This window comes from Niveispirillum sp. (assembly GCF_017996735.1).
Lineage (GTDB): Bacteria > Pseudomonadota > Alphaproteobacteria > Azospirillales > Azospirillaceae > Niveispirillum.
In genome coordinates this window covers 1-44,441 of sequence record NZ_JAGOGJ010000049.1, presented here as the reverse complement: position 1 = coordinate 44,441, position 44,441 = coordinate 1, and the positions used below count along the sequence as shown (strand labels likewise).

Sequence of the window (44,441 nt, the reverse complement as noted above, 5' to 3'; positions counted from 1 at the left end):
CGATGAAGGCCCGGCCCTGCGGGGCGAGGCGGGCGGCGATGGCGGCGTAATGGGCAGCGTCTTGCGTCATGGCACTCTCCTCAAAGCGGGGCGTGGGGCTGACCGAAGGTGCCCTTGGCGAAACGGTCCAGGCGCAGCGGCGTCAGGTCGAAACCGGGCGGTCGGCCCTGTGCCAGCCCGGCGACGGTGGTGCCGACGGCCGGCCCCAACCCGAACCCATGGCCGGAAAAGCCGGTGGCGACGATCAGGCCGGACACACCGGTATCCGCATCGATCACCGGCAACGCGTCGGGCAGCACGTCGATGGCCCCGGCCCAGGATTTGACGATGCCGACCGGCCCGGCGCCCTGGAAAAGCTGCCCCAGCAGGTCGCGGATCATCTCCACCCGTTTCTCATTGGGCGGCAGGAAGGGCCGGCGCGGTTCCACCAGCCGCTCCGCCCTGGGCCGCACCAGCAGGGCATGAAGCTCATCCACCAGGGCGCGGCCCACGGACAGGCGGAAGGAATGCCGGTTGACCAGGAAGCTGGACAGGAAGAAGCCCAGATTGCGGAACGACCCCAGCGTGACATCCACATCGGACATGGATTCCGCCGCGATGATGCAGGACCCGTCCGCCCGCTGCCGCAACCCGATGCCGAAGCCGCAGAAGCAGGCCGCCGACAGGGGCGGCGCCGGGGTGGTCAGCGACACGGTATTGCGCACCGTCTTCTGTGGCAGCACCAGCGACAGCGGGCGCAGCAGATCATGGGAGACGGCGCCCGCCGCGCAGATGACGATACCGGCGGTGATCAGCCCATGTTCGGTCTGTACCCCCGTCACGCGGCCGCCGGCCACATCGATGGCCACGGCCCCGCAATCCTCCAGCACCTGCACGCCGCGCGCCGCCGCGGCGCGGGCATAGGCGGACGTGGCCTGTCCCGGTTCGGCCTGACCATCGTCCGGCGTATAAAGCGCACCGGCTGACGGCCGGCTCAACGCGGGCAGCAGCGCGGCCGTCTGGGCCGCGTCCAACAGACGGGCGGTCGGGGCCATGTCGCCCACCTGGCGCGTCCAGGCGGCGAACGCCGCATATTCGGCCTCGTCGGCGGCGGCGAACAGGCAGCCCGTCTCCCGCCAGCCCACGGGCTGACCCAACTCTGCCTCCAGCCCGCGCCAGAGCTTCAGCGCCGTCACGGCCAGGGGCATTTCCGCCGGGTCACGGTACTGGGTCCGCACGAAGCCCCAGTTCCGACCCGATTGCTGGCCCGCGACCCGGTCCTTCTCGATTACCACGACCTTCAGGCCGGCACCGGCCAGATAATAGGCGGTGGACAGACCCATGATGCCGCCGCCGATGATTACCGCGTCGGCGCGGCGGGGAAAGGCGGGGGCCTTGTCCTCGATCCGCTCCAGAACATCATCGGGTGTATGGGGGCTGAGGCTAAGCGCGCGCATCGATTATGGCGTCCATATCCATTTCGATGCGGATGGCGGGGTCGAACAGCTTGGCCTCGACCGTCGTGCAGGCGGGGCAGATGCCCACAAACGCCCGTGCATAGACATCCATGATGATGTCGTAATCGGCGGCATAGGCCAGATACATGCGCACCCGCACGATATCGGCGAGCGTGCCGCCGGCCTGGGCCAGAACCTTCTCCACATTGCGGATAAGCTGTTCCGTCTGGGCGGCAGCCGTCTCGGCCAGGGTGCTGGTGGCATAATCATAGCCGGTGGTGCCGGAGATCATCAGATGGTTCCCCACCTGCACGGCACGGCTGTAATTATACTGCCGCTCGAACTCACTGCCCGAGGTGAAGCGCTTGCGCACGGGCGCGGTAGGGTGATCGGGGGTCATGTCGATCCTTCTCGATTTCAGTGTTTGCGAAGGGGGAACCCTTCAGGCAAGGGGACGCAGCCGGTCGGGCGACAGCTTGGCCGGGTCGATGCCGAAGCCGGCCAGATCGTCGGGAAGCGGCCGGCCCAGCACCATCGACGCCACACTGCGGCCCAAGGCGGGCGAGGTCAGCACGCCGCAGCCGCCCTGGGCCGCCACCCAGAAGAAGCCAGACTCGTCCTTGCGGGCACCGCCCACGGGGTTGCGGTCGGGCACAAAATTGCGCAGGCCCGCCCAGGTGCCCAGCGGCCGGCCGATCTCCAGGCTGGTGTCGGCCTGGATATTCTCGATGGCCTGCGCCACGTCGATATCCTCGGGATAGACATCGCTGGGCGGGGTCAGGACCTCTTCCGCCAGGCTGCCCATGAAGCGGCCGGCCTCCGGCTTCAGGTACCATTGCCGGCCGACCTTGAAGATATGCGGCCAATGGTCGACCTGGAACCGGGACGGCGCCAGGAAGGTGAAGGCCGTGCGCCGCATCGGCATGATGCCGATGGGCGTGATGCCGGCCATCGCCGCCACCTGATCCACCCAGGCGCCGGCGGCATTGACCAGGGCCGACGCCTCGAACACGCCCTCCACCGTGGTCACCTGCCAGCCGCCACCCGTGCGGTCGATGCGCTGCACGGCATGGCTGGTCAGCACATCGGCACCCCGGGCACGGGCGCCGCGCAGATAACCCTGAAGCAGCCGGTTGCTGTCGATATCGGCCGCCCCAGGCTCATAGACGCCCATATCCACACCGTCGGGCAGCAGCGCCGGGAACAGGTCCAGGGACCGGGTTCCCGACAGGGTCTGCACCTCGGCCCGCGCATCCTGCAGACGGCGCACCAGCGCCTCCAGCCGGTCACGCTGCGCCACCGATCCCACCGTCAGGCAGCCGCGCGGCGACAGCAGCGATCCCTCACCGAATACCGCCGGCGGTTCCTCCAGAAAGGACCGGCTGGCGGCACCCAAGGCGCGCATCGTGTCGGCGGCGATGCCGACCGTGAACTGTTCAGCCGACCGTCCGGAGCTTTGGGTGCTGAGCGCGCTTTCCCGCTCGATCAGCAGGACCTTCGCCCCTTCCGACAGGAAATAGGCCGTGGAAACGCCCGCGAACCCGCCGCCGATGACGATGACATCATACTTCATTTCAAGAAGCCCCTGGACCCGGTTCAAAAGGATGTCGAGACCGACAGCTTGACGTTGGAGGGAACGTTCTGTTGCAGCAGGCTGGAGCCTGTGGCCGCCCAGTATTTCTTGCCCGTCACATTCTCGGCATAGAGGCGGATAGACAGCGGTTGTTCCGCATATTCCATCTCATAGCGCGCGCCCAGGTCGAAGGTGGTGTAGCCCTTGACGAAGGCGGAATTGACGGCATTGGCAGCACGCTTGCCCACACGGAAGGCCCCGGCCGACAGTTTCAGCCCGTCCAGCGCCTCGATCCCGTATTCAGCGAAGATGGAGCCGCTGAACTTGGCAGTATTCTCGATCCGCTTGCCACGCACCGTGGCGCTGCCCGTCTCCTGCTTGGCATCCAGGAAGACACCGCTGACGGAGACGGACAGGTTCCGGTCGACCTCACCCGTGGCGGAGAATTCGAAACCGCTGTAATTCGCGGCCCCGTCCCGGACATACAGATTGGCCGCGTTGAGGTAGGAGGAGGCGCGGTCAATGTCGAAATAGGCGCCGGTGACCAGCAGGCCGCGCATCGGCTCCAGCTTGATGCCATATTCCCGCTGCTCGCTGAGCGCGGCCGGCATCACTTGCCCGGCATTGGTGGCGATCTGCGGCACGATGATGCCGGCTTCCAGCCCCTCGATATAATTGCCGTAGAGGCTGATCCAGGACAGCGGCTTGACCAGCGCGCCGTAGGACCAGGAATCCGGGCTGGTCTTGTAGGTCGTGGTGAGGTTGCGGTCGCGGTAATCGGTGGTGCGGTAACCCACCGTGACATTCAGCCATTCATCATAGCTGGCGCGGTTGAAGATGAAGACCGCATCCTCCTTCACGCGGGAGATGCTGGTGATATTGCGGGGCGGCGTCGGCTGCTCCGGGATCTCCACCGGGTTGTACAGATTCTGGGCGAAGCTGTAGCGCACGGCCGCCGGGATGTTGGCGTCACGGGTATAGTGGGAGGCACCGATCAGCAGGTTGTGCTTGATGGGCCCCGTCTCCACCACGCCGGCCAGATCGCCCTTGACGATGCGGGCGCGGTAATCGTTGCCGTGGGTCAGCGCCAGACCCATCGTGCCGTTGCCGGTGGTCAGATTGTAGCCGGAGAAGGAGGAATAGCGACGATCACGCTCCAGATAGGATTCACCCGTGCCCAGCGACAGGCTCCAATCGGCGGAAATGGTGTAGCGGGCGCGGGCCAGCAGATTGTATTCGTACCCTTCCGACAGCAGCCAGTCCGACCCCAGGTTCAGGGAGCTTTTCTGGAAGGCCGGCAGGGTGATGACACCGTTGACGGCCGCCGGCAGCACCAGTTCCGTGGCTTCCGTGACCGACTTGTCGATATATTCGGCATCCAGCATGATCTCCAGATCGTCGGTCACGTCCCAGTCGAAGGCGGCGGACGCGAAATAACGGCGGCCCTTGGTATCATCCACGCCCGTTTCCAGGGAATTGGCGGCGGCATTGACCCGCAGCCCGACATCGCCCCATTTCCGGCCGATATCGACATGGCCGCCATAGGCGCCATGGACGTTGCCGGACAGGCTGGCCTTGTTGATCGGCTCTGCGCTGGCCCGCGACGTCACCAGATTGACGATACCCGAGGGGGAGGCGAAACCGTAATAAAGGCCGGCCGCCCCCTTCAGCACCTCCACACGATCCTTGTTCTCCATCGGCATGTCGATGAAGTTGATGATCGGCAGGACGCCGTTGAAGCGGTAGTTCGTCAGATTGTCGACGGCCACACCACGCACAGCCAGGTTGCTGTAGATGGTGGCGTTCAACTGCGACTGGGTGACGCCGGCGGTGTTGCGCACCGCATCCACGATGCTGGATGCCTGCTGGGCGTCCAGCAATTCGCGGCTCATCACCGACACAGTCAGCGGCGTATCGATGATGCGGGCATCACGAAAGGCGCCGGCCTGCAAATAATCCTGACTGAAGCTGTTGCGACGATCGGCCGTCACAACAATTTCTTCCAGCACAATCCCCTGATCCTGTGCCGGCTGTGCCTGAGCCAGCGTCGGCAGTGCGGAGGCTGAAAGAATAAGGAACTGGAACCAGCGCGATTTGTACATCTTCACCTTACACCCCCGATCTATATTTCCCTGTTCATCGATCCCGTTATTGTCGCGATCTTTGATTCTTGTTTTGATTTCCAGTGAATGATGGTGGCAGCGCCCCATCCGCGTCGATGATAATTTTTGGAAGGCACCCCCTAATTGCCATTCATATGAATGCGGGTCAGGAGGTCGTCCGTGACCGCCGTCCACGGGCCTGCACCGCGCGCCGGCACCACCAGAGCCACAGGCCCATGCCCATCACGGCCAGGAAAACCATGCCCAGCAACAGGGTGAGGATACGGCCGGCGCTGCCGGCCCATTCACCGGCATGCAGCGTATAGAGCGCCACCACGAACCGGGCCGGCAGCGCCGTCTGCAACGCGTCCTGGACACCGACGACATCGAACGACGCGGCATCGACATAGACATGGGTTGTCCCGAAAACCCGCCGCCATTCCCCAGGCTGCCGCATCTGGACATGGTAACAGCGCGTGGCACCCGGCAGGGAGACGACGACGATATCCGCACCGGGAAACCGCCGCCGGGCGCTGTCCACGGCGCCGGCCGCCGACACCGGCCCTGCCTCTGCGGTCATTGCCGTGCAGGGTGCCGGTGGCGTCGCGCGGCTGTCCGTCAGGCGTTCCAGGGCCGGCAGGAACTGCAAACCCAGCCCCGTGACCACCATCAACAACACAAAAGGAAAGACCCATAGCCCTGCAGCACGGTGCCAGCCGAACCATCGGGCCACCGGATTGGGCACAGGCTGCGGCAGCAATGCAGCCCGCCAGCGCCGTTTCACCGGCCAGGCGAGTTTTAGTCCGACCAGAAGGGTGATCAGAAGCAGCAGGCCGCTGATGATGACGGCGATCCGGCCCACCGGCCCCGCCAGCAGCGATTTGTGGAAGACCAGGAGGCCGCGCGCCAAGGAAAGCCGCCACCAGGGGCCCGTCCAGGCGGTGACCCGCTGCACCTGTCCATCCGTACCCGAAACCCGCCAGACATCCAGGTCACCCGTTCCCGGATCGGTCAGGATATCCACCTGCCCGTCCAGACCGCCGCTGATGAAATACTCCAGCGGCCGGACGCTCCTTGCATCGATCTCCCGCATGGCGTCATCGATGGCGGCATGGAGGGGGGGCTGTCCCGACGCGTCCAGCATCCAGTCGTCAAGTTCCCGCGCATAGACCAGCAGAATGCCCGACAGCACCTGCAGAAGCCAAAAGGCGGCCAGGAACAGGGACGCATAGCGATGCGTCATCACCAAAACCTTCCTGGTACCCGGTCGGATCGACATTTCCCCTCCATCTGCTGTGGATCGGAAACATCATGATGGGACCGATCCGGCACCAAGGATCGGCGGGATCATGACGACGGTCGATTGCAATAAAGCTTGGCGGGCCAACGGAAATTATGGTCAGGGACACGCGGCTGCCGGCGGGTATTCGTGCCCTTCGGATTATCCGGGCCACGCTTCGATTATTTGCCATCGACGCTCCGACCGCTGCCGCTTCAATTGGCGGGGCCACGATCAGGCTGGAGGCAGTGCCTTGTTCCGCTCATACCTTTATGTCCCTGCAAACACCCCGCGCTTTCTGGCGAAGGCGGCAACCCGGGGGGCCGATGCCATCATCATCGATCTGGAGGACAGCGTGCCGGAAGCGGGCAAGACCGATGCGCGCGAGGCCATGTCCCAATGGGTTCCGTTACTGCGCGCCACCGGGGTGGCGGTCTTCGTGCGGGTCAATAGGGGGGCGCGCCTTGTCCAGGATGCGGTGGCGGCGGACAGGGCCGGCGCGGACGGGATCTTCATACCCAAGGTGAATGCCGCCTCTTGCCCGGAGGATCTGGATCGCCAACTCGGCCCCGCATCAGCCCGGCAAACGCCGATGGGCTTCGTCCCCATGATCGAGGACCCGGCGGGCCTTCTGGCGGCGCCGACGATCGCCCAGGCCCCCCGCGTCGTCGCCTTGACCGTCGGGGAAGAGGATCTGGCCACCGCCATGGACGCCAAACCCCTGCCCCATATCCTCCGGCTGCCGAAGCTGATGGTCCATTACGCGGCCAAGGCGGCAGGCAAACTGTCCCTGGGCCTTTTCCACGGCATCGCCGACTATGCCGACATTGCCGGGGTCAAGGCGGCGGCGATCGAGGCACGGGCCTTCGGCTTCGACGGGGCGGCCTGCATCCATCCGACGATCGTGCCGATCCTGAACGAAGCCTTCTCCCCCACACAGGCCGAACTGGATCGGGCGCGGCGGATCATCTTGTCCGCACAGGCCCGCCAGGCATCCGGATGCGGCGCCTTCATGCTGGACGGTTGTTTCATCGACGCCCCCATCATCATCCGCGCCGAACGCCTTCTGCAACGGCATGGGCAGGGATGGCAGCACGATCAGGGGATCATACCAGCGACGGCAGGTTCAGGCGGTTGACAGGCTGACGCAAAGAAAACCCGGCCCGGCAGGTCACGATTGTTCCAGCAGGGCGATCGACCATTCGACATGGCTGTCCATGACGGCCGACGCCGCACGGACATCCCCCGCCAACACGGCATCGGCCAAGCGGTTATAATTGGCGATATAGCCGGGAATATGCAGGCGCATGTCGATGGTACCGGCCAGGAACCGGTTCCAATATTCCAGATTGAGCAGCCCCAGCAGATAATCCACATAGGGCTTCTGCCCGATCTCGTTCAGCAGATAGTGGAAATCGTTCAGGACCAGATAGAATTTATAGGAGGGCGGGGCGTCGCGGGCTGCGCGGATGCGGGCGATTGCCTCTTCCACCCGCTGACGATTGTCGCCCTCGCCAATACGGCGCGCGGCAGCCACGACACCGACCTTGGCGATCGGGCCTGTCACCTCGTAGATCTGGATCAGATCGGCCAGCGACAATTCACGCATGATGGCGCCCTTGTCGGGCAGCAGTTCCACCAGCCCCTGCCCCGCCAGAATATGCAGCGCCTCACGCACCGGTGCGCGGCTGACGCCCAGGCGCTTGGCCAGTTCGGCCGCCTTGATCCGCTGACCCGGCCGAAGGATGCCTTCATCCAGACTCTGCATCAGCATTTCATGCACACGTTGCACCAGCGTCGTCTTGGTGCTGCCGTCCGCCATCAGCTTCGGTGCGCCGAAGGGTGAGGGGGCGCCGGCAATGTCGGTCTGAAAGTCGCTTGCATCCTCCTCCTGCTGTGCCGGAGGGCGCGGCACACGGGCTCGCCCCTTCGCTGTCTCGCCAATACGCACCCTGCCCGGTGCGTCGGTCGATGCTTTTGTCATTATCGCTTTATCCCCTGCGATCCTTGCCCGCCCGCGTGACAGGCCGTCTGGCAGCCTTTTCGTGGCGTGATGCTACGACAACCTCCCCGACCCTGCATAGCGGGCTGAAATCAGCATAACGCAACGCCCCATAGTGTCGACAGATTTATCTTTCCGGTTTCTGGCATTCATATGCATGATCTGACCAAAATCCTTACACTACTGTTTTTATTGAATTTTTTGCGCATACCAATCGATCCATATGAAAATGTTTCCCAAATGTGAAGATTCCTTCTTGAAAGTGCCGACACTTTATGGCGGATTAAAGGGGCGCCCGACAGGACAAGACACAGTCGCACAACAAGCACGGGATGGCTGGGCGCAGAGGCGGTTTACCTTCATCGGGGACTGACGCCATGGACATACAAACAGCCACCGGTGCCGCCGGTGACCCCAGCGCTGGCGGACGCGTTGCCCGCTTCGCACAGTTGGTCGAGATCGAGACGCAGCGCAGCCACGATCTGCCGCAACCTGTTGCGGACATGATCTGGTCGCGCCGTCTGCTGCCCGTGATCACGCGGGATGATGACGCCCCCAGCCCCTTCGGCACTGTCGCGCCGATCCGTGGCGCAGGGGACATGTCGATGACCTACGCCGCATGTCCGCCGGGCACGGGTCCTTCGTTGCATACCCATCGCCGCACGTTTGAGACCTTTACGGTGCTTTCGGGGCGGTTCGAATTCACCCTGGGCGACAATGGGGAAAGCGCGGTAACGCTCGACCCGTTCGACGTCCTGTCCGTACCGCCCGGTATCGCCCGCGCCTTCCGCAATGTCAGTGAGAAGGAAGGGTTGCTGCAGGTGGTCATCACCGGTGGCCAGCACGACGTGAACGACATCTTCTTCCCCGCCCGAACAGCGGAGGAGATCGCCGGTCACGGCGCGCAGTATCTGGCCTATTTCCAGTCGAAGGGCCTGTCCTTCGACATCTGATCTGGTCGAGGCAGGGCGGTATACGGAGCAGCAATCCATGGCGATTGCTGAATGTACCGATACGCCTGCATTTCTTTCATATAAGAATACAAATGGAGGACGGGGACATGAACATGTTGAGGCTTCGCACGCTGTGGTTGGCCACTGCCACCGCCATGACACTCGCCCCCTTGCCGGCCCTGGCGCAGGCGGTGGACAGCGACGTTCTGGAAGAGATCATCGTGACCGCGACCAAGATGGGCGACACGCGGTTGCAGGAAACGCCCCTCGCCATCACCGCCTTCACGGCAGACGCGCTGGAGAGAACCGGCATCAAGGATGTCCGGGATCTGGCCGGCTCCACCCCCAATCTGGTGGTGGCCCAGAATGGCGCCTTCGCCCAGCTCTATATCCGGGGCATCGGGTCGAACAATGTCTTCGCGGGTTCCGATCCCAGCACGACGGTCCATATGGACGGCGTCTACCTGGCCCGCCCCGCCGCCGTCTTCAACAATTTCCTGGATGTTGAGCGGATCGAGGTGCTGCGCGGGCCGCAGGGCACGCTGTATGGCCGCAACTCGGTCGGTGGCACCATCAACATCGTCTCCCGTCTGCCCGACAACAATGTCAAGGCCAAGGCACAGGCCACCATCGGCAATTACGATCTCTATCGTGGCGAAGCCTATGTCAGCGGTCCGCTGATCGAAGACAAGCTGTATGGCAGCGTGTCGATAATGGGCAGCAAGCATGACGGCTATTTCAAGAATGTCGTCCCGTCCGGCAATGACCGCGCCAGCGAGGATACCTGGGGCACGCGCGCCATCCTGCGCGCCACGCCCAACGAAGCGCTGGAGATGGTGTTCCGCGCCGACTACCTGGCTGATTATGGCCATTTCGTCGGTAATCAGGCCCTGCTGCAGCCGTTCCGCCCCGTGGCCGGCGGCGCCGTGGACCCGGTGACGGAAGCCATCCGGGGCGACTGGCACAAGGTGGCGCTGGACAGCCCCAGCGACACTGACCGCAAGATCAAGGGCGTATCGGCGGAGATCACGTACAGCTTTTCCGACGCGGCGGTGCTGAAATCGCTGACCGCCTATCGCAAGAGCGACCTGAACTATATCACCGACACGGACGCGACCGACCTGCACCGGCAGGAAACGCGCCAGCAGGAATATCAGGACCAGCTTTCAGAGGAACTGAACCTGTCGGGCCGGCTCGACCGGTTCAAATATGTGCTGGGCCTTTACTATTTCGATGAGCATATCGACACCTTTTCCACTGTCACGGCCTTCAACCTGAACCGTGTGACCAACCCGGCCCCGACCGTCGATACCAAGGCCTGGTCCGGCTATGGCCAGGGGTCCTTCGACGTCACCGATCAGTTCACCCTGACCGCCGGCATCCGCTATACGGATGAAAAGAAGGATTTCGACCAGTATTTGAACATCTACACCCTGTCGACCGGGGCGCCCTTGGCCACATATCCGCGCCGCTATCTGAACCAGGGCCATTACACGGCCTGGACCCCGAAATTCGGGGCGGAATACAAGGTGACGGACGATGTGATGCTGTATGCGTCGGCGACGCGCGGCTTCAAGTCGGGTGGCTTCAACTTCTCCTCCGGCAACACGGCCCAGGGCTTTGCCCCGGAAACGCTGTGGAGCTATGAGGCCGGCTTCAAGACGGAGTTCGCCGACCGGCGCGTGCGCCTGAACGGGTCCGCCTTCACCTATGATTACAAGGATCTGCAGGTGCAGTCCTTCCTGGTGCCGGGCGTCACCGACATCACCAACGCGTCGGACGCGAAGGTCGATGGCGTGGAACTGGAACTGACGACCCGTCCCGTGACCGGCCTGGATATCGGCGCCACGCTGACCTATCTGAATGCCCGCTACAAGAACTATCCCCAGGCGCCGATCCCGGGCACCAGCCCCGCCGTCACCATCGACGCCTCGGGCAAGTACCTGAACTCCTCCCCCAAATGGGCCTACATGCTGTATGGCCAGTATAATTTCGATGTCGGCGGCGGCTCGGCGTTCGTGCGCGGTGAATATGGCTGGAAGGACCGGCAATATTTCACCGTCGTCAATGACCCGATCCAGACCATGGGCAGCTACGACCTGTTGAATGCCAGCATCGGGTTCGCCCCGGAAGGCGGCAACTGGCAGGTGGTGCTGTACGGCCGCAACCTGTCCGACACGCAATATCTGGTTTCCACGGGCACCTTCACGGCCGTGCCGTCCGGCACGCCGGGCGACCCGCGCACCTATGGCCTGCGCCTGACCTACACCTACTGACCGCCATGACACAGGGTCTGGAAATGTCTTCTGCATCCCCGCTTCATATCGATGGCACCTGCGACCCGGATTTTGCCGGGGTGCGGGAGACCTTCATCGAGAATTTCCGCGACCGGGGCGAAATCGGCGCCGCCGTCTGCATCTACCGGGACGGAAAAAAGGTTGTCGACCTGTGGGGCGGGGTGGCGGATGTCGCCACCGGCGCCCTTTGGCAGCAGGATACGATCTGCTGCATGATGTCCGTGGGCAAATCCATGGCGGCCTTGTGCCTGCTGATGTTGATCGACCGGGGCAAGGTCGATCTGGAGGCCCGCGTCACCGACTACTGGCCCGAATTCGGCCAGGCCGGCAAGGAAAAGACCACCGTCCGCATGCTGCTGTCGGCCCTTACCGGCGTTCTTTTTGCTGATGCCGCCCCCGACGGCTCGGCCTATGACTGGGATTTGATGTGTCAGGCCCTGGCCGCACAGAAGCCGGAATGGGAACCGGGCACCCAGGGCGCCTATCATTCCATGACCGCCGGCTATTTGCTGGGGGAAATGGTGCGGCGGGTGGATGGCCGCATGATCGATGTCTTCTTCCGCGAAGAAATCGCGCGGCCGCTGGGCATTGATTACGGGTTCGGGGTGGCGGAGGCGGACATGCACCGCGTGTCCGACATCATGCCCAATCCCGGCAGCGTCACCTTTGTCCAGGCCAAGGACAAAACCACCAAGCTGGGCCGTGCATGGCGCGTGCGGCCCAGTTCGGCCAACCCCTATAACGAACCGGCCTATCGCCGGGCCGTGTTCCCATCCTCCAACGGTCACGGCAATGCCCGCGCCATCGCCCGTGTCTATGCGACGCTGGCCAATGGCGGCACGCTGGACGGTTTCCATCTGCTCTCCCCCGCCCTGGTGGAGGAGATGCGAACCGAAAGCTGGCGCGGCATCTGCGGCATGACCGACCGGCCCTTCCGCTATGGGCTGGGCCTGTTCCTGAATTATCCGCCCATGCTGGGGTTCGGCGCCAATCCGCGCGCCTTCGGCCATCCCGGCGCAGGCGGGGCCGTCGGCATCGCCGATCCGGAAGCCGGCCTCGCCTTCAGCTACAGCCCCAATCTGATGTGCGCAGGTGCCGGCATGGGCGACCGGTGCGAGGCCCTGGTCCAGGCGGCACTCGGCAAACAAGCCATCATCTGATCCTGACCCCCAGGGAGGGGAAAATGTCCGAATTCAAAGGAAAAGTGGCCCTGGTGACCGGCGGCAGTTCCGGCATCGGTGCCACGGTGGCCAAGGCGCTGGGCGCCCGGGGCGCAAATGTCGCCATCGTGGCCAGCAGTTCCATCGCCAAGGCCGCCCCCGTGGTGGATGCCGTGAACGCAGGCGGTGGCACCGCCCGCGCCTATGCCGCCGATGTCCGGGACGAGGCCGCCGTGACCGCCCTGCTTAAGCAGGTGACGGCGGATTTCGGCGGGCTGGACATCCTGGTCAATGCCGCCGGCGTGTTCGAACCCAGCCCCGTTGGCGACACGCCGGCGAACACCATGAACCGCATGGTGGATATCAACCTCAAGGGGACCTGGAACTGTCTGCAGGCGGCCGTACCGCACCTGAAGGCACGGGGCCGGGGCAAGGTGCTGAATTTTGCGTCGGTGGCCGGTACCATCGGCGTGAAGGGTTTTGCCATCTACTGCGCGTCCAAGGCCGCCATCGTCATGATGACGCGGGTGGCAGGCGCCGAACTGGCGCCCTTCGGTATCAATGTCAACGCGGTTGCCCCCGGCAATACCGAAACCCCGATGAACGAGGCGATGCGCACCGCGCCGGAGATGGCCGAGGTTCTGGACGGCATGCGCCGCATGACGCCCAGCGGCGTCACCTTTTCCAAGCCGGATGAGATCGCGGGCGCCGCACTCTACCTGCTGTCGGATGCGGCACGACCCGTCTTCGGCACGACGCTGGTCATTGATGAAGGCATCTCGGCCACCATCGGCTGAAACCGGTGGCTAGAAGCCCAGCGACAGCCGGCCTGCCGCGCATGCGGCGTGAGCCAAGCCGCCGGAGGGCAGTGCCCGGTGCGTGACGGAATATGAAAGTAAAACGGGGGGATCGGGAATGACGGACAGCACGCGCAAGGACAGTGCCTATGCCTGGTATGTGGCGGTGCTGCTGTCCGTTGCCCACCTGATTTCCTTTGTCGACCGGTTCGTGATGAGCCTTGTTCTGGTGCCCATCAAGACCGAACTGCTGCTCAGCGACACACAACTGGGCCTGCTGCACGGTACCGGCTTTGTCATTCTGTACACCGTGGCCGCCATTCCACTGGGATGGATGGCCGACCGGGCCAACCGCCGCAATATCATCGTCCTGGGCATCCTGGTGTGGAGTGTGGCGACGGCGGCCTGTGGCCTTGCCACCTCGTTCAACAGCCTGTTCGTCGCCCGGATCGCCGTCGGGTTCGGAGAGGCGGCGCTGGTGCCGGCGGCCATGTCGCTGATCGCGGCCTATTTCACCCGGTCGAAACTGTCACGCGCCGTCAGCACCTTCACCATGGGCGCCTCGCTGGGCAAATCGGTCGCTCTGATCGTGGGCGGGCTTGTCCTGGCCTGGCTGACGACGCGGGGCGGGGCCATGCTGCCGGGTTGGGGCCATCTGTCGCCCTGGCAGGGGCTGTTCATCGCGGCGGCGGCGCCGGGCGTGCTGGTCGCCCTGCTGCTGCTGACGGTGCGGGAACCGGCCCGGCCGGTCACCACCCAGGCAAAGCCGGGCCTGCGCGAAGTGTTCGCCCATATCGGCCGGCATCGCGCCGCCTATCTGCTGCACACGGCGGCGGCGGCATCGGCGATCCTGCTGGTCCAGTCCTACGCCGCCTGGTCGCCCACCTTCTATATCCGCAATTTCGGTCTGGCCCCGGCGGAAGCCGGGTATCTGGTGGGCATGGTGGTGCTGGTGGCCGGTCCGGTCGGGCATCTGACGGGCGGCTATCTGACCGACCGGTTGCAGGCCAAGGGCGTGATAGGCGCCCCCGGTCTGGTGATCGCCGGCATGCTGCTGCTGTCACTGCCGCTGGCGGTCCTGTTCTGCACCAGTGACAACAAGACCCTGTCGCTGCTCAGCTACGCACTGCTGAACATCACGCTCACTGCCGCCGCCCCGCCGGGCCTGTCGGGCATCCAGTTGCTGACGCCGGAGCGGCTGCGCGGGGTGACCAGCGCGTGCTTCATGGCGGCGGTCACCTTCACCGCCATCGGCATGGGACCGGCCAGCATCGGCATCTTCACCGACCGGGTTTTCGGCGATGACAAGGCCCTGGGATCGTCCCTGCTGCTGGCCACTTTCATCTTCGGTCTGGCCGGTGCGGTCTTCGCCTGGTTCAGCCGGGCGCCGACACGGGCCGCCATGACCGCCGACGCCTGATCCTTTCGAACCCTTAAAACCACGACAAGCGGCCGCCCCTTGGGCGCCGAAGGGGCAGACCTTGCCCCGACTTCAGGAGAAAACCCATGCGTAAATCCGACAAGGTCATCATCACCTGTGCCATCACGGGATCGCTGCACACCCCGACCATGTCGCCCTACCTGCCCATCACCCCGCAGGAGATCATCGACCAGTCGGTGGAAGCGGCAGAGGCCGGCGCCGCCATCCTGCACCTGCATGCCCGCGACCCGATCGATGGCCGTCCCTCGCCCGATCCCGACCTGTTCATGCAGTTCCTGCCGCAGATCAAGCAGCGCTGCGACGCCGTCATCAACATCACCACGGGTGGGGCGCCGGGTTTCAGCGAGGATGACCGGCTGGCCGCCCCGCTGCGCGCCCTGCCGGAAATGACCTCGCTGAACATGGGGTCGATGAATTTCGGCGTGTTCGGCCTGGCCGACAAATACCCGGAATGGAAGCATCCCTGGGAAAAGCCGTTCCTGGAGGCCAGCAAGCGTTTTGCCGCCAACCATAATTTCGCGCTGATCGAACGCATCATCCGCGAACTGGGCGAAGGCCATGGCACCAAGTTCGAATATGAATGTTACGACCTGGGTCATCTCTACAATGTCGCGCATTTCGCCGACCGCGGCCTGATCAAGCCGCCCTTCCTGATCCAGGGCATCTTCGGCGTGCTGGGCGGCATCGGGGCCGATCTGGAAAACCTGACGGCGATGAAGCAAACCGCCGACCGGCTGTTCGGCAATGACTATTACCTGTCGGCCTTTGGCATCGGCCGCATGCAGATGCGGTTCCTGACCATGTCGGCCATGCTGGGCGGCAATGTGCGTGTCGGGCTGGAAGACAGCCTGATGATCGGACGCGGCCAGTTGGCCAAGAGCAATGCCGAACAGGTGCGCAAGATCCGGACGATCCTGACCGAACTGGGCATGGAAATCGCCACCCCGGACGAGGCCCGCGCCATGCTGGCGTTGAAGGGTCCGGACCGGGTTGGGTTTTAAGGGCGGGGATGGATCATGCGCTTTGCAACCGATACCGGCGGCACCTTTACCGACCTTGTCGTGGAAGAGGATGATGGCCGGATCAGCATGTACAAGGCCTCCACCGTGCCGGGTGATCCGGTGCAGGGGGTTCTGGCGGCCCTGACCCTGGCGGCGACGGATCGCGGGCTGGACCTGGCGACATTGCTGGACCGGGGCGATACCTTCATCCATGGCACGACCCACGCCATCAATGCCATCATCACCGGCCGCACGGCACGAGCCGCCCTGCTGGTGACCGAAGGGCACCGCGATATCCTGACCCTGCGCGAGGGCGGGCGGATCGAGCCGTTCAACCATTCAGTCCCCTATCCCAAACCCTTCGTGCCCCGCGCGCTGACCTTCGAGGTGCCGGAGCGTCTGATCCATGACGGGTCCGTCCACCAGCCGCTGGACGAGGCGGCCCTGGCCAGCATCATCGACCGCTTGCGGGCGGAGAAGGTGGAGGCGGTGGCCGTCTGTCTTCTGTGGTCCACCATCAATCCCGCGCATGAATTGCGGGTGGGTGCCGCCCTGGCGGCGGGTCTGCCGGGCGTGCCGGTCAGCCTGTCGCATCAGGTGAACCCCAGCCTGCGGGAGTTCCGCCGGGCCTCATCCACCGCCATCGACGCGGCGCTGAAGCCGCTTATGGGCCGCTATCTGGGCGGGCTGGAAGCGCGGATGCGCGAGGCGGGGTTCAAGGGCAAAGTGATGGTGCTGACCAGTTCCGGCGGCATGATGCCGGCGGCGGAGGTCGCGGCAAACCCCATCCGCATCATCAATTCCGGCCCCTCCATGGCCCCCATCGCGGGCCAGCATTATGCCGACCTGGAAGGCAATGGCGACAGCGTCATCGTGGCCGATACGGGCGGCACCACCTATGACATCTCGCTGGTGCGTGGCGGCCGGGTGCCGATGACGCGGGAATTGTGGATCGGGCAGCCGACGCGCGGCCATCTGGTGGGCTACCCGTCGGTGGAGGTGAAAAGTGTCGGTGCCGGCGGCGGCTCCATCGCGCGCGTCGACGCGGGTGGCTTGCTGCATGTCGGGCCGGAAAGTGCCGGTGCCGTGCCGGGTCCCGTCTGCTATGGCCGGGGCGGAACACGCCCGACGGTCACCGACGCCTCCCTGGCCCTGGGCTTCCTGGACCCCGACTTTTTCCTGGGCGGCGCCATGAAGCTGGACCTGGCCGGCGCCCGCGCCGCCATCGAGCGCGATGTCGCGATCCCGCTGGGTATCAGCGTGGAGGAAGCGGCCTGGAGCATCATCCACCTGTCGACGGAAAACATGGTGCAGGCCATCGCCGACATCACGGTGGCACAGGGGATCGACCCGGCCAAATCCGTGCTGATCGGCGGCGGCGGTGCGGCGGGTCTGAATTCCACCTTCATCGCGCGGCGTCTGGGTTGCGAACGGCTGATCATCCCGGAAACGGGGGCGGCGCTGAGCGCGGCGGGCGCCATGATGTCCGAAGTGACGGGCGAATTTGCAGCCAGCCTGTTCACCAGCACGGCACGCTTCGATTTCGACAAGGTGAACGCGGCGCTGGCCGACCTGACGGCCCAATGCGCCGCCTTTGCCGCCCGGTCGGGCGACCCTTCGCGCCCCGCCGAACCCGTCATCATGGCGGAAGCGCGATACGAAAATCAGGTCTGGGATATCGACGTCGCCTTGCCCCTGCTGCGGTTCGTGGGACAGGAGGATGTGGAGCATTTCCGCCGCACCTTCGATGCCGCCCATCGCCAGATCTTCACCATCGATGATCCGTCATCGGCGGTGGAAATCGTGGGGCTGCGGGCCACCATGCGCTGTCAGGTCCGGCCCTTCCGCGACTTCCGTCTGGATGCCGGCGCCGCGACGGCGGGACAGGATCGCCGGCGTTCGGCCTGGTTCAAGGAAACCGGCTGGGTCGATACCGCCATTTACCGGCTGGAAGCGATGGAAGCGGACCGGGTGATGGCGGGTCCCTGCATCATCGAAAGCGCCTTCACCACCATCGTCGTCGATCCGGCCGCCACGGCGCAGCGATCGGCGGCGGGCAGCATCCTGATCCATCCGGCCGGCCGCGCGTGAAGGGGAAACAAGCATGAGCGACATGAAGCTGAACGGCGCCGATCTTGCCATCCTGAACAGCCGGTTCGAGGGCGTGGTGCGCAAGATGGCCAACACGCTGCTGCGCACCGGGCGGTCAGGTGTGCTGAACCGCGCGCGGGATTTTTCCTGCTGCATCGTCACCGATGCGGGCGACCTGCTGGCGGCGGCGGAAAGCCTGCCCATCCATGTGCTGGCCGGGCCCGACATGATGGCCCGCACCATGAAGCAGTTCCACCCGGTGCTGAAACGCGGTGACGCCTTCCTGCACAATTCACCCTATCATGGCTGTTCGCACCCGGCGGACCTGACCTTGCTGGTCCCCGTCATCGATGATGACGGCACCCACCGGTTCACGGTGCTGGCCAAGGCGCATCAGGCGGATATCGGCAATTCCGAACCTACCACCTATATGGGTAATGCCCGCGACCTGTATCATGAGGGCGCGCTGATCTTCCCGGCGGTGCAGGTACAGCGTGATTACCAGGATATCGGCGACATCATCCGCATGTGCGAGATGCGTATCCGCGTGCCCGAACAATGGCGCGGCGATTATCTGGCCATGGTCGGCGCCGTGCGCATCGGGGAGAAGGAACTGCTCGCCATGGGGCGGGAACTGGGGTGGGACCGGCTGGAAACCTTCTCCGGCCAATGGTTCGATTATTCCGAAGCCGCCATGGTGGAGGCGCTGGCCAACCTGCCGGACGGACAGGCCCAGGCCAGCAGCACGCATGACGCCTTCCCCGGCATGCCGGAAACCGGCGTCACCATCACCGCCAAGGTGGCGGTGGACAGTGCCGCCCGGCGCATCCGGGTCGACCTGACCGATAATCCCGACAGCCTGCCCTGCGGCATGAATCTCAGCGAGGCCTGTGCCCGGACCGCCGCCATGATCGGCGTGTTCAATTCGCTGGACCATCGCGTGCCCAAGAATGCCGGTGCCTTCCGCCGCATCGACGTCGTGCTGCGCCGGGGCTGCATCGCCGGCATCACCGAACATCCCTATAGCTGTTCCACCGCCACCACCAACATCGCCGACCGCGTGGCCAATGCGGTACAGGTGGCCATCGCCGACCTGGGCGACGGGTTCGGCATGGCAGAGGTGGGGGCCGTGATCGCGCCGTCGGCCGGGGTCATTTCCGGCATCGATGCCCGCACCGGCAAGGCCTTCGTCAACCAGATCTTCCTGGCCTTCTCCGGCGGGGCGGCCAGCCCGCAGGCCGACGCCTGGTGGACCACGGCCCATGTCGGCAATGCCGGCATGTGCTGCATCGACGGGGTGGAACTGGACGAGCTTTACCAGCCGCTGCTGGTCAAGCGGCGCGGTTTCCTGCCCGATAGCGAGGGGCCGGGCCGATTCACGGGCGCGCCCTCCACCATCGTGGAATTCGGGCCGCTGGTCGGTGCCTTCGACATTGGCTATGGCTCCGACGGGCATGTGAACGCGCCGCTGGGCGTGCGCGGCGGCGGAACGGGTGGCCGGGCCGATCAGTGGCTGGACCGGGCCGATGGTGAACGCGAGGCGCTGCCCGCCTGCGCCCTGGTCAATATCCGGGCAGGCGACATGATCACGGCCGTGTCCGCCGGTGGCGGCGGTTATGGCGATCCGCTGTCGCGGACGCCGGAGAGCGTGGCCGAGGCCGTGCGCGAAGGCTATCTGTCGCCTGAACGCGCCCGCGACATCTATCGCGTGGCCCTGGACACAACCGGCCATCCCGACCTTTCCGCCACGCAGGCATTGAGGGCCGCATCATGAAGCAGCGTGTCATCGTTACGGCCGGCGCCGCCGGTATCGGCCTGGCCATCGTCGAACGGTTCCTGGCCGCCGGTGCCGACGTCGCCATCTGCGACGCCGATCAGGGCCGGCTGGACAAGGCGGCCGAAGCCCATCCCGGCCTGATCGCCATGGCATTGGACGTGTCGGACGCCGATGCGGTGGACCGGTTCGTCCGTGTGGTCAGCGACCGCTGGGGCGGGGTCGATACGCTGGTCAACAATGCCGGCATTGCCGGGCAGATCGGCCCTCTGGTCGATATCTGCGACCAGGGCTGGCGCACCTGTTTCGAGGTGAATGTTCATGGCGCCTTTTTCATGATGCGGGCCGTCACCCCGCTGATGAAGGCGCAGGGGCGCGGGTCCATCGTCAATATCTCCACCGGTTCCGTCACCACCCTGCCCGTCAACCGCTCCCCCTATATTGCCTCGAAATGGGCGCTGGAGGGGCTGACACGGGCGGCGGCGCGGGAACTGGGGCCCGACAATATCCGGGTCAATGCCATCCGGCCGGGCTTTGTCGACAGTGAACGCATGCGCGGCATCATGGCCGGCATCGCCGCCGGGCGTGGCACCGACGCCGCGACGGTGGAAGCGGAGTTCCTGCGCTACATCTCGCTGCGCGCCAAGATCCAGCCGGAAGAGATCGGCGACATGGCCGTCTTCCTGTCGTCGGATGCGGCCAAGCATGTCACGGGACAGTTGATCGCCGTCGACGGCAATGTCGAATGGGAATGAGAGCGGCAATTGCCGCCGCGCGCCACATGGCGCGTAGACAAGGATGAGAAAGGAAACGTCCATGGCGCGCATCCCCCCCCTGACCGCCGAGGAGATGGCGGCCCGCGGCATCGATCTGTCCTTCATCGGCAGCGATTTCCACGAACTGCCCAACAGCGTGCCGACCTTGGCCTGGCGGCCCGATATCCTGCAGGCCAGCGGCGCCCTGTGGGCCGCCATCATGCTGACGGGCACGGTCGATGCCGGCCTGAAATGGATGGCGGGATACATGGCCAGCATGGCGGCCGGCTGCCGCTATTGCTCCGCCCATACCGGCACCGCAACGGCCGGCAATGGTGTGTCGGCGGAAAAACTGGCCGCGATCTGGGATTTCGAACGCAGCCCCCTGTTCAGCGACGCCGAACGGGCGGTGCTGCGCGTCGCCGTTGGCGCGGGCCAGGTGCCCAATGCGGTCAGCGACGCCGACTTTGCCGATCTGGCCCGCCATTTCAGCCGGGAACAGCAGGTGGAGATCGTGTCGGTGATCGCGCTTTACGGTTTTTTCAACCGCTGGAATGACACGGTCGGCACGACATTGGAAGAGACGCCCCGACACTTCGCGCAAACCCACCTCTCACCCCACGGGTGGGATATCGGCAAGCACGGGTGAGGTCCGGGGGGCAGGCGCCGCGCCCGTCGGCACGGGTACCATCGATCAAGCATTTTGACCGATGGTACCCGTGCCGACGGAAGAAGGCTCAATCTTCCCGGGCGATGATCACGCGCAGGCCCGCCATGGCGTCGCTGAACTTGATCTGACAGGACAGGCGCGACCTGTCGTCACGCATGTCGGAGCCTTCCAGCAGGTCGTTCTCATCCTCGCTGAGGCGCGGCAGGCTGGCCGCAAAGGCCGGGTCGATATAGACATGGCAGGTGGCGCACGAACAGCAGCCGCCGCATACTGCCTGCAACTCGTCAAAACCGCTGTCCCGGATATTCTCCATGATCGACTGACCGGCGCGGCCGTCGACCTCATGTTCGCTACCATCACGGGTCACAATGATCAGCTTAGGCATTTCATTCTTCCTTTCCAAGAAATTCAGCAGTTTTCGTCACCCGTGAACCGCGCCGGCCGCTTGGCGAGGAAGGCGGCCACCCCCTCGCGCCCATGTGCCGTGCGGGCACTGGCCGCGATGGCGCGGGCCTCCGCATCCAGGTGGGTTTCCAGACTTGTGTCAAAGGCCTGTGCCAGCAGCGACCGGGTGCGGCCGATGGCACCCGTGGCGGCGGCGGCCATCACCGTTGCCTGCCGCGCCGCCTCCGCCACCAGTTCCGCGCTAGGCACCAGCCGCGTGGCAAGCCCGATGGTCACCGCCTCTTCCCCGCCGATAGCGCGGTTGGCCAGCAGGATTTCCTGCGCCTGCCGCATCCCCACCAGTCGCGGCAGCAGCCAGGACAGGCCGCCATCGGGCGTATAGCCCAGCGCCCCATAGGCAGCAACGAAGCGCGCGTCGGGGGCCGCCAGCACGATATCGCCGGCCACGGCCAGGCTGAAGCCCGCGCCCGCCGCCGGACCGTTGACGGCAACCATCAGCGGCTTGGCCATGTGCCGGAAGCGCAACACCGCAGCGTGCAGACAGGCCGTCACCTCCTTCAGGTACGCACCGATCCCCTCGCCCGCCGCCGCGAATTCCGCGATGTCGCCACCGGCGCAGAACATCCGGCCCCGGCCTGTCAGCAATACGCAACGAATGCTGTCATCCTCGTCGCATTCGATGGCGGCCCGCATCAGGGCCTGGGCCATGGAAAGGCTGACCGTATTGCCGGCTTGCGGCCGGTCCAGCACCAGCCGCATGACGCTTCCGTCCCGTTCCCGGGCCAGGGGCGATGTTTCGGGCGCGCTCATCGCGGTGCCATCCGGATGGCACCATCCAGGCGGATGACCTCACCATTCAGCATGGAGTTGGCGATGATCGACAGGACCATGGCCGCATATTCCTCCGGCCGTCCCAGGCGCGGCGGATGCAGGCACTGCGCGGCCAGTGAATCCTGCGCCGCCTGCGGCAGCCCGCGCAGCATGGGCGTCAGGAACAGGCCGGGCGCCACGGTCATGACCCGGATGCGGTGCTGGGCCAGGTAGCGGGCCGCCGGCAGGGTCAGGCCCGCGACCCCGGCCTTGGACGCGGCATAGGCCGCCTGCCCGATCTGGCCGTCAAAGGCTGCGACCGACGCGGTATTGACGATGACGCCCCGTTCCTCTCCCGCCGGTGCCGCCTTCGCCAGCCGGGCGGCCATCTGCGCCATCATGTTGAAGCTGCCCACCAGATTGACCTCCACCGCGCGGCGAAAGGCCGCCAGCGGGTGGGGGACCAGGTCGCGGTTGACCAGCCGGATGGTCGGCGCGATGCCGGCGCAATTCACCAGCACACGGGCAACGCCGTGCCGTTCCTCCGCCGACGCCAGCGCATCGGCGATCCCCGCCTCGTCCGTCACATCGGCCTGCAGGAAAAGGCCGCCGATGGCGTCAGCCTGCGCCCTTCCCGCCTCCACATTCATGTCGATGATGGTGACACGCGCACCGGCCCGCGCCAGCGCCTCTGCCGTGGCACCGCCCAGACCCGATGCGCCGCCCGTCACGATCGCGGCAATATCTTTTACGTCCATGTCCCCTATCCTCGTTCTCAGGCCGCCAGGCCCGCCAGCCGCCGGCCGATGATCGCCGCCGCCTCGTCCATGATGCGACCGATCAACTGGGCGCAACTGGGGATGTCGTGGATCAGCCCCTGCACCTGTCCGGCCCAGACCAGCCCGGCCTCCAGATCGCCCGTTTCCAGTGCGCGGCGCCCGTCCGCGCCGCGCACCAGATGTGCGATGTCAGCGAAGACCGCGTCGGGCGCGGCGGATATCTCTACCACCTTGTCCGATACGGGCGTGCGGGCCACGCGGGCCGTGTTCTTGAACTTGCGGAAGATCAGATTGGTCGCCCGCTCATCACCCGCCACGATCAATTGCTTCACGGCGTCATGGATGGGGGCTTCCACGGTGGCGCAGAAACGCGTGCCCATGGTGATGCCATCGGCCCCCAGCGCCAGGGCCGCCACCAGCCCACGCCCATCCGCGAAACCGCCGCTGGCGATCAGCGGCACCCGCACCTTGTCCGCCGCCGCCGGGATCAGCACCAGACCGGGCACGTCATCTTCCCCCGGATGGCCGGCGCATTCGAACCCGTCGATGGAGACGGCATCCACGCCCATGCGTTCCGCCGACAGCGCATGGCGAACGGAGGTGCATTTGTGGATGACCTTGACGCCATGCGCCTTGAACTGTTCGACATGTTCCTGCGGCTTGTGTCCCGCCGTCTCCACCACCGTCACGCCGCCATCGATGATGGCCTGGCGGTATTCGGCATAGGGCGGTGGGTTCAGGGTTGGCAGGATGGTCAGGTTCACGCCGAAAGGCTTGTCGGTCAGGGACCGGCAACGGTCGATCTCCCGCCGCAGATCGTCGGGCGTGGGCTGGGTCAGGGCCGTCAGGATGCCCAGCCCCCCGGCGTTGGAGACGGCGGCGGCCAGCTCCGCCCGCCCTACCCATTGCATACCGCCCTGGATGATGGGATGGCGGATGCCCAGCAGGTCCGTCAGTCGCGTCCGCATGGTTTATTCCCCAGCCCGATGCGATGGCTTGCCGTCCAGCAGCACCGTCTTGGCCTCCAGATAGGGCATCAGCCCTTCGGTCCCGCCCTCGCGCCCCACGCCCGACTGCTTGAAGCCGCCGAAGGAGATGGAGAAATCCAGGCGCAGACCGTTATGCCCCACCGTGCCCGTGCGCAAACGGCGGGCAACGGCATATGCGCGGTCGGCATCATGGGTGAAGACAGCCGCGTTCAGGCCGTAGGGGCTGTCATTGGCCAGCGCCACCGCGTCGGCCTCATCCTGCGCTGGAATGACGGCAAGGACGGGGCCGAACACCTCCTCCTGGCCAAGGGCCGAGCGGTTATCGACATGGCCGAAAACCGTCGGCTCAATAAAGAAGCCCCGGTCCAGGCCGTGCGGCCGCCCGCCGCCGGTGCCAAGCGTGAAGCCATCGGCCTTGGCCTGGGCGATGAAGCCCTCCACCCGGTCACGCTGGCGGCGCGTGGCCAGCGGCCCCATCTGCGAGGCGGGGTCAAACGGGTCGCCGACACGAATGCGGCTGAATTCGGCGCTCAAAGCCTCCAGCATCCGATCATGCCGGTCGCGCGGGACGATGACCCGCGTCAGGGAAGCGCAGACCTGTCCCGTCATATCGCCTGCGGAACAAGCAATCGTTCGCGCCGCTGTTTCGATATCGTAATCATCCAGGATGAGGGCAGCCGACTTGCCGCCCAGTTCCATCGTGTAGCGCGCCATGCGCCCGCCCAGGATGGAGGCAATGCGCATACCCGCCGCACTCGACCCCGTGAACGCAATCTTGTCGATACCGGGATGGCGGACCAGGGCTTCGGACGCCGTACGGTCGGCCGTCAGGACATTGACCACGCCGGGCGGCAGGCCCACCTCCTGCACGATCTCCGCCATCAGCAACGCATGGCCCGGCGCTTCGGGCGAGGCCTTGATGACAACGGTGCAGCCGGCCAGCAGGGCCGGCGCCAGCTTGAAGGCGATCAGGGAGATGGGGCCGTTCCAGGGAATGATGGCGCCAACCACGCCCACCGGTTCGCGCACCAGCAGCCCGAGCTTGGCACCGGAGAAGGTGCGCTTCTCCTCCTCGAACGGGAAGCGTGCCGCCTGACCGGCGTAATATTGGTACAGCCCGCCAACCGTGCCGGCATAGGCGGTGGCCAGCGAATGCAGGATGCCCATCTCGTTGGGCCAGATGGCGGCCACGTCGGGGGCGCGTTCTGTCAGCTTCTTGGCAATGGCCTGGAGATAGACGGCGCGCTCGGCGGGGCTGAGGCGCGGCCAGGGGCCTTCGTCGAAGGCCGCGCGGGCGGCGGCCACGGCACGGTCGATATCGCCCGTGCCGGCCTCCGCCACGCGCAGGTAAAGCTGCTCCGTGGCGGGCGCGATCACATCGAAATGGTCCTCACCCTCAGGCTTCACCCATTCGCCATTGATATAGAGCCGGTCGGGATGACGCAGCGGTACCCGGCCGTTGACATTGGCGTCGGTCATGGAAGGCGTCCTTCTTCTCCTGCCACCGCTCGACATGGTCGACCGGCGGCGCGGCGGCGTCGCCAAGCCCACGGATGTGGGCTCTGGCGATTGGGGGACAGGAAATATCGACCATCATTCGATATTTCCTGTCGACGGTATCAAGTGATGGCCATGCCGCCATCGACGGCGAGGCTGGCCCCGGTGACATAGGAGCTTTCGTCGGAGACCAGCCAGACAGCGGCAGCGGCGATCTCGTCGGGCGTGGCCAGCCGCCCCATGGGGATGCGCAGCGTGCCGGCCAGACGCGGATTGCCGGCCGACGACCGCTCGGCCAGGGGCGTGGCCGTGCCGCCGGGCAGCAGGGCGTTGATGCGGATGCCACGTTCGGCATATTCGGCGGCGGCGGAATTCACCAGACCAATCACCCCCGCCTTCGAGGCGCAATATTCAGCACTGCCGACCAGCCCCTTGACCGCCGCCGCGGAGGAGATGGCAACCACGGCCCCGCCCGCGGGCAGCATGGCGGCGATCTGGTGTTTCAGGCACAAGAACATGCCGCGCAGGTTGATGCCGGTGCAGAAATCCCAATCGGCGGCGTCCAGTTCGTGCAGCCAGCGTCCCTTCTGTTCCACTCCAGCGCTGTTAATGGCACCGTGCAGCCCGCGATGAGCGGCCACGGCCTGCGCCACGGCCGCCTTCACGCTGTCCTCCTCGCGTACATCGACGGGCACGAACAAGGCCCGCCCCCCTTCGTCCCGGATCGCCGCTGCCAGGGCCTGCCCTGCGGCGACGTCACGGTCGGCGATGGTGACGGCGTTGCCCCGCCGTGCCAGCAGCAGGCTGGCCGCGCGGCCGATGCCGCTGGCCCCGCCCGTGACGATGATCGACCGCGCCTCAGACATGGTTCACCTGCCCGGCCGGCGGGCGGCGATGAAGGATCAGCGGCAGGGCGATGATGCCCTGGTTTTCCCCGCTTTCCCATTTCAGGGTGCCGGCCGGATCGATCTCCACCCTTTCATAGCGTTCCAGAATCTCCTCCAGCGCCGTGCGCAGTTCCAGCTTGGCGACCAGCGAACCGATACAGCGATGCACGCCGATACCGAAGCCCAGATGATTGTTCTCCTGGCGGTCCAGCCGCACCTCGTCGGGCGCCTCGAACTTGGCGGGATCGCGGTTGGCGGCGGCGAAGCTGATCAGCACACGCTCCCCCTGGCGCAGATGTGTGCAGCCCAGGACAGTATCCTGCGTGACCGTGCGTTTCAGATAGGTGGCGGGTGAGGCAAAGCGGACGAATTCCTCAATTGCGCTGTCCATCAGGCCGGGATCGTCGCGCAGGCGGTTCATATCGTCCGGATGCAGCGCGAACCAGTGCAGGGCCGTCGACAGGACGATGGCGACGGTGGCGAAGCCGCCGAACAGCAGCAGGCGCAGCATGGCCACCTGCTCGTCCAATGTCATCGGCACCCCGTCGATGGTGCTCAGCACGATGGAGGACAGGATGTCCGCATCCGGGTCGGTCGCCACGGCCTTGCGGGACAAAAGCAGGTTCTCCAGATAGCGCGTCAGCGCCACCGCCGCCTCCATGGCCTTCTCGTTGCCGCGCTCGTCATGCAGCGCCACGACCAGCCCGTCCAGCATCGCCGCATCCGCCAGCGGGAAGCCAAACAGTTCCAGCGACACCAGCACCGGCAGGGGGCGGGCGAAGGCAGCAAAGAAATCCACGGGGCCATCGGCCGGAAACTGGTCCAGCAGTGTCACGACATGCTGGCGCACCGACGGTTCCATCAGCGCCACCCGTTCCCGGGTCAAGAACCGGGAAAGCATGCGCCGATATTCGCGCTGCACCGGCGGATCGGCCTCCGCCGGATACATGCGGGTGCCGAAATCCAGGTCGGGAAAGGAAATGCCGGATGCTGACGAGAAAAGGTCGAACTTGGTAGCAATCTTGGCAACATCGGCATAGCGGGTGGCGATGCGGAAGCCGCCGTAATTCCCGCTTTCCGGCAATTCCGGCACCTCGCGCATACTCGACCACAGGCACCCCGCGCCGACGCGATGGTTCTCCGCCCGATGGTCGAAACCCTTTATGTCCTCGGCAATGTCCATGTCGTCCTCCCCTGTCCCTATCCGGTTTTCAGCGCCGAACCGGCAGATGCCGGCCCAGGAATGCCAGCACGCCCGTGTTGAAGGCGTCGTTGCGATCGCCCGCCACCATGTGGCCGGCACCGGCCACGTCGAAGATTTCCAGCCCCGGCAGCAGGCTGCGCAGGTCCTCTACCCCCTGGTCGCCCACCACATCGCTTTCCAGGCCGCGTACCAGCAGCACGGGCAGTCCGGCCGCATCGCGCAGGCCCTGCATGGTCTCCTGGAACTGTTCCATCTCCGCCCGCGCGCCCTGGTCCAGGATGCGCGGGTCCCAGTGCCAATAGAGCCGCCCGTCGGCGCCCGTGCGCAGGTTACGGGCCAGGCCCGACGGGTCCCGTGGGCGGGGACGGTGCGGGTTGTAGGCGGCGACGGCATCGACCACCTGTTCGATATTGTCGAACCCGCCCAGGTTGGCGGACATGAAGTCGCGGATGCGCTGCACACCCTTGGGATCGGGCCGGGGCACGATATCGACCAGGGCCAGCGCCGCCGGTCGGTAGCCGCCGGCAACGGCGCGCATCGCCGTTGCCCCGCCCAGTGATGCCCCGACCAGCGCCACAGGTGCAGCGATGGTGTCGGTGATCGCCATCAGGTCCGCCGCCCGCCGCCGCAATGTGTAGTCGCCGTCCGGGGACCAGCCGCTGTCGCCATGCCCGCGCCCATCGACATTGACGACCTGATAGCCCGAGCGCAGCAGCGCGTCCGTGGCGCCCGCCCAGGAAAAGCGCGTCTGCCCACCGCCATGCATCAGGATCACAGCCGGAGCGGCCGGAGCGCCGCCGACATCGGCGACAAGCTCGACGCCGTCATCGGTGCGGTAGCGCCGCTGTGTCACCTCCACTGCCATCGTCTAGATCCGCTCGATGATGGTGGCGGGGGCCATACCGCCGGCAGAACAGAGCGTGGCGATCCCGATATTGAGGTCGCGGCGTTCCAGTTCGTCCAGCAGCGTGCCCAGAATGATGGCGCCCGTGGCTCCGATGGGATGGCCCAGCGCCATGGCACCGCCATTGACATTCACACGCGCCGGATCAAGGTCCAGGTCGCGCATATATTTCAGCGGCACGATGGCGAAGGCCTCGTTCACCTCAAACAGGTCGATATCGGTGATGGACATGCCCGCCTTGGTCAGCGCCTTACGCGTGGCCGGCACGGGCGCGTTCAGCATCAGGGTCGGATCATCACCTACCGTCACCATGGCGCGGATGCGGGCGCGGGGCGTCAGCCCATGGGCACGGGCATAGGCGGGCGAGGCCAGCAGCAGGGCACCCGCCCCATCCACCACGCCCGAACTGGTCCCCGCCGTATGGATATGGGCAATGTCCAGATCCGGATAGGCCTGGCGGACCAGCGTGGCATAGGTGTTACCCTCGGCGTCGATAGGCCGGTTCATGGCATCGGCAAAGGCCGGCTTCAACTGCGCCAGGGCATCCAGCGTCGTCTGCGGGCGGGGATATTCGTCGCGGTCCAGCACGATCGCCCCCGCCTCATCCCGCACAGGCACCAGGGACCGGGCGAAACGGCCCTCCTCCATGGATACCGCCGCCCGCCGCTGGCTTTCCAGGGCCAGCGCGTCCAGTTCCGCGCGCCCGATCCCCTCCAGCATGGCGATCAGGTCGGCGCAGATGCCCTGGTGCGGCTGCGGAATGCGGCGGCGCAGTGACAGGTTACCGCTGTCCAGCATGAATTCCCGTTGCAGGCCCATGTTATGCGACATGCTTTCCACGCCGCCAGCCAGGATCAGGTCCTGCGCGCCCGACAGGATGCCCATGGCACCCAGATTGACGGCCGTCAGCCCCGATCCGCAGAACCTGTCCAGCGTGACGCCGGGCGCCAACTGGCTGTAGCCGGCGTCCAAGGCGGCCATGCGGGCGATGTCCAGCCCCTGTTTGCCGGCCTGGGTGTTGCAGCCGGCGATGACATCATCCACATCGGCCGTGTCCAGCCCGTTGCGCGCCGCCAGGGCCGCCAGCACGGCGGACAACAGCTTCTGCGGATGGGTGGCGGACAGGGCCCCCTTGCCGGGCTTGCCGATACCGCGCGGGGTGCGGGCGGCGTCGATGATCCAGACCTCGCCGTTCATGCCGCGCCCCCCTGTCCGGCAGCGGCACGGTCCAGACATTGCTGAACCGCGGCATGGAACAGGCCGATCTGTACCTCCATGCCGCCCAGATGCACCTGATCCATGGTACCGGCGCGCAGGCCCTGGTCGCACAGTTCGGCGGCCCAGTAATCCTCCTGCCCGAAGGCCACGCCCATCAGGTCGAAGGAGCGTTTCAGCTTGCTGTTGCCCTTCTCGTCATCGGCGGGCACGTCGGTCAGCATGAAATAATCGACGTCGGTCCGGTCGGTGGCCAGCGGCCGCAGCAGGCCGACGCTGATGAAATCGGGGGAACAGACGACGATACCGTTGGGGAACAGGGTGTAGGCGAAGACCATGATCTTGCGCACATCCTGGAAATCACCGGTCACCTGCGCGCGGGTGAAATTGCCACGCGCGGCGGATGCCCGCACATGCGGCCCCATACGGTCGATGATGTTCTCCGCATCCACAAAGAAGCGGGCCAGCGTGTCCTTGTGCAGGCGGGTGACGTGATAGCTGTCCAGCATCGTGTCCATCACCAGCTTCCAGTTCGCCTTCACGGCGAAGGTGGTGCGCTGATAGATGCGCATCCCCCCCAGACCGATGGCGTCCAGGTCCGGCCCCACCTGCTGCTCGATGACGGAAAAATCGGGCGTGCCCTTGGGGTCCAGCCCCACCCAGATCAGGCCGCCCGCCTCCCGGCAGGGCAGTTCCGCCAAGCCCAGGTCCTTCTTCTCCAGACCGGGGAAGGTCTCTGACCGGGGCAGGCCCACCAGCGCGCCGTCCAGCCCGAAGGTCCAGGCGTGATAGGGGCAGACAAGCCGGCTGGCCTGCACGGGATCGGCGCTGGAACAGAGCTTGGCCCCGCGATGCCGGCAGACATTGGCAAAGGCCCGCACGCGGCCTTCCTTGTCACGCGTCACCAGCACCGGCATACCGGCCATATCCTGCTGGAAATAGCTGCGCGGCTGCGGCAGCAGGGCGGACGGGCCCAGGATGACGGGCACCGTACGGAACACGGACTTCTTCTCCGTCTCGAACCGGGCCGGGTCGATATAGTTCTGCGCCGGCAGGCTGTCGCGCACGCGCGGGAAGACGCTGTCCGCCAGTTCCGGCATGGCGGCCAGGGCCTGTTTCTGGCTATCGGTCAGGGGGCGTTTCAGGTTCGTGTCGGTCATGTGTACCCTCCCTGGGGGGTTGAAATCGGGTCTCAGGCGGCTGCGAACAGCAGGCCGGCCACGCGGTCCTTATGGAACGCGGAGCCGCCGAACAGCGCCTGGTTCAGCTTGGCCCGCTTCAGGAACAGGTGGCATTCATGTTCCCAGGTGAAGCCGATACCGCCATGCAACTGCACGGCGTCGCCGGCGATGGCGGCATAGGCGTCGCAGGCATAGAACTTGGCGGCCGATGCGGCGGCACCGGCATCCGGCAGCCCGGCCGCCACCTGGGCGGCAGCGTTGAAGGCCAGCGCTGTTGCGGCCTCCTGCCAGATCTTCCAGGTCGCTGCCCGGTGCTTCAGGGCCTGGAAAGACCCGATGGGCCGGTCGAACTGTACGCGGGTGCTCATATAATCGGCCGTGCGTTCCAGGATATGCAGCGCGCCACCCATGGCGTCACAGGCCAGCGCCACACAGGCATGGTCGCGCAAGCCCTCCCATTGTGCCGATGTCAGGGGCAGCAGCCGGTCAGCCGCGACCCGCACCCCGTCGATGCGCACCGCGCACAGATCGCGCGTGAGGTCGATGGCCGCCTTGCGCGTGATGCTGATGCCAGCCTCGCCCGGTGGCAGCAGGGCCAGGGCGGTTTGCCCCCCCCCGGCCAACCGCACCGGTACCGCCAGCAGGCCGGCCCCATCGGCAAAGGGCATATGGTCGGCCACACCGGTCAGCGTTCCGTCCGCCGCCAGGGCCGGCAGTTCCGGCCCCTCGGGCAGGACCATCGAAACCGCCAGCTCACCGGCGGCAATCGCCGGCAGCCAGCGCTGTTTCTGCGCCGCGTCGCCCGCCCTTTCCAGGGCCTGGGCGGCCAGCATGGTGGACAGGAAGGGCACCCGCGCCAGATGCCGGCCCAGACCGTCATACAGCACGGCCAGTTCGCCCAGGCCCAATCCCAGGCCGCCCTGATCTTCGGCCACAGCCAGACCCATCCAGCCCAGGCCGGCCATCTCCGCCCACAGCGCCCGGTCGATGCCGCCGCCGGCCTCTGCCATGGCGCGCACGGCCTGCAGGTTGCTGCGCCCCGCCAGCACCTGGCGGACATTGTCGCGCAGTTCGGCAATGTCGATCGTCAAGTCTTCGCTCATGATCACACCTCCGCCGCGCGCAATGCCGGACCACCGCCCCAGAGATGGCCGGCGATGCGCAGCGCCGCCCCGTGCGCGCCGCCCGCCTCGGCCTGCAGCGCCCGCAGCCGGTAGGTCCAGAAATGCAGCAGATGCTCGTTGGTCACGCCCATGGCGCCATTGAACTGGTGCAGGTCGAAGATCAGCTTCTGCGCATGGGCCTGCGCATAGCAGACGGCGATGTCGGCATCCCGCGCCTGCCCGCTCCAGGCTGCGCGGAAGGCCAGGTAACGCACGCCCATGGCGATCTGGTGGCACTGGGCCAGCCGGTGCTGCACCGCCTGGAAGGTGCCCACGGGCTTGCCGAAGACATGGCGCTGCTTCACGTAATCGACGGTAAAGACAGTCGCCGCCTCCGCCGCGCCGGCAAATTCCGTGGCCAGCGCCACGCGCCACCATTGGCGCAAGGCCGGCCCGGCACCGGCCAACCGGCGTGCCCGCGACAGGTCCGGCGGCACCGCGAACCTGCCATAGGGATAGGCCAGGATGCTTTCCACGGGCACAACATCGCCGGGCGCCAGTTCGACCACGGCCACGTCATCGCCCAGATCGACCAGGGCCGTGCGGGCGATGGGCAGGTTGCGATGGGCCTTGCCCAGATCGTCGCCGGTGACCAGCGCCACCGGCCCTGCCAGCCCCTCTCCCGGCAGCACCTGCGGCACCACCAGGGCCGACGCGCCCGCCTCGACCAGAACCGGCGCGCGGGCCGCCTCGAACACGACCAGCGCCGCCTCAAGCGGCCCCAGGTCGCGGCCGGCATCCAGAAACCCGCCTTCGCTCAGCAGGTGCTGCAGGTCGCCATTGAAGTGGCAAAAATCCAGCCGGGCCGATTGCGGCACACTGTCATGGTCCCGCAGGATGGCCTGGACGGCGGCCACCAGCGCCGCCTGATCCTCGTTCAACTGATAATCCATCCCCTCACCCCCTGGGCAGGCCCAGCCCGCGTTGTGCGATCAGGTCCAGTTGCAGTTCGTAGGTGCCGGCGGTGATCCCGGCCGGCACATTGATGCGGTAATATTCCTCCAGCAGCGGATGGCCGCCGGCCAGACAGTCGGGCACGAAATCCGCCAGGAAATTCATCAGGTCGTTGACGGCGTCCAGCGCCGTCACCCGCGCGACATTGGCATCGGTGGTGGCCGGCAGCCGCTTCACGCGCTGGTCCACAACCAGATAGGTCAACATGCGCGCCGCCTCGAACTTCGCCACCACCAGACCGGCGCGGGCCTGCATCACCGGGTCGTCGTAGCGACCTTCCGCCTTAAGCTGCTCGATGGCGTGGTCGATGATGGCCAGACCCACATGGTAGCGCGGCACGCCCACACGTTCATAGGACAGCGCGTCCGTGATGATCTGCCAGCCCGCCCCCTCGGCCCCCACCCGGGCGGTGACGGGCACCTGGACATCGCTGAAAAACACCTCGTTCAGATGGCCGTCCTTGGTCAGGCCGGGGAAGGAGGTGACAGAGACACCCGGCGTGTTCATGGGCAGCAGGAAGACCGATATCTCCTTGCGCCCGGTCCCGGTCCGCGCCAGCAGGAAGCAGAAATCGGCCCGGCGGGCGTAGGAGGTCCAGATTTTGGACCCGTTGATGACATAGACGTCGCCGCGCCGCTCGGCGCGCGTGCGCAATGCCGCCAGGTCGGTGCCGGCGCCCGGCTCGGAAAAGCCCTGGCACCAGACCGTATCCCCGCGGGCCAGACGCGGCAGGTGTTCTGCCCGCTGCGCCTCGCTGCCATGGCGCATGAGGGTGGGGCCGATCCAGTTCACATTCATGTACTGGCCGCCGCGCGGCTCCCCGGCGCCCTTCATCTCCTCAGCCAGGATGAACTGTTCCCAATCCTCGCCACCCTCGCCGCCGAATTCCTTCGGCCAGTGGCGGACCAGCAGGCCGCGTTCGGCCAGCCCGGCGCAGAACTGGCGCGAGAACTCGACATTCTCGTCGCAGGCATAGCTCTGCGGCACCCATTTTTCGTACCAATCCGCCGGAAGCAGGTCGTCCAGCGCCTGCCGGATACGGCGGCGATACTCCTCCTGCTCGGGTTTCCAGCCAAATTCCATGTTCATACCCCGTCCATGCCCCGCCGATACCCACCAGCGGGGTTCGGTTCATTTCGCAAGTGCCAGTTTCGGTTCGCGCGGCAGGTTCAGGGCGCGCTCGGCGATGATATTGCGCTGCACCTCGTTGCTGCCGCCGGCGATGGTCCACGACCAGGAATAGAGATGGTCATGCATCCAGTAGCCGGTCTCGTAGCCGCCCCCCATCAGGATCGGCTGCAGATACTGGGCCTCCAGTCCGCCCAGGCGCACGCCCAACTCGGTGAAATCCTGCAAAAGCTCGCTGTAATGGACCTTGATGATCGACGGTTCCGTGCCCACGCCGGCCCCGTGCAGCATCCGGCCCAGCATGTTGTTGATCATCACGCGCAGCGCCTCGATGCGCGTATGCAGTTCCACCAGCCGGCGGCGGACCTCGTCATCCGCCACCAATCCCCGCTGGCGCGCATCGCGCAGCAGCAGCCCGAAGGAATTGCGCAGCCGTTCGGTCAGTTCCAGGATGGTCAGGCCGCGTTCCGACGACAAGGTGGCCTGGGCCACGGCCCAGCCATTATTCTCCGCGCCGATCAGGTTCTCTGCCGGGATCGCCACATCGTCAAAGAACAGTTCGCAGAAATGCGACCCGCCCGTCATCATCCCGATGGGCCGGCGGGTGACGCCAGGGCTTTCCAGGTCCAGGATGAAGTAGGAGATGCCCTTGTGCTTGGCCGCCGACGGGTCGGTGCGGGCCAGCAGCAGGCAATAGCGGGCATATTGTGCGTTGGACGACCAGATCTTCTGGCCGTTCACGATGTAATGGTCGCCCCGGCGTTCCGCCCGCGTGCGCAGGCCCGCCAGATCGGACCCGGCATTGGGCTCCGAGAAGCCCTGGCACCAAATCTCGTCACCCGACAGGATCGCCGGCAGGTGCTTGCGACGCTGTGCGTCCGTCCCCCATTCCAGCAGCGTGGCCGGCGCATGGTAGAGCGAGATGAAATAGAGCACCAGGCGCGGCGCCCCTGCCCGCGCAATCTCTTCATACAGCACGATCTGTTCAGCAAAGGACAGGCCGGCCCCACCCCAGGCCACCGGCCAGTGCGGGGCCACGAAGCCACCGGCGGCCAGGGTGCGGAACCAGGATTTCTGGAAGGCGATATGCGCTTCCTCCGACGCGCCCAGCATGTGCTGCTGCCAGTCGGCCGGCAGGTTTGCGGCCAGCCAGTCGCGCACACCGGCGCGGAAGCCTTCCAGATTCTTCAGGGCGGCAATCATGGGGTTGCTCCGTTCGAAGATGCGGCCGGTCCGTTCAGGATCAGGTCCGCCGCGCGCCACGCGACCGCCATCGCAGGCCCGTTGGTGTTGCCCGACAGCATGAAAGGGAAGACCGAGCTATCGACGACCCGCAGCCCGTCGACGCCACGCACCCGCAATTCGGGATCGACCACCGATGCCGGGTCGCGTCCCATGCGGCAGGTGCCGCAGGCATGGTAGGAACCATAGCCATAGCGCCGGTGGGCCAGTGCAAGCTCGGCATCGCTCTGATAGTCCGGCCCCGGCCGCGTCTCCGCCTCGATCAGGCCGGCCAGCGGCGCCTGCGCCGCCAGACGGCGGGCAAAGCGGGTAATGTCACCCATGGCACGCCGGTCACTTTCCAGCGCGCTGTAATTGGGCATGATGGCCGGCAGTTGGCCGGGGTCGGCAGACCCGATCCGCACCGATCCGGTCGATTCCGGCCGCAGCCGATAGACACAGAAATTCATGCCGCCCTGACGTTCCATCCGGAAGGTGGGGCGGGCATAATCAAAGGTGAAGGGCGCGATCAGGATCTGCCCGTCAGGCCGGTCCAGGTCTGGCCGCGACTTGAACCAGGCGCCGATCTCATAGGCCGCGTTGGCCATGGGGCCGTCATGGGTCAGGTAATAGCGCGCCGTATTGGCCAGCAGCCGCAGGCCCTGGAAATCCCGGTTCTGCGACAGGTGATCCTTCACCCGCCATTGCATGACCATGCCGCGATGTTCGCGCAGATTGGCGCCCACCTCAGCACTGTCATGGCGCACGGCGATACCATGCTGGCGCAGCAGTCCCGCCGGCCCCACACCAGACCGCTGCAACAGCGCCGGGGTGGACAGGGCACCCGCCGCAAGAATGACCTCCGACAGCGCCTTGAAGGTTACCGCCACACCGTCCTTGCGGGCGGCGACACCCACGGCCCGATGCTTGTCGAACAGGATGCGATCCACCGCCACGCCCGTCAGGACGGTCAGGTTCGGCCGCGCCCGCACCGGAGCCAGGAAAGCGACGGCGGCACTCTGCCGCTTTCCCTTCCAGATAGTGCGGGGGGCATAGCCGATACGCTGGCTGTCGGCAGGGTCGTTGACATCGTCGCGGCGTTCCAGCCCCAGCGCCTGACCGGCGGAGATCACCGCTTCCGTCAGTTTTGTGCGGATGGTGGGCATGGAAATGCGCAAGGGACCGTCGCCGCCGCGCGTCCGGGCGGGCCCCAGCTCATGCCCCTCCATGGCCTTGTAGGCGGCGCCGATGCGGTCCCACCCCCATTCGTCACCGGCAATGTCCGCCAGCGCCTGGAAATCCGCCGCCTGCCCCCGCACATAGACCATGCCGTTGACGGCACTGGACCCGCCCAGCGTGCGCCCGCGCGCCCAGCTTTCCGCCACATCGTTGGAGGCGGGTTCTGCCTGCGTCATGAAGGGCCAGATGAAGGCCGGGTCGGCCATGACCTTGGCGATACCCTTAGGCATATGGATGAAGGGATGGCGATCCCGGCCCCCCGCTTCCAGTAGCAGGACACGCGTGCCAGGATCGGCCGACAGCCGGTTGGCCATCACGCAGCCGGCCGCACCCGCGCCAACGATGACATAGTCGAAGGGAATGGCGGCGGCAGACATCATGCCGCCTTTCCGGGAACAGACCAGTCCAGCGGCAGATGCGACAGGGCCATCACCAGGCCGGGCCGCCATGCCAGCTTCGTCCCGGAAACAATGGCACAGGACGGAATGCGCTTCAGCCATTCCTCCGTAAACACCCGCATCTCGGCACGGGCCAGGATATTGCCGATGCAGATATGAGGACCGGTGGAAAAGGTGATGTGCTCACGCTTCTGCCGGTCGATGTCGAACTGCTCGGGCTGCGGGTTCTTGCGGTCGTCCATGCCGCCCATGGTCAGCGGGCACAGCACCATGTCGCCCACCCGGAACCGGGCGCCATCAATGTCGATGTCCTTCTTGACGATGCGGGTCTGGTTGACCACCGCATAGCGCCGCAGGGATTCCTCTACAAAGTCCGGGATGCGCGCCGGGTCGGCGGCCAGCCGCGCCTGCAGCGCGGGATCGCCGGCCAGATGGCGGAAGGCGAAGGTCAGGCCGTTGGCCACCGTGTCCAGCCCGGCGATGAACAGCAGGAAACCGATGGATTCCAGTTCCTCCTGGCTCAGCGGCCGGCCGCGCACTTCCTCAGCGATCAGGTTGCTCATCAGGTCATCTCGCGGGGATTGCCGGCGGTCTGCGATCAGGTCGCGGATATGGCCAAAAATCGTATCCTGGATCTGGATGCGGCGCTCGACGGTGGTGATACCGAAATATTCCAGCACCAGGGTGCGGAATTCCTCGAACCGTTCCAGCGGCAGCCCCATCATCTCCATGAAGACCGACACGGGGAAAGCCGCGCCCAGCGCTTCCGAAAAATCGCAGGTCCCCGCCGCCGCCACCCGGTCGATCAGCCGGCCGGCCCAGGCGCGCAACGTCGGCTCCATCGCCGTCACCGTCTTCTTGTCGAAATGGCGCATCAGGACCGCGCGGTAGCGCGTATGGTCGGGCGGGTCCAGGTTCAGCGGGATCATCACATGCGGGCTGTTGGACTTCGGAATGTCCAGTTCCCGGTTGGAGAAATGCTCCGTGTCGCGCAGAACCTGGGTCATCAGGTCAAAGCGCGTCACAATCCAGTGGCCGCCATTGCGCGGCGTGTAGCAGATGTCCGGCACCTGGCTCTGCAGGCCGCGATATGTCAGGTGCGGATCGTCGAACAGCCGGCGGTCGGTATAAACGTCGAAATCCACGACAAGGCCGGGATCGACATGCGACGGTGCCTGGATGGCGGCGTGCGGTTCATTCATGGTTCTTCTCCTCCCGATGATCTCTTCCAGACCGTACCCAATCAGGAACCCTTGAACCGGGGCGGGCGCTTTTCCAGAAAGGCCTTCGCGGCCTCCCGATGGTCCTCGGTGAACAGGGTCATCTGGTCATAGGCCATGGAGGTCTCAAACGCCCCGGCCATCAGTTGCTTCAGCATCATGTTGACGGCCAGCTTGCCGTAAGAGATGGCCAGCGGCGCCCCGGCGGCCAGCTTGGCGGCCATGGCATCGACGGCACCGTCCAGTTCCCCGGCCGTCACGCAATAGTTGATCAGGCCGATCTCGGCAGCGCGCCTGGCTTCCACCACGTCGCCCGTCATGATCAATTCCTTGGCCCGATGGAACCCCACCAGCAGCGGCCACAGGGCGGCCCCGCCATCGCCCGGTGTCAAGCCGATCTTGACGTGGCTGTCACAGAACCGGGCGTTTTCGTCGGCAAAGACGATGTCGCAGGCCATGGCGATGTTCACGCCCACGCCATAGGCCGGGCCGCGCACCTTGGCGATGATCGGCTTTTCGCAATCCAGCATGTTCCAGAACAGGCGACGGGCGCCGCGCGTGCGCGGCCGGCCCTTGCGGCCACCATCGTTCTGTTCCTTCAGGTCATTGATGTCGATGCCGGCGCAGAACGCCCCACCCGCCCCCGTCAACACCGCGACGCGGATATCGTCATCAGCGTCGACATCATCCCAGATGAATTCCAGTTCCGCATGCATGCGCCGGTTGACGGCATTCTTGCGGCCGGGATTGTCCAGCGTCAGCGTAGCGACGCCATCCTGCTTGGATATCCGGATGAACTCATACTTGTCGGGGCTGATCGCCACCATGGGGGTACTCCATCAAAACGGCCAACATACTGGTGAGTGTCTGCCGCCCGCCCCTGCCTGCCAAGCGCATGAAGGGGCGGGCGGAAAGGTCAGTAGCGATAGGTGGCCGACACGCCGATGGAGGCAGGCTCGCCATAGGTTTGCTGGATGGCGAAGGTGCCGGGCAGAACCTGATTGCGGTACTTGGTGTCGGTCACGTTGTTGCCATAGACGGCGAATTCCCAGGCATCGCTGGGCGTGGTCCAACTGGCCCGCAGGTTCAGCAGGCCATAGCCGTCCTGACCGAACTGTCCCACGGAATCGAAGTAGAATTTCGACGTGTAGTAAAAGTTCGCGTTCAGCCCCAACGCGCCGCCGGCCAACTCCGTCGTGTAGGTGGCGCCGATATTCGCCGTCATCTTCGGCGAACGCGGCATGACGTTACCGCCGGCATCCACCGACGGAGTGTTGAACAGGCTGAAACTGGGGCTGCCGGGCGTCAGGTCCTGACGATAGGCGATGGCGCCGGGGAAGGCCCGGTATTCGGCATGGGTGTAGACAAGCCCCGCCGTCAGATCCAGCCCATCGGCCACGCGTGCCGTCAACTGCGCGTCGGCACCATAGATGCGCGACGAGGCGGCATTACGGATGATGCTGGTGACGCCGACATAGGCGGCCACCTGCAGGTTCGTATAGTCGTAATAGAAGGCCGAGGCCTCGAACCGCAGCGGGCCCTGCGCCGTCTTGTAGCCCAGCTCATAGGCGCTGATATGCTCGGGCGAGACGGGCACGGTGCTGAAGGAGGCCACTGGGATGACACCCGCCTTGTAGCCCCGGTTGAAGGAGAGATAGACGTTGGAACTGTCGTCGAACTGATAGCGCAGGATGGCGCGCGGGGTGAAGCTGGCAAACTTCTTCTGCGCCCCGTCAATGCGCCCGCCCACACCCGAGGCGTCGAAAGAGCCATCAAGTTCATCCAGGCCGTAGCGCAGGCCACCCGTCAGGAACAGGCCGTCAACCAGCTCGTAAGTGACATCGGCGAAGGCCGCATAGCTGTCGGCGACGGTCTTGCTGTTAAAGAACTTGGCATAGGGCGCACCGCCCAGCGAGACGTTGAAGCCCGGGAACTCGTTCACATTATGATAGTAATAGAGACCCAGCACCCACGACAGGGGCCCCTGGTCCGCCGAGGACAGGTTCAGTTCCTGCGTCACCGTCTTGTCCAGGATGCGGTAGTCCGGCGCGAAGATCGGGACGGACGTGCCGTCATAATCCTGGAACTGCCGTGACCGCTCGTCCCGGTATTGCGTATAGGATTTCAGGTCGGCGAAGCCCAGATCGAAATCAGCGCGCAGGAAGACGCTGTCGCCCTTGAACCGGTTGAACGCCTCCAGCCCGTTCGTCGTCTCACGCGGGCCATCGGCAACCAGAGTGCCCGGGACGACGCTGCCCGCCGACAGCCCATCATAGGAGCTGGTGACCACGGGCGTCGGGTCATCGACCTCGGAATGGCCATAGGTCAGGGTGAAACTGGAACTGTCGGTCGGCGTGTACAGCAGCTTGCCGCGCACGGCCCATTTGTCGAACTGCCCGTCCTTGCGGCCGGTATTCAGGTTCTTCACATAACCGTCGCCCTGCTCGTAATAGCCGGTCAGGTCCACGGCCAACTTGTCGGTGAGACCGGAGGAACCGTAGAAGCTGAGATTGGTGCGGTCGAAGGAGGCGTAGCTGGCGCGGGCCACCATAGTCGGCGTGAAGGACGGCTCACGCGTCCTCACCAGGACGGCACCACCCGTGGCGTTGCGGCCGAACAGCGTCCCCTGCGGGCCCTTCAGCACCTCGACATTGGCAACGCTGAGCAGTTGGAAGTCGGTCCCCAGCGCATTGGGGACATAGAAACCGTCCAGATAGACGGCAACATTGGAATTCAGGCCCGGCCCGACCAGCGGACTGCCGACGCCACGAATGGTCGGCTGCACAAAGGAACCGGAATAGTCGAAGCGCAGGCCCGGCGCCGTTTGCGGCAGGTCGATGACGCTGGTCACGCCGCTGCCGCTCAGCGTATCGGCGGAGATGGACGTTACCGAGATCGGCACATCGACCAGACGCTCCTGCCGGCGCTGCGCCGTCACAACGATTTCTTCCAGCTCAATGGCCGAAGTGGCCGGGGCCGCTGTCCCTGCCGATTGAGCCAGGGCGGGACCACCGGCAGCGGTCAGCAACGCCAGGACGGATACGGTGGTCCAGCCGCGCACAGTGGTGGCCGTTCGCACGGCGTCATCAACGTCAAACATGTCATCCTCCCTCAAGGTCATATTGTTGGCACCGGCACCGGTGCTTTTCCTTCGATCGCCGCGCTCTGATATCCGCCAGATTGTTCTCCCAGCCTTCCCGCCCCTGACCCTGTCGGGTCAGGGGGAACAGGAAAGTCGCGGGCCGAAGCCTGCACGACGGGCGTGAGTGACCAAGAAGTGGGTTACAGCGCTATTTTGTGCGATATACGAACATATGTGCTTTATTCGATCAATCATGCCATCCGGCCCGGCATTGTCAAGCACCCATGACGACGGGGAGCACAATCTGTCGCACGCCGCCCCCTCATGACCACTGCACACAATTGAGTGAATAATTTTGCAGGAAGCGGGTTGACAATATCCCCCCCTCATCGCACCATCTGTCGATTATCGTACTTTGGTGCGATAATCGCACATATAGAACAGCCCCCGTACAATTCAGCCGCAACCGCACCGGCTGGGGACGCCATGGGAAATATCCCGGCGCAGGGCTGTCTTAAGCATGTTCCGAGGGAGGATCGAATGAAGAACTACCGTGGGCGCTTGCGCCAACACGCCCGTACCGCTGCCTTGTCGGTTCTGTTGCTGTCAAGCGCCATGCCCCAGGCCGTGCTCGCCCAGACGGCCCCCGAAGCGGGCGTCCTGGAAGAAATCATCGTGACGGCGCAAAAGCGGCGCGAACGGCTGGAGGACGTGCCCGCCTCCATCACCGCGATCACGGGTGATCAACTGGGCGCCGCCGGCCTGACCACGGTGGTCGACCTGCCGCAAGCGGTGCCGGGCATGCGGCTGGACTATTCCGGCGCCTTCGTGCAGCCCACCATCCGTGGCGTGGGCAGCGCGCTGGCCGGTCCCGGCGCCATTTCCAACGTCGCGACCTATATTGACGGTTTCTATGTGCCCAACGGCCTGGCCACGAATTTCCAGTTGCTGAGCGTGGAAAGCGTCAATGTGCTGAAGGGGCCGCAGGGCACGCTGTTCGGCCGCAACGCCACGGGCGGCGCCATTCTGGTGACGACGCGCGCCCCGTCCTTCACGCCGACGGCCATGGCGCGCGCCGCCTATTCCTCCTTCGACCGGGCCAACCTGTCCGTCTATGGCGCCACGGGCCTGACCGACACCATCGCCGCCGATCTTGCCGCCTTCTATGAACGCGGCGACGGTTTCGTGCGCAATGTGCATACGGGTAAAAAGGAAGCGGCGTTCGAGAAGATGGCCGCGCGCGGCAAGATCCTGTTCACGCCCGGCGAGGGCAGCCGCTTCACGCTGGCCTACGAACATGTCGATAATGACGACCCCACACCCAACGTTTCCAGCAGCTATAATGGCCTGTCGTCCGGGGCCGTGCGGCCCGGCGTCTATGTGGCCACCGGCCGTCGGGAGACGTCGAATACCGCCCCGACCTACACCACCTTCAACGGCGACGCCGTGTCACTGAAGGGCGAGCTGGAATTCGATTTCGCCGATCTTAACCTGCTCTCCATGTACCGGGACGAACGGTCCGACATCGGCAAGGATTATGACGGCACCAGCGCCAACGTCTTCGCCGGCCAATACCGGGACGTCAACAAGACCTTCTCGCAGGAAATCAACCTGTCCTCCAAGCCGGGCGACAGCAGCCTGACCTGGGTCACGGGCCTCTATTATTTCCATAACCGGAACATCTATCCGGGCTTCTACTCGGCCTCCAACGGCACGACATTCGTGAAGGGCTTCGATGCCTCGGTGAAGGCGGAAACCTATGCGGCCTTCGCCGACGTCACCTATGAGGTGATCGACAGGCTGTTCGTGACGGGCGGTATCCGCTACAGCGCCGATGAGGCCAGCCACAGCTTCAATGTCGGCACCCGTCACGACGGCACCAGTGTCGACTGGGACAGCGTCACCCCGCGCCTCAACCTGCGCTACGCGCTGACCGACCAGTCCAACATCTATGCGGGCTACAGCAAGGGCTACAAGGCCGGGGTGCTGCCGACGGCATCCTTCAGCAACACACCCGTCAATCCGGAAAAGATCGACGCCTGGGAGGTGGGGTTCAAGACGGCCGGTGATGGCATCCGGCTGGACCTGTCGGCCTTCTACTATGATTACAAGGACATCCAGGTCAGCGCCTTCCTGGGCGTGCAGAGCATCATCCGCAACGCTGCGCAGTCGCAGATCTATGGCCTGGACGCCCAGCTTTCTGCCGACCTGGGAAGGGACCTGGAACTGACGCTGGGGGCCGCCTACACCCACGCCGAATATGACCGGTTCACCAACGCCATCGCCTATATCCAGAACCTGGACCCGACCAGCGCCCGCTATGGCCTGTTCACCGCCACAAACACCGATGCCACGGGCAACCGCATGATGCGCTCGCCCCGGATGACGGCCAATGCGGGGCTGACCTATCATACGATGGTGGCCGAAGGGGACATGACGCTGAATGCCAACCTTTTCTATACGAGCAAGTTCTTCTTCGATCCGGTTGAACAGTTCGGCCAGGACGGTTACGCGCTGCTGAACCTGCGGGCGACCTGGACGACGCCGTCGGAACATTGGTCCTTCTCCGTCTGGGGCAACAATGTCACGGACACCACCTATCGGACCCAGGTGTCGCCCAATTCGCAGGCCATCCAGCAGGTCTATAGGGAGCCGTTGTCCATCGGCGCCTCCGTAACCTACCGCTACTGACAGCCGGCAGGAGAAGCCCATCATGGCCAGCCCCCCCGATCAGGCACCGGCAGCGCCGCCCGCCGCCCCATCCGACAAAGGGGCCTGGGGGGTGGCCGGCCTGCTGACGCTCTGCTTCACCCTCTCCTATATCGACCGGCAGG

At 65.5% G+C, this 44,441-nt stretch carries 37 protein-coding genes; 13 read left to right on the top strand and 24 right to left on the bottom strand.

All coding sequences use genetic code 11. The features are described from left to right. Positions 1-80: 80 nt before the first annotated feature. The 5 genes from KBA48_RS16425 to KBA48_RS16405 all read right to left on the bottom strand — a co-directional run bounded on the left by KBA48_RS16425 (position 81) and on the right by KBA48_RS16405 (position 6,354). The gene (locus KBA48_RS16425) at positions 81-1,436 is read right to left on the bottom strand and encodes an FAD-binding oxidoreductase (protein WP_292908270.1); all 1,356 of its coding nucleotides are present in this window, start codon (positions 1,434-1,436) and stop codon (positions 81-83) included. Continuing rightward, positions 1,423-1,836 (bottom strand): Rid family hydrolase, encoded by a 414-nt coding sequence (locus KBA48_RS16420; protein ID WP_292908268.1) that lies wholly within the window; start codon positions 1,834-1,836, stop codon positions 1,423-1,425. The genes KBA48_RS16425 and KBA48_RS16420 overlap by 14 nt, the downstream gene beginning before the upstream one ends. A gap of 42 nt (positions 1,837-1,878) precedes the next feature. Next, entirely contained in the window at positions 1,879-3,009 is a 1,131-nt protein-coding gene (locus KBA48_RS16415) for an FAD-binding oxidoreductase (RefSeq protein ID WP_292908266.1), read from the bottom strand. Positions 3,010-3,032: 23 nt separating this feature from the next. Continuing rightward, positions 3,033-5,111: a TonB-dependent receptor gene (locus tag KBA48_RS16410; RefSeq protein WP_292908272.1), complete on the bottom strand. Its 2,079-nt coding sequence runs from the start codon at positions 5,109-5,111 to the stop codon at positions 3,033-3,035. Between the two features lie 166 nt (positions 5,112-5,277). Next, positions 5,278-6,354, bottom strand: coding sequence for a PepSY domain-containing protein (locus KBA48_RS16405; protein ID WP_292908264.1), 1,077 nt, complete (start codon positions 6,352-6,354; stop codon positions 5,278-5,280). A gap of 289 nt (positions 6,355-6,643) precedes the next feature. On the opposite strand from KBA48_RS16405, the gene KBA48_RS16400 reads away from it, so the two are divergent. Then, positions 6,644-7,528, top strand: coding sequence for a CoA ester lyase (locus KBA48_RS16400; RefSeq protein ID WP_292908262.1), 885 nt, complete (start codon positions 6,644-6,646; stop codon positions 7,526-7,528). A 33-nt stretch (positions 7,529-7,561) separates the two neighbouring features. Here KBA48_RS16400 and KBA48_RS16395 read toward each other — a convergent pair whose 3' ends face one another. Continuing rightward, complete coding sequence (locus KBA48_RS16395; RefSeq protein WP_292908260.1) at positions 7,562-8,374, bottom strand: GntR family transcriptional regulator; 813 nt, start codon at positions 8,372-8,374, stop codon at positions 7,562-7,564. Positions 8,375-8,769: 395 nt separating this feature from the next. Between KBA48_RS16395 and KBA48_RS16390 the strand changes: the two genes are divergently transcribed. The 10 genes from KBA48_RS16390 (at position 8,770) to KBA48_RS16345 (ending at position 21,310) form a co-directional block, all read left to right on the top strand. After that, positions 8,770-9,345, top strand: coding sequence for a cupin domain-containing protein (locus tag KBA48_RS16390; protein WP_292908258.1), 576 nt, complete (start codon positions 8,770-8,772; stop codon positions 9,343-9,345). 107 nt (positions 9,346-9,452) lie between these two features. Then, the gene (locus KBA48_RS16385) at positions 9,453-11,621 is read left to right on the top strand and encodes a TonB-dependent receptor (protein ID WP_292908256.1); all 2,169 of its coding nucleotides are present in this window, start codon (positions 9,453-9,455) and stop codon (positions 11,619-11,621) included. 23 nt (positions 11,622-11,644) lie between these two features. After that, a complete protein-coding gene (locus tag KBA48_RS16380) occupies positions 11,645-12,802 on the top strand; it encodes a serine hydrolase (RefSeq protein ID WP_292908254.1) in 1,158 nt (385 codons plus the stop codon). A gap of 23 nt (positions 12,803-12,825) precedes the next feature. Continuing rightward, positions 12,826-13,599: an SDR family NAD(P)-dependent oxidoreductase gene (locus tag KBA48_RS16375; RefSeq protein WP_292908252.1), complete on the top strand. Its 774-nt coding sequence runs from the start codon at positions 12,826-12,828 to the stop codon at positions 13,597-13,599. Between the two features lie 118 nt (positions 13,600-13,717). Continuing rightward, a complete protein-coding gene (locus KBA48_RS16370) occupies positions 13,718-15,019 on the top strand; it encodes an MFS transporter (protein WP_292908250.1) in 1,302 nt (433 codons plus the stop codon). An 86-nt stretch (positions 15,020-15,105) separates the two neighbouring features. After that, positions 15,106-16,041, top strand: coding sequence for a 3-keto-5-aminohexanoate cleavage protein (locus KBA48_RS16365; RefSeq protein ID WP_292908248.1), 936 nt, complete (start codon positions 15,106-15,108; stop codon positions 16,039-16,041). Between the two features lie 15 nt (positions 16,042-16,056). Continuing rightward, the gene (locus KBA48_RS16360) at positions 16,057-18,132 is read left to right on the top strand and encodes a hydantoinase/oxoprolinase family protein (protein WP_292908246.1); all 2,076 of its coding nucleotides are present in this window, start codon (positions 16,057-16,059) and stop codon (positions 18,130-18,132) included. A 13-nt stretch (positions 18,133-18,145) separates the two neighbouring features. Further along, on the top strand, positions 18,146-19,906 hold the full coding sequence (locus tag KBA48_RS16355; protein WP_292908244.1) for a hydantoinase B/oxoprolinase family protein: 1,761 nt from the start codon (positions 18,146-18,148) through the stop codon (positions 19,904-19,906). Next, positions 19,903-20,661, top strand: coding sequence for an SDR family oxidoreductase (locus KBA48_RS16350; RefSeq protein ID WP_292908242.1), 759 nt, complete (start codon positions 19,903-19,905; stop codon positions 20,659-20,661). The genes KBA48_RS16355 and KBA48_RS16350 overlap by 4 nt, the downstream gene beginning before the upstream one ends. Positions 20,662-20,722: 61 nt before the next feature. Then, positions 20,723-21,310: a carboxymuconolactone decarboxylase family protein gene (locus KBA48_RS16345; RefSeq protein WP_292908240.1), complete on the top strand. Its 588-nt coding sequence runs from the start codon at positions 20,723-20,725 to the stop codon at positions 21,308-21,310. Between the two features lie 88 nt (positions 21,311-21,398). Here KBA48_RS16345 and KBA48_RS16340 read toward each other — a convergent pair whose 3' ends face one another. From KBA48_RS16340 to KBA48_RS16320, 5 genes are read right to left on the bottom strand one after another with little or no spacing between them, the layout of a single operon-like run. After that, a complete protein-coding gene (locus KBA48_RS16340) occupies positions 21,399-21,716 on the bottom strand; it encodes a 2Fe-2S iron-sulfur cluster-binding protein (protein WP_292908238.1) in 318 nt (105 codons plus the stop codon). Between the two features lie 23 nt (positions 21,717-21,739). Continuing rightward, the gene (locus KBA48_RS16335) at positions 21,740-22,546 is read right to left on the bottom strand and encodes an enoyl-CoA hydratase/isomerase family protein (protein ID WP_292908236.1); all 807 of its coding nucleotides are present in this window, start codon (positions 22,544-22,546) and stop codon (positions 21,740-21,742) included. Then, positions 22,543-23,304 carry an SDR family NAD(P)-dependent oxidoreductase gene (locus tag KBA48_RS16330; protein WP_292908234.1) on the bottom strand — a complete coding sequence of 254 codons (762 nt, stop codon included), beginning with the start codon at positions 23,302-23,304 and terminating at the stop codon, positions 22,543-22,545. The genes KBA48_RS16335 and KBA48_RS16330 overlap by 4 nt, the downstream gene beginning before the upstream one ends. Positions 23,305-23,321: 17 nt before the next feature. Next, positions 23,322-24,293 (bottom strand): nitronate monooxygenase family protein, encoded by a 972-nt coding sequence (locus KBA48_RS16325; RefSeq protein WP_292908232.1) that lies wholly within the window; start codon positions 24,291-24,293, stop codon positions 23,322-23,324. Positions 24,294-24,296: 3 nt separating this feature from the next. Beyond that, positions 24,297-25,793 (bottom strand): aldehyde dehydrogenase, encoded by a 1,497-nt coding sequence (locus KBA48_RS16320; protein ID WP_292908230.1) that lies wholly within the window; start codon positions 25,791-25,793, stop codon positions 24,297-24,299. Here KBA48_RS16320 and KBA48_RS16315 point away from each other — a divergent pair. Further along, positions 25,792-25,941, top strand: a complete 150-nt coding sequence (locus KBA48_RS16315; protein WP_292908228.1) for a hypothetical protein — start codon at positions 25,792-25,794, stop codon at positions 25,939-25,941. The genes KBA48_RS16320 and KBA48_RS16315 overlap by 2 nt on opposite strands. Here the strand turns inward: KBA48_RS16315 and KBA48_RS16310 are convergent. The 13 genes from KBA48_RS16310 to KBA48_RS16250 form a co-directional block, all read right to left on the bottom strand. Next, positions 25,934-26,677: an SDR family oxidoreductase gene (locus KBA48_RS16310; protein ID WP_292908226.1), complete on the bottom strand. Its 744-nt coding sequence runs from the start codon at positions 26,675-26,677 to the stop codon at positions 25,934-25,936. The genes KBA48_RS16315 and KBA48_RS16310 overlap by 8 nt on opposite strands. Then, a complete protein-coding gene (locus KBA48_RS16305) occupies positions 26,670-27,881 on the bottom strand; it encodes a cytochrome P450 (protein ID WP_292908224.1) in 1,212 nt (403 codons plus the stop codon). Before KBA48_RS16305 ends, KBA48_RS16310 begins: the two co-directional genes overlap by 8 nt. Before the next feature lie 28 nt (positions 27,882-27,909). Next, the gene (locus KBA48_RS16300) at positions 27,910-28,767 is read right to left on the bottom strand and encodes an alpha/beta hydrolase (protein ID WP_292908222.1); all 858 of its coding nucleotides are present in this window, start codon (positions 28,765-28,767) and stop codon (positions 27,910-27,912) included. A 3-nt stretch (positions 28,768-28,770) separates the two neighbouring features. After that, positions 28,771-30,003: an acetyl-CoA C-acetyltransferase gene (locus KBA48_RS16295; protein ID WP_292908220.1), complete on the bottom strand. Its 1,233-nt coding sequence runs from the start codon at positions 30,001-30,003 to the stop codon at positions 28,771-28,773. Then, a complete protein-coding gene (locus tag KBA48_RS16290; protein WP_292908218.1) occupies positions 30,000-31,181 on the bottom strand; it encodes an aromatic ring-hydroxylating dioxygenase subunit alpha in 1,182 nt (393 codons plus the stop codon). Before KBA48_RS16290 ends, KBA48_RS16295 begins: the two co-directional genes overlap by 4 nt. 32 nt (positions 31,182-31,213) lie before the next feature. Further along, a complete protein-coding gene (locus KBA48_RS16285) occupies positions 31,214-32,305 on the bottom strand; it encodes an acyl-CoA dehydrogenase family protein (protein ID WP_292908216.1) in 1,092 nt (363 codons plus the stop codon). 2 nt (positions 32,306-32,307) lie between these two features. Next, positions 32,308-33,258, bottom strand: a complete 951-nt coding sequence (locus KBA48_RS16280) for an acyl-CoA dehydrogenase family protein (protein ID WP_292908214.1) — start codon at positions 33,256-33,258, stop codon at positions 32,308-32,310. A 4-nt stretch (positions 33,259-33,262) separates the two neighbouring features. Beyond that, complete coding sequence (locus KBA48_RS16275) at positions 33,263-34,408, bottom strand: acyl-CoA dehydrogenase family protein (RefSeq protein ID WP_292908212.1); 1,146 nt, start codon at positions 34,406-34,408, stop codon at positions 33,263-33,265. 42 nt (positions 34,409-34,450) lie between these two features. Then, complete coding sequence (locus KBA48_RS16270; protein ID WP_292908210.1) at positions 34,451-35,650, bottom strand: acyl-CoA dehydrogenase family protein; 1,200 nt, start codon at positions 35,648-35,650, stop codon at positions 34,451-34,453. Continuing rightward, positions 35,647-37,287: a GMC family oxidoreductase gene (locus tag KBA48_RS16265; RefSeq protein ID WP_292908208.1), complete on the bottom strand. Its 1,641-nt coding sequence runs from the start codon at positions 37,285-37,287 to the stop codon at positions 35,647-35,649. The genes KBA48_RS16270 and KBA48_RS16265 overlap by 4 nt, the downstream gene beginning before the upstream one ends. Continuing rightward, positions 37,284-38,507 (bottom strand): cytochrome P450, encoded by a 1,224-nt coding sequence (locus tag KBA48_RS16260; RefSeq protein ID WP_292908206.1) that lies wholly within the window; start codon positions 38,505-38,507, stop codon positions 37,284-37,286. The genes KBA48_RS16265 and KBA48_RS16260 overlap by 4 nt, the downstream gene beginning before the upstream one ends. A gap of 41 nt (positions 38,508-38,548) precedes the next feature. After that, positions 38,549-39,352 carry an enoyl-CoA hydratase/isomerase family protein gene (locus KBA48_RS16255; protein ID WP_292908204.1) on the bottom strand — a complete coding sequence of 268 codons (804 nt, stop codon included), beginning with the start codon at positions 39,350-39,352 and terminating at the stop codon, positions 38,549-38,551. Between the two features lie 89 nt (positions 39,353-39,441). Further along, the gene (locus tag KBA48_RS16250; RefSeq protein WP_292908202.1) at positions 39,442-41,625 is read right to left on the bottom strand and encodes a TonB-dependent receptor; all 2,184 of its coding nucleotides are present in this window, start codon (positions 41,623-41,625) and stop codon (positions 39,442-39,444) included. Between the two features lie 522 nt (positions 41,626-42,147). Between KBA48_RS16250 and KBA48_RS16245 the strand changes: the two genes are divergently transcribed. Beyond that, entirely contained in the window at positions 42,148-44,298 is a 2,151-nt protein-coding gene (locus tag KBA48_RS16245) for a TonB-dependent receptor (RefSeq protein ID WP_292908200.1), read from the top strand. Positions 44,299-44,441: the final 143 nt, after the last annotated feature.

What these genes read in the sequence shown, in the direction of transcription:
- KBA48_RS16360 (WP_292908246.1), top strand. Translation starts at nt 16,057, where the DNA reads ATGCGCTTTGCAACCGATACCGGCGGCACCTTTACCGACCTTGTCGTG.
- KBA48_RS16380 (WP_292908254.1), top strand. Translation starts at nt 11,645, where the DNA reads ATGTCTTCTGCATCCCCGCTTCATATCGATGGCACCTGCGACCCGGAT.
- KBA48_RS16250 (WP_292908202.1), bottom strand. Translation starts at nt 41,625, where the DNA reads ATGTTTGACGTTGATGACGCCGTGCGAACGGCCACCACTGTGCGCGGC.
- KBA48_RS16425 (WP_292908270.1), bottom strand. Translation starts at nt 1,436, where the DNA reads ATGCGCGCGCTTAGCCTCAGCCCCCATACACCCGATGATGTTCTGGAG.
- KBA48_RS16315 (WP_292908228.1), top strand. Translation starts at nt 25,792, where the DNA reads ATGGAAGGCGTCCTTCTTCTCCTGCCACCGCTCGACATGGTCGACCGG.
- KBA48_RS16285 (WP_292908216.1), bottom strand. Translation starts at nt 32,305, where the DNA reads ATGAGCGAAGACTTGACGATCGACATTGCCGAACTGCGCGACAATGTC.
- KBA48_RS16330 (WP_292908234.1), bottom strand. Translation starts at nt 23,304, where the DNA reads ATGGACGTAAAAGATATTGCCGCGATCGTGACGGGCGGCGCATCGGGT.
- KBA48_RS16335 (WP_292908236.1), bottom strand. Translation starts at nt 22,546, where the DNA reads ATGAGCGCGCCCGAAACATCGCCCCTGGCCCGGGAACGGGACGGAAGC.
- KBA48_RS16245 (WP_292908200.1), top strand. Translation starts at nt 42,148, where the DNA reads ATGAAGAACTACCGTGGGCGCTTGCGCCAACACGCCCGTACCGCTGCC.
- KBA48_RS16410 (WP_292908272.1), bottom strand. Translation starts at nt 5,111, where the DNA reads ATGTACAAATCGCGCTGGTTCCAGTTCCTTATTCTTTCAGCCTCCGCA.
- KBA48_RS16415 (WP_292908266.1), bottom strand. Translation starts at nt 3,009, where the DNA reads ATGAAGTATGATGTCATCGTCATCGGCGGCGGGTTCGCGGGCGTTTCC.
- KBA48_RS16305 (WP_292908224.1), bottom strand. Translation starts at nt 27,881, where the DNA reads ATGGACATTGCCGAGGACATAAAGGGTTTCGACCATCGGGCGGAGAAC.
- KBA48_RS16270 (WP_292908210.1), bottom strand. Translation starts at nt 35,650, where the DNA reads ATGATTGCCGCCCTGAAGAATCTGGAAGGCTTCCGCGCCGGTGTGCGC.
- KBA48_RS16355 (WP_292908244.1), top strand. Translation starts at nt 18,146, where the DNA reads ATGAGCGACATGAAGCTGAACGGCGCCGATCTTGCCATCCTGAACAGC.
- KBA48_RS16365 (WP_292908248.1), top strand. Translation starts at nt 15,106, where the DNA reads ATGCGTAAATCCGACAAGGTCATCATCACCTGTGCCATCACGGGATCG.
- KBA48_RS16310 (WP_292908226.1), bottom strand. Translation starts at nt 26,677, where the DNA reads ATGTCTGAGGCGCGGTCGATCATCGTCACGGGCGGGGCCAGCGGCATC.
- KBA48_RS16350 (WP_292908242.1), top strand. Translation starts at nt 19,903, where the DNA reads ATGAAGCAGCGTGTCATCGTTACGGCCGGCGCCGCCGGTATCGGCCTG.
- KBA48_RS16265 (WP_292908208.1), bottom strand. Translation starts at nt 37,287, where the DNA reads ATGATGTCTGCCGCCGCCATTCCCTTCGACTATGTCATCGTTGGCGCG.
- KBA48_RS16280 (WP_292908214.1), bottom strand. Translation starts at nt 33,258, where the DNA reads ATGGATTATCAGTTGAACGAGGATCAGGCGGCGCTGGTGGCCGCCGTC.
- KBA48_RS16255 (WP_292908204.1), bottom strand. Translation starts at nt 39,352, where the DNA reads ATGGTGGCGATCAGCCCCGACAAGTATGAGTTCATCCGGATATCCAAG.
- KBA48_RS16320 (WP_292908230.1), bottom strand. Translation starts at nt 25,793, where the DNA reads ATGACCGACGCCAATGTCAACGGCCGGGTACCGCTGCGTCATCCCGAC.
- KBA48_RS16375 (WP_292908252.1), top strand. Translation starts at nt 12,826, where the DNA reads ATGTCCGAATTCAAAGGAAAAGTGGCCCTGGTGACCGGCGGCAGTTCC.
- KBA48_RS16405 (WP_292908264.1), bottom strand. Translation starts at nt 6,354, where the DNA reads ATGACGCATCGCTATGCGTCCCTGTTCCTGGCCGCCTTTTGGCTTCTG.
- KBA48_RS16370 (WP_292908250.1), top strand. Translation starts at nt 13,718, where the DNA reads ATGACGGACAGCACGCGCAAGGACAGTGCCTATGCCTGGTATGTGGCG.
- KBA48_RS16260 (WP_292908206.1), bottom strand. Translation starts at nt 38,507, where the DNA reads ATGAATGAACCGCACGCCGCCATCCAGGCACCGTCGCATGTCGATCCC.
- KBA48_RS16345 (WP_292908240.1), top strand. Translation starts at nt 20,723, where the DNA reads ATGGCGCGCATCCCCCCCCTGACCGCCGAGGAGATGGCGGCCCGCGGC.
- KBA48_RS16325 (WP_292908232.1), bottom strand. Translation starts at nt 24,293, where the DNA reads ATGCGGACGCGACTGACGGACCTGCTGGGCATCCGCCATCCCATCATC.
- KBA48_RS16295 (WP_292908220.1), bottom strand. Translation starts at nt 30,003, where the DNA reads ATGAACGGCGAGGTCTGGATCATCGACGCCGCCCGCACCCCGCGCGGT.
- KBA48_RS16300 (WP_292908222.1), bottom strand. Translation starts at nt 28,767, where the DNA reads ATGGCAGTGGAGGTGACACAGCGGCGCTACCGCACCGATGACGGCGTC.
- KBA48_RS16420 (WP_292908268.1), bottom strand. Translation starts at nt 1,836, where the DNA reads ATGACCCCCGATCACCCTACCGCGCCCGTGCGCAAGCGCTTCACCTCG.
- KBA48_RS16385 (WP_292908256.1), top strand. Translation starts at nt 9,453, where the DNA reads ATGAACATGTTGAGGCTTCGCACGCTGTGGTTGGCCACTGCCACCGCC.
- KBA48_RS16340 (WP_292908238.1), bottom strand. Translation starts at nt 21,716, where the DNA reads ATGCCTAAGCTGATCATTGTGACCCGTGATGGTAGCGAACATGAGGTC.
- KBA48_RS16290 (WP_292908218.1), bottom strand. Translation starts at nt 31,181, where the DNA reads ATGACCGACACGAACCTGAAACGCCCCCTGACCGATAGCCAGAAACAG.
- KBA48_RS16395 (WP_292908260.1), bottom strand. Translation starts at nt 8,374, where the DNA reads ATGACAAAAGCATCGACCGACGCACCGGGCAGGGTGCGTATTGGCGAG.
- KBA48_RS16390 (WP_292908258.1), top strand. Translation starts at nt 8,770, where the DNA reads ATGGACATACAAACAGCCACCGGTGCCGCCGGTGACCCCAGCGCTGGC.
- KBA48_RS16275 (WP_292908212.1), bottom strand. Translation starts at nt 34,408, where the DNA reads ATGAACATGGAATTTGGCTGGAAACCCGAGCAGGAGGAGTATCGCCGC.